Genomic DNA, 56,521 nt, shown 5'->3' on the forward strand with positions numbered 1-56,521 from the left:
ATGTCGCCGGCCAGAAGCGTGGCGTGACCGCAGCAATCAAACGCGCCTTCCGACGCCGATCCGCGGTCGAACCGGTGATAGGCCATCTCAAGAATGAGCACCGGATGAACCGAAATCATCTCGCCGGCACCCGCGGCGACGCCGCCAACGCGGTCCTTGCCGCCGCGGGCTACAACTTCCGGATTCTGATCCTCTGGCTCACGACTTTGTTTGTCCGGATCTGCTGCGCCTTCCTGTTCGCCGGCGCCTGGTCATCCCGTCAACAGACCTCATGATCAACGTTCTTCACGGTCGACCAGCAAACGCCGTCGTCCCTGCGCACGCAGGGACCCATACCGCGTGATCTCCCGGTGGGTCTCGGTGTGAGATGCGCGGGTTGGCAATCTTCGCAAAACTTCTCCCTGGGGTTATGGGTCCCTGCGTGCGCAGGGACGACACTGTGCTTGTTGCGAGAGCATCGCACCCATGACGCCCATGTGGTTGACCAGTGAGTCTGTTCCCGTCAGGCTAACCAGCCTGCCTTCCTAGCCACTTAGCTCCCCCGCTCACCACCCCCATGTTCACCATCGCCAGCCTCTGGATTCCCTTCACCATCATTGCCGCGCTCGGGCAGGTCGTGCGCAATGCGATGCAGCGGTCGTTGACGAAGCCGCTGGGGACCTGGGGCGCGACCAATATCCGCTTCCTGTTCGGCTTTCCGTTCTCGGTGCTGTTTCTGGGCGTGGTGCTGGTTGCGACCGGCGATCATCTCGGCATGCCGCCGACCGCGTTCTGGCCGTGGCTGCTGCTGGGGGCGCTCAGCCAGATCGTCGCCACCGGCCTGATGCTGCTCGCGATGAACGACCGCTCCTTCGTGGTGACGACGGCGTACCTCAAGACCGAGGCGATCCAGACCGCGATCTTCGGCTTCGTCTTCCTCGGCGATCACCTGACCTGGCTGAAGGTGCTGGCGATCGTGATCGCGACCATCGGCGTCGTCATCACTGCGCTCCGGCCAGGCGGTGAGAAGAGCTTTGCGGAGCTGAAGCCGACCATCACCGGGCTCGTTGCGGCGGCGGCCTTCGCGCTTTCCGCGGTCGGCTTCCGCGGCGCCATCATCAATGTGTCTGATGTCTCCTTCGTGACCGCGGCGTCGGTCACGCTGGTGCTCGGCCTGTTCGTGCAGACGCTGATCCTGACGATCTACCTGCTCTGGCGGGCGCCGGACGTGCTGCGGGGAATCCTTGGGTTATGGCGGCCGTCGATGCTGGCAGGCTTCACGGGCGCCTTCGCCTCGCAATTCTGGTTTCTGGCGTTCGCGCTGACGGCCGCCGCCAATGTCCGCACGCTCGCTCTGATCGAGGTGCTGTTCGCGCAAGGCGTGGCGTATTACTCGTTCAAGCAGCCGGTCGCGCCGCGCGAGCTTTTTGGCATCGTGCTGATCGTGATCGGCGTGGCGGTGCTGGTGGGAGTGTAGCTGCTGTCATTCCGGGGCGCGTCGGAGACGCGAACCCGGAATCTCGAGATCCCGGGTCTGGTCCTTCGGACCATCCCGGGATGACGCGCTTTGCGCGTCAATTCCGGTCTTCCGGCAGCGTCGGCAGCGGCGAGACCTCGATGCCCTCGTCGATCAGCGATTTCGCTTCTTCAGGGGAGGCCTCGCCGTAGATCGGGCGGTGCTCCTTGTCGCCGTAATGCATCGCGCGGGCTTCGTTGGCGAAGCGCTCGCCGACATTGTCGGCGTTCTTGACGATGTGATCGCGCAGCTCCTTCAGCTTGGCGCGCAGCTCTTTCTCCTGCGCCATCAACAGCGAGGTCGGACCTGACGGCGCGGCTTCGGGCGTGGGAGCAGTCGCCGCTTCCGGCGGCGGCGTCGCACGCCCGCGGCCCTTCTTGCCGACGATGCGCGGCGCCATGATCGCCTTCTCGACCTTGGCCGAGCCGCAGATCGGGCAGGTCACGAGCTTGCGCTTGACCTGCTGGTCATAGGCCGACGAGCTCTGGAACCAGCTCTCGAAGCCGTGGTCCTTTTCGCAGTGAAGCGCGTAGCGGATCATGCCGATCCCCGCACGAGGTGCAGATGGTCCGGCCCCGCCTTGGGGTCGGACACGCCGAAACGGCGGCCGTGCTGGAGCGAGGGAATCGCGCGGCGCGCGGTCTCGACCTTGGCCGGATCGATCCTGGCCATGACGATGCCGGGCTCGACGTCGCCCTCGGCGAGGATCTCGCCCCAGGGATCGATGATCAGCGAATGGCCGTAGGTCTCGCGCTTGTTCTCGTGCAGCCCGGCCTGGGCTGCGGCGAAGATGAAGCAGCCGGTCTCGATCGCGCGCGCACGCAGCAAGACATACCAATGCGCTTCGCCGGTTTTGCGGGTGAAGGCCGAGGGCACGGTGATGAAATACGCGCCGCTTTCGGCAAGCGCGCGATAAAGCGCGGGGAAGCGCACGTCGTAGCAGATCGTCAAGCCCACCCGGCCCCAGGGCAGGTCGGAGATCACCGCGGTCTCGCCGGGCTGGTAATTGGCGGATTCGCGGTAGCTCTCGCCGTCCGGCAGCTCGATGTCGAACATGTGGATCTTGTCGTAGCTCGCGAGCACATTGCCCTCGGGCCCGATCAGGAAGGAACGGTTGACCGCCTTCTCCGGCGAAAAGCGCAGCGCCAGCGAGCCGACATGGAGATGGATCTTCAGCTCCTGAGCGAGCGCCCGGTAGGCCTTCAGCGAGGTGTCGTCCTCCTCGCTCTGCAGATGCTCGAACAGCGCCTTGCGGTTCAGCTGCATCATGTTGCTGACTTCGGGCGTCTGCACGTAGTCGGCGCCGTTGGCTGCCGCCTGCCGGATCAGCTTGGTGGCCTGTTCGAGGCTCGGCCCCGGCATCAGGCCGGTGCGCATCTGCACCATCGCGGCGGTGAACGTGCGGTTCTCGCTCATGAGCTGGCCTTCACGCCTTCGAGCATGCCGTCGAGCTTGCCTTCGCGGTCGAGTGCGTACAGGTCGTCGCAGCCGCCGACATGCGTTCCGCCGATCCAGATCTGCGGGAAGGTCGAGCCCTCGCCGGCGCGATCGTACATCTCGGCCCGCCAGGAGGGGTTCTTGGCGACGTCGAATTCGGTGAAGGCCGCCTTCTTGCGGGTCAGCAGCGACTTGGCGGCGGAACAATAGCCGCAGCCCGGCCTGGTGTAGATCTCGACAGCAGCGTTCATCTCGTCTGGCGCTCTCATGTCATGAATTCATTGAATTATATGGGACTTTACCTGGCCTCCACAACCCGGGCGAAGACCAGCACGTCAACCTGGGCGGCTTTGGCGCGCAGCAGGGCCCGCGCGCAGGCATCCAGCGTTGCGCCCGAGGTCAGGACATCGTCGATCAGGACAATGCGGCGGCCCTGGACGTCAGCCTGACGGTCGGAAGATACCTGGAATGCGCCCTGCACATTGGTGGCGCGCTGGGCCCGCGACAGGCCGATCTGCTGCTCCGTCGCGCGCACCCGGCGCAGCACGTCGCCCTGTACCTTCACGCCGCTCTGCCGCTCGATGATTCGCGCCAGCGCCCCGGACTGGTTGTAGCGGCGGCGCCAGGCCCGCCGCCAGTGCAGGGGCACCGGCACCAGCATGTCGGCGCCGGCCAGCAGCTCGCCGCCCGCCCGTGCCATCCAGCGCCCCATTGCGGGCGCCAGATCGGTGCGGTCCTGGTATTTCAGCGCATGCACCAGCGTGCGCGCGACGTCGTCATAGCGCACCGCCGCGCGGGCGCGCATGTAGGCCGGCGGGCTCGCGATCGCCTCCATCGACAGCATGTCGGGGCCGGGGTCGTAGACGAAGGGAATGCCGAGCCGCGGGCAATAGGGCCGCTCGATGAACGACAGCCGCGCCCAGCACGAGGCGCAAACGCCCTCGCCGTCGACCGGTTCGCGGCAGGACACGCACAGCGTCGGCAGCGCGATGTCGAGCGCGAGCCGAGCTGCCCGCGACAGGACGTGACGGCTGGCCGTCCACGCGGCACGGAAGGGTGCGGCGATGGAGCGGGTCGGGGCGGCGTCGGCTTCCATGCAGGGAGGCTAGCGTTCCGCTCGGTGGTGCTCAAGCAATTGTACCGGTCTCGTGCCCCGGACGCAGCGCATCGCCCGGGGCTCTGCGCAGCAGCGCAAGAGCGCTGCAGCGCGTCCGGGACACGAGAGCGTTGCCAGAACGGTGGTCATCAGCGTAACCAGCGGCATGGCTCCGACCCCGCAAGTCCCGCCCGCTTTGTTCGATCGCGCCCTGCTGCATGCGCGGCAGCATCGCGCGCAGGCGCAGGGGGCCGTGACCTTCCTGCTCGATCGCGTTGCCGAGGACATGTCGGATCGGCTGGCCGCGGTGATGCGGGAATTTCACGCGCCGGCCGATCTCTGGACGCCCGGCAAGGGGCTTGCGGATTTGCACACGCGCCTGCCCTCGCTCCAGCACATCGCGCTTGACGCGGCTGGCGCGGAGAAGCTGCCTATCTCTTCAGAAAGCCTCGACCTCGTCGTCTCGGCGCTGGCGCTGCAATTCGTCAACGACCTGCCGGGCGTGCTCGCGCAGGTCCGGCGCGCGCTGAAGCCGGACGGGCTGCTGCTCGCCGCCATGATCGGCGGTGACAGCCTGACCGAGCTCCGGCAGGCTTTCGCCGCGGCGGAGGCCGAATGCGAGGGCGGCGTCTCGCCGCGGGTGGCGCCGTTCGCCGATTTGCGCGACGTCGGCGCGCTGTTGCAGCGGGCGGGCTTTGCGCTACCGGTCACCGATGTCGATCGCGTCGTCGTGCGTTACGCCAATGCGTTCGCCTTGATGCAGGATCTCCGTCGCATGGGCGCGGCCAACGTGATGATCGAGCGGCGGCGCTCGCCGTCGCGGCGCGCGACGCTGCTGCGGATGGCCGAAATCTATGCCGAGCGCTTTGCCGATGCCGACGGCCGCATCCGGGCGACGTTCGACATCATCTGGCTCTCCGGCTGGGCCCCGCATGCGAGCCAGCAGCAGCCGCTGAAGCCGGGATCGGCGAAGGCGAGTCTGGCGGAGGCGGTGAAGAAGGCGGGGAAAGAGTAGCGCGTCCCGGACGCGGTGCGGCACGAAGTGACTCTGCGCAGAGCCGGGACCCAGTCTGCGGCTCCTGGGCCCCGGCTCTGCAGCGCTTCGCGCTGCGTCCGGGGCACGGCCTCACATCAATAAATCAATCAGATGCGGGATCAGCGGAATATCCGCGGGCGGCATCGGATAATCGCGCAGTCTGTTGGCGCGGACCCAGGCCAGGGCCTGGCCTTCGCGCGACGCTACCTGTCCCTCCCAGCGCCGGCAGATGTAGAGCGGCATCAGCAGGTGAAAGGTCTCGTAGGCGTAGCTCGCGAAGGTCAGCGGCGCGAGGCACGGCTCGGCGACGATGATGCCGAGCTCCTCGGAGAGCTCGCGGATCAGGCTCTGCTCCGGCCGCTCGCCCGGCTCACACTTGCCGCCGGGGAATTCCCAGAGGCCGGCCAGCGCCTTGCCCGCGGGGCGCTGCGCGATCAGGACGCGCTTGTCGGCATCCACAAGCGCGCAGGCCACCACCAATGTCAGTTTAAGATCGGCCATGCCCGCAATGTCGCTCGCTGAGGTCGTTCGCAAGGATTCGTTAATCCCGTTGAGGGGGCCACGTGTCTGGCCTCCCATAAGTCATATTTAATCAACGGTTCCTAGAGTGGGAACATATTTAAACCATTCCGGGCCCAATTCATGCGCGCTGTGCTTCGCACCACCATCCGCCGATTCGTACGCGACCGGCGCGGCAATATCGCGGTGATCTTCGCACTCGCCTGCGTCCCCCTGATCACGGCGGTTGGCTGCGCGGTCGATTACTCCCGCGCCACGCAGATGCAAGCCAAGCTTCAGGCCGCGGCCGATGCCGCCAGCGTCGGCGCGGTCGCCAAGGCATCGCCGGCCTTCAAGGCGGCGGGCACGATGAACTCGGACGGTGCGATCCCGGAGGGCGTCACCGACGCGAGGAACATCTTCAATGCCAACGTCGCCAATCTGACCGGCTATACGCTCGACAGCGTCACGCCGACCGTGGTCAAGAACGGCTCGACCGTCAGCTCGACCGTCGCGTTCAGCGGCACCATCAAGACCATGTTCCTCGGCGTGATCGGCAAGTCCGCGTTGACCGTGACCGGCACGTCGAAGGCGACGGCGAGCATGCCGCTCTATGTCGACTTCTACCTCCTGCTGGACAATTCGCCGTCGATGGGCGTGGCGGCGACGCCGGCCGACGTGACCAAGCTGGTCAACGCGACCACCGGCAGCAGCTTCAAGCCCAACGACCAGTGCGCCTTCGCTTGCCACGACTACAACGACTCCAACAATTACTACAATCTGGCCAAGAGCATCGGCGTGACAACGCGGATCGACGTGCTGCGTACCGCCACCCAGTCCCTGATGGACACGGCTGCCGCGAGCCAGACCTATTCGAACCAGTTCCGCATGGCGATCTACGATTTCGGCGCGGAGTCAAAGACGATCGGCTTGCGTACGCTTTTCGCGTTGTCCTCGAATTTGTCGAGCGCGAAGACGGCGGCCGGCAACATCGACCTGATGGGCGTCTACGGCAACAACGACAAATATACCAAGGATCAGGACACGCCGTTCAGCACTATCTTTCCGGCGATCAACAACGAGATCCCCAATCCCGGAAGCGGTAAATCCAACGCGCCCCTGAAGTATCTCTTTTTCGTCTCCGACGGTGTCGCCGACGAAAGCAATAAGGACTGCCTGAAGCCGTTGTCGGGTTCCTCGCGGTGCCAATCGCCGATCAACGCTTCGCTCTGCAAGACGATGAAGGACCGGGGCGTCAAGGTCGCCGTGCTGTACACGACCTATCTCGCGCTGCCCACCAACGGCTGGTACATGAAATGGATCGATCCGTTCAATGCCGGGCCCTATGGCCCGTCGCCGAACAGCGAGATCGCGCAGAACATGCAGAGCTGCGCTTCGCCAGGGCTGTATTTCGAGGTGAGCCCGACCGAGGGCATCGCGGACGCGATGAACGCGCTGTTCAAGAAAGCGGTCGCCGACGCCCGGATCTCGGGGTGATGCAATCAATCACCGTCACCCTGAGGTGGCCGCTTCCTAGCGGCCCTCGAAGGGCGAGGGCCCGGCTGTTTCCGCGCTGCTGCAGCGTGGCCGTTCATCCTTCGAGGCTCTCCACGCGGCGCTTGGCGCCGCGTGTCTCGCACCTCAGGATGACGGACTGCGGAGTCGCAACAGAAATTACGACCTGTAGTCCCCGTTGATCGCCACATATTCCTTGGTGAGATCGCAAGTCAGCACGCGGTCGCGGCCCTTGCCGAGGCCGAGCGAGACCAGAATCGCGATCTCCGGCGCTTTCATCGCTTCCGACACCTGGGCCTCGTCATAGGACGGATCGCGCGCGCCGCTCTTGGCGACGCGGATGCCGTTGAACGAGATCGAGAGCTTGTCGCGGTCGGCCGGCTCGCCGGCCTTGCCCACCGCCATCACCACGCGGCCCCAATTGGCGTCCTCGCCCGCGATCGCGGTCTTGACCAGCGGCGAGTTGGCGATCGACATCGCGATCTTGCGCGCCGAGGCCTTGGTCTTGGCGCCCTCGACAATGATCTCGACCAGCTTGCGCGCGCCTTCGCCGTCGCGGGCGACCTGCTCGGCGAGGTTGGCGAGCACCTGGTTGAAGGCCTTGACGAAGGCCTTCAGGCGCGGATCGCTGGCGCGGCTGATCCTTGGTGCGCCGTGCGCGGCGGCAGCACCGGTGGCGAAGGCCAGCAGCGTGTCCGAGGTCGAGGTATCGCCGTCGATCGTCACCGCGTTGAAGGTGTCCTCGACACCGGCCTTGAGCAGCGCCTGCAAGGCCGCGGGCGCGATCGGGGCGTCGGTGAAGATGAAGGACAGCATTGTCGCCATATCGGGAGCGATCATGCCGGCGCCCTTGGCCATGCCGTTGATGGTGACCTTGGCCTTGCCGAGCTTGACGGTCGCGGTCGCGACCTTCGGAAAGGTATCGGTGGTCATGATCGCCTTGGCCGCGGCGAGATAGTCGCCGGGCTCGGCGGTCTCGGCGAGGCGGCCGAGCACGCCGTCGAACTTGGTCGCATCCAGCGGCTCGCCGATCACGCCGGTCGAGGCCAGGAAGATTTCGCCCTCGCGGCAGCCGACCGCCTTGGCCGCGATCTTGGCGGTCAGCGCGGTGGAGGCGCGGCCGGTCTTGCCGGTGAAGGCGTTGGCATTGCCGGAATTGACGACGAGGGCGCGCGCCTTGCCGCCCTTCAGCTTGGCGCGGCACCATTCCACCGGTGCCGAGGGGCATTTCGATTTGGTGAAGACGCCGGCAACCGCGGTTCCCTTGTCCATCACCGCCAGCAGCACGTCGGTGCGGTTCTTGTAGCGGATGCCGGCTTCGGCCGTCGCAAGACGGATGCCCGCGATCACGGGCATGTCGGGAACGGTTTTGGGAGCGAGCGGGGAGACGGTGGAGGACATCGTGGGGCGCCTTGGTGAGGTCTGGACATGCAGATGGCCGGGGGATGCCCGGCCATTGCGATGCTTAGATACTCTCGGCGTCAGCGAAGTGACAGCGAATTCTTACTTCTTCGCCGGCGGCGCCATCTTGCTGTCGGACGGCTTGGCGTCCTTGGACGCATCAGCCGCCGGCTGGTCCAGCCGCTCGACCTTGGCTTCGGTGCGCAGCTTGGCGACATACTCGGCCTGGGCCTTGCGGGTCACATACTGCTCGATCTGCGCCTTGACCTGCTCGAAGTCCGGCGCCTTGCGGTTGCGCTTTTCCTCGACCTTGATGATGTGCCAGCCGAACTGTGACTTCACGGGGTCGGAGACCTTGCCCGGCTCCAGCGCGAAGGCGACGGTGGAGAATTCCGGCACCATCTGCTCCTTGGTGAAGAAGCCGAGGTCGCCGCCATCGGCCGAGCCCGGATCCTTGGACTTCTTCTTGGCCAGCTCGGCGAAATCGGCGCCCTTGTCGAGTTCGGCCTTGACCGCCTTGGCCTCGTCCTCGGTCTCGACCAGGATGTGGCGGGCGCGCACCTCCTGCTCGCCGGTGATCTGCTTGGAGGCCTCCTCGTAGACCTTCTTCATGGCGTCGGGGGTGGTGGCGGCCTTGCCCTCATTGGCGAGCAGGCTGTCCATCAAGAGCCGGTTGCGGGCGAATGCCAGGCGCTTCTTGAACTCCTCGCTGTCGGCGACCTTCTTGTCCTCGGCAGCCTTGCTGACGATCTTCATGTCGATCAGGAACGACAGGACGTTCTCGTCCTTGGTCGCGGGGTCCATCTGGGCGAGGCTCGGCCCGAGCTCCTCCTCGGCCATGGCGACGTCGCTCTTCTTGATTTCCGCCCCATTGACCTTCGCCAGCACCGGATCGTCGGCCGCCCGGAGCGGGCCCGCGAACGCCAGCGACAGCGCCAGAGCAAGGCTGCCAGCCAGGGCGGTCGCAAGGCGGAAACGCTGGCCGGTGGTTACCGGGAACGAGCTGGTCATGGAAAATCCTTATGTTGAAGCAGGGGGCTGCTCGAGCGGGGCGGACACTCGCCCAAGTCAGGGGGGCTTGGCAACGCGAAAAGTCTGTCAAAATGATGAATTAGCCGCAATGCGCCCGCCGTTGACAAGGCCCCGACCGGGCCATATCTCTGGCCGGTCGCGACCATGGCGATGGCGTTTATTTTGCTGCGTTTTTGGCCGTTGAACCCAGGCTTGCCCAATTCCCACCCATATGGCGGACGACCCCGCAGTCCGGGCCGAAGACGCCATCAGGCGTCACGGTGAGTTGATAGGCAGGCGGGTGACAACTTTCTCGGGCCCAACGCGGTTAAATCGCGAACACAGGAACTAGGCATGATCGGCGCGCTCGCCCGCAAGTTTTTCGGCTCCGCCAACGACCGGCGGGTGAAGGGATATCAGTCCCGCGTCAACGCGATCAACGCGCTGGAACCCGAGGTTTCCAAGCTTTCGGACGAGGCGCTCAAGGCCCGCACCGCCGAGTTCAAGAAGCAGCTTGCCGAGGGCAAGACGCTGGACGATCTCCTGGTGCCCGCCTTCGCCACCGTGCGTGAGGCCGCCAAGCGCACCCTCGGCCAGCGCCATTTCGACGTCCAGCTGATCGGCGGCATGGTGCTGCACGAGGGCGATATCGCCGAGATGAAGACCGGCGAAGGCAAGACGCTGGTCGCAACGCTCGCGGTCTACCTCAACGCGCTCGCCGGCAAGGGCGTCCACGTCGTCACCGTCAACGACTACCTCGCCCGCCGCGACTCCGGCTGGATGGGCCAGATCTACGGCTTCCTGGGCATGACCACCGGCGTGATCGTGCACGGCCTCGACGATTCCGAGCGCAAGGCGGCCTATGCCTGCGACATCACCTACGGCACCAACAACGAATACGGCTTCGACTATTTGCGCGACAACATGAAGTACCGGCTCGAGGACATGGTCCAGCGCCCGCACTTCTTCGCCATCGTCGACGAGGTCGACTCCATCCTGATCGACGAGGCGCGCACGCCGCTGATCATCTCCGGCCCGCTCGACGACCGCTCCGACTTCTACAACACCATCGATTCGTTCCTGCCCAAGCTCGACAAGACCGATTACGACGTCGACGAGAAGCAGCGCACGGTGACGCTGACCGAAGCCGGTATGGAGAAGATCGAGACGCTGCTGCGCGATGCCGGCCAGCTCAAGGGCGAGTCGCTCTACGACGTCGAGAACGTCTCCGTCGTGCACCACATCAACCAGGCGCTGCGCGCCCACACGCTGTTCACCCGCGACAAGGACTACATCGTCCGCGACGACGAGGTCGTCATCATCGACGAGTTCACCGGACGCATGATGCCGGGCCGCCGTTATTCGGAAGGCCTGCACCAGGCGCTGGAGGCCAAGGAGCACGTCCAGGTCCAGCCCGAGAACCAGACGCTGGCCTCGATCACCTTCCAGAACTACTTCCGCATGTACGAGAAGCTCGCCGGCATGACCGGCACGGCCGCGACCGAAGCGGACGAGCTGTTCGACATCTACAAGCTCGAGGTCGTGGAGATCCCGACCAATCTGCCGGTCGCCCGTCTCGACGAGGACGACGAGGTCTACCGCACCCAGCAGGAAAAATACCAGGCGATCCTCGCCGAGATCGAGCGCGCCAATTCGCGGCTGCAGCCGGTGCTGGTCGGCACGGCCTCGATCGAGAAGTCGGAAGTGCTCGCCGAATTCCTCAAGAAGAACGGCTACAAGCAGATCGACTTCGGCAAGGAGCACGCCCTCGACAAGCTCTATGCGGCGGCCCGCGCCGGGAAGCCGGCGAAGCTGTTCGCCGTGCTGAACGCGCGCTTCCACGAGCAGGAAGCCTATATCGTCGCGGAAGCCGGCGTGCCCGGCGCGATCACGATCGCCACCAACATGGCCGGCCGCGGCACCGACATCAAGCTCGGCGGCTCGCTGGAGATGCGCATCCAGCAGGAGACCGCCGGGATCACCGACGAAGCGGAGAAGGCCAGGAAGATCGAGCAGATCAAGGCCGACATCGAGACCTTCCGCAATATCGTGCTGAAGGCCGAGGAGACCGTCGAGATCGAGCCGGCGAAGGGGTCCAAGCCCGCCAAGACCGTGAAGAAGCCGGGCGGTCTCTACATCATCGGCTCAGAGCGTCACGAATCCCGCCGCATCGACAATCAGCTGCGCGGCCGCTCCGGCCGTCAGGGCGACCCCGGCCGCTCGAAGTTCTTCCTGTCGCTGGAAGACGATCTGATGCGCATCTTCGGCTCGGACCGTCTCGACAGCATGCTGCAGCGTCTCGGCCTGCAAGAGGGCGAGGCCATCATCCATCCCTGGATCAACAAGGCGCTCGAGAAGGCGCAGCAGAAGGTCGAGGCGCGCAACTTCGACATCCGCAAGAACCTGCTCAAGTTCGACAACGTCCAGAACGACCAGCGCAAGGTGATCTTCGACCAGCGCGTCGAGCTGATGAAGGACGACAGCGTCGCCGAAACCGTCACCGACATGCGCCACGCCTTTATCGACGACCTCGTCGCCAAGCACGTGCCCGAGCATGCCTATGCCGAGCAGTGGGACGTCGCAGGCCTGAAGGACGAGCTGAAGCGCGTGCTCGATCTCGACCTGCCGGTCGACGAATGGGCCAAGGAAGAGGGCATCGCCGACGAGGAATTGCTCAACCGGATCGAGACCAGGGCCGACGAGCACATGGCGGCCAAGGTGGCGCAATGGGGTCCCGACGTGATGCGTTACGTCGAGAAGACCATTTTGCTCCAGACCCTCGACCATCTCTGGCGCGAGCACCTGATCATGCTCGACCATCTGCGCCAGGTCATTGGCCTGCGCGGTTACGGCCAGCGCGATCCCTTGCAGGAGTACAAGACCGAAGCCTTCAATCTCTTCCAGGAGATGAGCGCCCATTTGCGCGAGGCCGTCACGGCGCAGCTGATGCGGGTCGAGATCGTCCCGCCGGAGCAGGAAGCTCCGGTCCTGCCGCCGATGGAGGCGCACAAGTTCGACCCCAACACCGGCGAGGACGAGATGGCGCTTGCCAGCGTCACGCTCGGCGCGCAGGCCACCGATGCCACGCTTCGCGACCCCAAGAACCCCGCCAGCTGGGGCAAGGTCGGCCGCAACGAGGATTGCCCGTGCGGAAGCGGCAAGAAGTACAAGCACTGTCACGGACGGTATGCTTGAGGGCTGAGGCCCCCGAGCTGCAGCGTCGCTGAAGGTCCTCAGGGGATCATTCCGCAGTCGAACATCTTGTTGGCGACCGGCGCGGCCACCTTGTTGATGAATTTCACCTTGAGGGAGGGATTGCCCTTCAGGAAGGCAACCGCTGCTCCGATGATTTCTGGCGGGGGCTCTCCCTTCTTTGCTTTCAGATCCTCGCAGCTGGACGTCTTGTATTTTTGGATGACGATTCCCGCGATCATGTCCAGCGGGCCCTCCGGAGGCAATTCGGGAGGCGGCGGCGGCATCTGAGCTGTCGCGGGGGTCGTTGCGATCACCGCGATTGCGACCAGAACCTTCAGCCGTCGCGACTTTCGTGTGGGCCGGATCAAGCGGGTCTTCGAGCGGAGCTCGTCCCACCAGCGCGAGGGACAAGGGGAAGAAAGCGGCACCATGATCTCCATTTAATGAACTATACGGTATAGTATATTTTATTGTTCGATGCCGTCAAGCTGGTCGCCCATGTGCGCTCTGCGCGCAAGGTCGCAATCCCGCGGCGCATCGGCGCCCAGGTCTTTGCTTTATTCTTGCCCCTCGGGAATCGGAAGGGCGCAGGGAAGGCCGGGTACCGGCTGGCACCCGCGAGCCCCTGTGCAATGATGCGTAGGTAGACGCTCACAGGGGAGACACAGGTGCAGCCCGATAACCGGCCTTCCCTGCGCGATGGTTTGACGGCTTATGTCGCGCTCTCCCCGGGGAGCGTTGCACTATTGCCCCCGTCGCCTCGCAGATCGCTGATATGCGCAACCCGGTCGGGCACGCACACCACCGCGGAGACTTGACGCCAGCCTGCGGGCGCCAGGACCACACGATTTTGCCGTACGCAAGCCGCGCTGTCGTACCCGCGCCCGCTGATCGCTCACGGGGACTACCCGCCCTGCGACTGCACCTGGCGCCACTGCCGCCCGCGTCCACCGCAACCCACCCCACGAACCGTGACGATCGCGACCCGCCCCTTCCGGAGGGATGAGATGGCGAGGGAGTATAGGGTGTGTCGTGCTTCGGATAAAGAGAAATTAGGTATATCCGAATGTTTTGTGGAAAAGGGCTGCATTGCCCCGCGACTTTGGCGCGCAGGGTGCTCGAACCAGATCAAAAGGTCATCTTGGGACCGCAGAATACGTCGTTGGCGTCATGAAGAGCGCATCTTCAAGAGGTGGAGCGATTTCAAACATCTGCGCATGATTGCGAAAGTGAAAGACGCGCCGAACTCGATATTTGTCGCTTCTCGCTTCAGCAACGTCGACCTCCCGTTTGGTGAGCCAAAACGGCGTGCGTTCGTGTCCGCACGTCGTCTTGATTTCCAGTAACCGCTCTTGTCCATCGGGTTCAAAGGAACGGACATCGTACCCGTATCCGTCGCCATCCAGGTCGGAGACCCAACGAACGTTATCGAATCTTCTCGCCCAGCTCGTCGGAGGCGGATGCGTTCGAACTCTACGACGAACTTTTCTCCGGTCTTCCCCAAGTCGCGGTTTCTGGCATCCCGCTCTGCGGGATCAAACTTCCCGACAAGCTGGCGGATCGCAGGCGGAAGCACCTTCGGCGTTGAAACGCCTCCGGTCCATATCGGGCTCCTGATCTTCAGGTGCATCACGGACCGGCGGCGCACGCTGTATGAGCGCGGCTCAAATCTCATCGCGCTTTAATCACCGGGCAAACGGCTTCGACGCAAATCCCCGGCGGCCCGCCGCGGCTGCTCCAGCGATCACTTCCTAGTGTTGCTGCTTGCGCAGATTTCGGAGGCTCAGTGCTTTCGTCCGGCTGCGCAGGTTGAAGGACTGTCTCACGTCCCGGAATGCCAACGGCAGGATGCGGGATCGTGTCGCGAACGGGAACGCCGCCGGCTAGCCCATCCAATTTTCCGCCACGGCTCTTGTGATCTGCTTCACCTGAAGAGAGCTCAATCTGTGCTTTGATTGAATCACAACACGCGGCAAAAATGGGAGATCGGACAATGTCTGGAATGGGACGTGCGCTGCCGACTGCCTTTTGTGTTCTTGCATTCAGCTTTTACGGCGGCGGTCCTGCCCCTGCGAGCCAAGTGGCCGGATGGTGGGGCGGAACATGGTCTTGCAAGATCGACGGCCGGCCGGCCCGGATGAAGTGGGCCGCCGTGGACGACAGTCAGACAACCTGCGACGGGAACGTTTGCACCAGCACCTCGGGAGCACGCTGGGCAGGCAGATTTTCAGACAATGGCTCGCGATGGGTGAACCTGACAAATCCACGCAGCGGTACCCAGGGCGGCCTGTACTTCCAGCACGCTGACGGCAACAAATGGTACCTGGCTAAACCGGTCAGCAACCGGGCCGTGGGCTGGACGACATGGAACCGCCAGCGCTATCCGCTCTCGTGCTGGCGATGATGCATTTGTGCGTCGCCCGTTCGGCCTGCGCATGGACTTAAGGGCGAGCCTCGCGCGCTCAATGAGGCTCGCATGCTCCGATCATGTTCAATTCGAGCTGTCGATCAGGCTCTCGAGCAGCCGCTTCAACTCGCTGGTCGACTTGTCGCCGTAGCTCTCCAGGATGTGTTCCTCCTGGTCCACCGCGAGCGAGTTGAGCTTCTTGCACAGCACCTTGCCGCGGTCGGAGATGAACATCAGCACTTTGCGGCGGTCGTTCGGGTCCTGGAGGCGATAGACCAGCGTGTCCGAGACCATGCGGTCGATCATCTTGGTCAGCGTCGGATGGTTGAGCAGCACGGCCTCTGCGAGTTCGCCCATCGAATGGCCATTGCCATCCGACAGCACTTTCAGGATACGCCATTGCTCGACGGGAACCCCCTCCTTGCTCAGCCGCAATTCGAGCTGCCGGTTGATCTCCCGGTTGGCTTGCGCGAGCAGATAGGCGAGGTGTTCGGTGATCGGAGTGTTTGCTTTGGTCGGTTTTGCCACGGCTAAGACTTCGTCTTGACCCAAATGAGTGAATGTCTTGCAATCAATGCTGCATCTATATGCACTTCAATTGTTGAACTTTCAATATTTTCAAAATAGGATAATTGCCCAACAAAGGGGCGGATGCCGCGGCCGCCCGCAGAATGTGCTTTCAGGTCTGGAGCCAGACAGGAGTTGGCGTGCGCGCGACGGTAAACTTCCCGGCTCACGGCGGTCCGGCGTTGCCGCCGTCTTTGCTGTTCAGGAATCTGTCGTCACCGGCAGCTGACGGTGCGTTGTCTCCGCGCGATCATGCCTTGTTCAAACGGCGCGGCGCCAACAGGCTCCGCATCGGCGGTTTCATCTGCTGCACCGGCTCGCCCGGCGTCTGGGGCCCCTGCGCCACCAACAGCGCGCAGCTCGCCGTCGCGGAGATCAACAAGCGCGGCGGCATCCTCGGGCGGGAGATCGAACTCTCCATCTACGACGCCGGCGGGCCGCTGGATGACGTCCTGGACCGCGCCGAGCAGGCGATCGCGTTCGACGAGGTCGATCTCATCGTCGGCCTGCACACCAGCGCGGTCCGCGTCGGCCTGCGCGACGTCACCACGCGTCATCGTATCCCCTATATCTACACGCCGGTCTACGAGGGCGGCGAGCGCACGCCCGGCGTGATGGCGATCGGCGAGACGCCGCGCTGGCAGAGCCGCCCCGCCATCCACTGGCTTGCCGACGTCAAGAAGGCCCGGCGCTGGTACCTGATCGGCAGCGACTATGTCTGGCCCTGGCAATCGCATCGCGCGGTAAAGACCTACATCAGGGAAACAGGCGGCCACGTCGTCGGCGAAGAGTTCGTTCCCCTCGGCGAGGACAATCACGAGCCGCATCTGGCGCGCATCCGCGCGACCAAGCCGGATGTCGTGCTGATCTCGCTGATCGGCACCGACAGCATCACCTTCAACCGCGCCTTCGGCGAATGCGGCCTCGGCGCCACCACGCTGCGGCTCGCCGGCGCGATGGACGAGACGGTGCTGCTCGGCATCGGCGCCGACAACAGCGAGAACATGTTCTGCGCCTCGGGCTATTTCACCGGCACGGGCGCGCGCGCCAATGACGACTTCCAGAGCCGTTATCACGCCATGTTCGGGCCGAATGCGCCACCGATCGGCTCGGTCGGACAGTCCAGCTACGAAGGCCTGCGCTTTCTCGAAACCGTCGCAAACAAGGCCGGTTCGTTGTCGATGGGCCCGATGCTCGCGGCCGGCCGCAACATCGTCTACAGCGGCGCCCGCGGCCCGGTCACGGTCCGCGACGGGCGCGCGCGGATGCCGATGCATCTTGCCGCGGCCGACGGCCTCGATTTCAGGCTGATCAAGCCGCTCTGAGCTCGCCCCGGCAATTCCCGAGCAGGCCGGCGCGCAAAATAATACTTGAAAAGGAAAATATTTCCGTTTTGAATGTTTCGGCGAGGCCGCTGCTGCGTGCGTCGCGCCGGGGCGGCCACGCCCAACGTTCCGAAAAACTTCAGGAGAGCGCCGTGACAGTTGTCCTTCCCACGCCAGCCCAGCTTCGCAGTGTCGCCGAGCAATGCGGCCTTTCGCTCACCGATGAGGACGTCGCCTCCTTCCGCGGCCTGATGCAGGGCTCGATCGAGGCCTACAATCTCGTTGCCGCGATGCCGGACGAGTTGCCGGAGGTGAAGTATCCGCGCACGCCGGGCTATCGCCCCTCGGCCGAAGAGAACCCGCGCAATGCCTGGTACCGCAAGTCGACCGTGAAAGGCGCCGCCAGCGGCAAGCTCAAGGGCAAGACCGTCGCGCTGAAGGACAACATCATGCTGGCCGGCGTTCCCATGACCAATGGCTCGTCGACGCTGGAAGGCTATATGCCCGATTTCGACGCCACCATCGTCACGCGCATGCTGGATGCCGGCGCCGAGATCAAGGGCAAGGTGCATTGCGAGCATTTCTGCCTGTCCGGCGGCAGCCACACCGGCTCCTACGGGCCGGTGCACAATCCGCACAAGATGGGCTACTCCGCCGGCGGCTCGTCCTCGGGCTCGGGCGTCGTGGTCTCGCTCGGCGAAGTCGACATGGCGATCGGCGGCGATCAGGGCGGCTCGATCCGGATGCCGTCCTCGTTCTGTGGCGTCTACGGCATGAAGCCGACCTGGGGCCTCGTGCCCTATACCGGGATCATGCCGATCGAGATCTATGTCGACCATACCGGCCCGATGACGGCGACGGTCGCCGACAACGCGCTGCTGCTCGAAGTGCTCGCCGGCGACGACGGCTACGATCCCCGCATCAAGGCGCCCAAGGTCGAGGAATACACCAAGGCGCTCGGCCAGGGCGTCAAGGGCATGAAGATCGGCATCGTCAAGGAAGGTTTTGAGCAGCCGACCGCTGAAGCCGCCGTCAACGAGAGCGTTCGTGAGGCTGCCAAGCGCTTCAAGGATCTCGGTGCCAGTGTCGAGACCGTCTCGATCCCGATGCACCTGTTGGGCGGCGCGATCTGGACTCCGATCGGCACCGAAGGCCTGACCCAGACCATGATGTTCGGCGACGGCTACGGCCTCAGCCGCGGCGATCTCTATTCGACCTCGCTGATGGATTTCCATCGCGGCTGGCGCCGGCAGGCGGATTCGCTGTCCGAGACCACGAAGCTGTTCATGATGCTCGGCACCTACATCAACAACAATTTCGGCCCGCGCTTCTACGGCAAGGCGCTCAACATCTCGCGCCGGCTGACCGCCGCCTACGACAAGGCGTTCGCGGATTACGATCTGCTGCTGATGCCGACCACGCCGATGAAGGCGACCAAGCTGCCGGAGCCCAACGCCAGCCGCGAGGAATACGTTGCCCGCGCGCTGGAGATGATCTCCAACACCGCGCCGTTCGACATCACCCATCATCCCGCGATGTCGCTGCCCTGCGGCATGGTCGACGGCCTGCCGGTCGGCCTGATGCTGGTCGGCCGCATGTTCGAGGAATCCACCATCTACCGTGCCGCCCACGCCTTCGAGCAGATCGGCGACTGGAAGAAGATGTGAGCGGGGCATTGATGCAGACCGCTGGAAACGCCACGCATGGCTAACGCGTTCGTCGCAGCGTTCGAGATCCTGAGCTTTGGCGCGATCATTGTCTTGATCGTGCTGGGGCTCGGGATCATCGCCAGCATGATGGGCATCTTCAATTTCGCGCAGGGCGAGTTCGTCCTGCTCGGCGCCTACATCACCTATCTCGCCTACGCCAAGGGCATGCCGATCTGGGCCGGCATGGTCGCGGCGCCCTTCGTGGTCGGCGCGCTCGGCTTCGCGCTGGAGGCGCTGATCATCCGCCGCTTCTACGCCGCGCCGATCGTCGCCATGCTCGGCACCTATGCGCTCGGCCTGATCATCCGCGAATCCGTGCGCGGATTGATCGGCGGCTTCTATCTCACCGTGCCCGAGCCGATCGGCGGCTCGATCGACATCGGCGCCATGCACATCTCGGCCTGGCGCTTCACCATTATCGTCATCACGCTCCTGGTGATGGCGGGCTGCTACCTCCTGCTGTCGCGCACCAGCTTCGGCCTGCGCATGCGCGCGACGCTGGAAAATCCCTCGCTGGCGCGGGCCTCGGGCATCTCCACGCCCCTGATGTACGGCGCCACCTTCGCATTCGGCTCCGCACTTGCCGGTCTCGCCGGCGCGCTGATCGTCCCGGTGTTCAGCCTCTATGCCGATCTCGGCCTGCGCTTCCTGATCCAGGGCTTTGTCGCGGTCATGGTCGGCGGGGTCGGCTCCTTCATCGGGCCGGTCGCGGGTGCCGGCGTCATCGGCACGCTCAGCGCCGCGCTGCCATGGGTGATGGCGCCCGTCGTCGCCGACGTGCTCGTCTTCGTGCTCGCCATTGTCTTCATCAAATTCCGCCCGCAGGGCCTCATCGCTGGAAAAGGGGTTTAGTCACATGTTCGATCGCACTCAGCTCTCACGCCGCCGCTTCCTCTCCAATTTCGCCTTTGCATCCGGCGCGGTCGCAACCGGCATCGGCAGCTGGGTGATCCCGGCGCCCTGGGCCAACGCGGCCGAAGCCCCGATCAAGGTCGGCATCGCCACCGACCTCACCGGTCCGATCGCTTATGCCGGCAATGCCGACGCCAATGTCGCCAAGATGGTGATCAAGGAGATCAACGCCGCCGGCGGCCTGCTCGGCCGTCCGCTCGAGCTCTATATCGAGGACACCGCCTCCAACGAATCCGTCGCCGTCGGCAACGTCCGCAAGCTGATCCAGCGCGACAAGGTCGACATGGTGCTGGGCGGTATCACCTCGTCGATGCGCAACGCGATCAAGGATCCGATCGTGGCGCGCGGCAAGACGCTCTACATCTATCCCCAGCTCTACGAGGGCAAGGAGTGCACGCCCTATCTGTTCTGCACCGGGCCGACGCCGGCGCAGCAATGCGACGAGTTCATCCCCTGGCTGATCAAGAACGGCGGCAAGAAGTTCGCGCTCCCGAGCGCCAACTACGTCTGGCCGCACACGCTCAACGTCTATGCCCGCAAGGTGATCGAGGCGAACGGCGGCGAGGTCGTGTTCGAGGAATACTACCCGCTCGACCAGGTCGATTTCTCCGCGACCGTCAACCGCATCGTCTCCAACAAGGTCGATGTCGTCTTCAACACCGTCATTCCGCCCGGCGTCGGGCCGTTCTTCAAGCAGCTCTATGAAGCCGGCTTCCTCAAGAACGGCGGGCGTCTCGCCTGCGTCTATTATGACGAGAACACGCTCAACATCAATCAGGCCGCCGAGATCGAAGGCCTCGCCAGCTGCCTCGACTATTTCAAGGTCCTGACCAAGGAGAACCCGTTCGACGCAAAAATTCAGGCGGCCTATGAGAAGGACTTCCCCGGCAACTTCCTGTTCGCGGCCGGCAGTGCCGCCACCGGCACCTATCGCGGCCTCAAGCTGTGGGAAGCCGCAGTGAAGGAAGCCGGCAAGATCGACCGCGAGTCCGTTGCCGCCGCGCTCGACCATGCCAAGATCGCTGAAGGTCCGGGCGGACCTGCCGAGATGGTCCCCGGCAAACGGCACTGCAAGATGAAGATGTACACCGCGGTCGCCAAAGGCGGGAATTACGAGATCGTCGCGCGCAGCAGCGGCCTCGTCGATCCCAAGGAATGCTGACGGGGCTGTTCTTCACCTCTCCCCGTCGGGGAGAGGTGCGGTGTCGGGCCACAAGGTGCTTTGATTCGAAATGCTGAAGTCCATGGGTGCAGCTAAGCAAGCGGTTCACACCGGTGTCGGGGACGGCACGGACGTTTCGGTGGCCGGAGCCGTATCGAGCGGGCGGTCGTCAGGCCTAAAGATCCTGCCGATCGTGGAGGCCGTCGTGCTGGTCGCGGCGCTGCTCGCGCCATTGGTGCTGCAGGATTATCTCACGGTTTTCGCGACGCGCGTGATCATCCTGGCGCTGTTCGCGCTGTCGTTCGACCTGGTCTGGGGCTATGCCGGCATCATGAGCTTCGGTCAGGCCCTGTTCTTCGGCTCCGCCGGCTACGGCGTGGCGCTGCTCGCGCGCGATCTCGACATCACCAATATCTTCCTGGTGCTGCCGGCGGGCACGTTGATCGGCCTCGCCTTCGCGCTGCTGCTCGGCGGCTTCCTGCTGCTGGGCCGGCATCCCTCCAGCGTGATCTTCGTCTCGCTCGGCACGTTGACCGGCTCCTACGCCGCCGATCGGCTGGCGCGCGGCTGGTATTATCTCGGCGGCCAGAACGGCATCCCCTCGATCGCGCCGATGTCGCTCGGCACTTACGAGTTCACGGAAGGACCGGCGTTCTACTATCTCGTGCTCGGCATTCTCGTCTTGGTCTACCTGCTCTGCCGCTTCCTGGTGCGTTCGCAGTTCGGCCTCGCGCTCGCGGGCCTGCGCGAAAACGAGCAGCGCATCGCCTTCTTCGGCTACAAGGCGCAGCACCTGAAGGCGATCATCTTCACCATCGGCGGCGCCGTGGCGGGCCTCGCCGGCAGCCTCTATGCCTTCCACGAGGGTTTCGTCTGGCCCAACATGGTCGGCGTCGTGGTCTCGACGCAAGTGGTGCTCTATGTGCTGTTCGGCGGCTCAGGCACGCTGATCGGCGCCGTCATCGGTGCCGTGATCGTCGAGGGCGTCAGCTTCTGGCTGTCGGACAATTACCGCGACATCTGGCCGATCATCCTCGGTGTGTTGCTGCTGGTGGTGATCCTGTTCCGCCCGCTCGGCCTGATCAGCTTCATGCTCGGCGAGCGCGAGCGCGTCGGCAGCTTCGGCGCCAAGGCGAAGGAGAATCCGTGATGCTCCTTGAAGCCGCCGGCATCAAGAAGGTCTTCGGCAAGCTCACCGCGCTGGACGGCGCGGCGCTCAGTGTCGGCGAGAACGAGTTTCACGGCCTGATCGGACCCAACGGCTCCGGCAAGAGCACCTTGATGAAGTGCATCGCCGGCGCCGAGGTGCCGACGCAGGGAAAAGTCTCCTTCGTCAACACCGACATCACCGCGTACACGCCGACCGAGCGCGCGCGGGCCGGCATGAGCCTCAAATTCCAGATCACATCCGTGCTGCCGTCGCTGACGCTCTACGACAACATCCTGCTGGCGTTGCAGGCGCAGTCCTCGCTGTTCGACCTCGTGTTCTCGCGCACGCGGGGCGCGCTGCACGACCAGGTCATGACCATGCTGAGGCAATTTCGTCTCGCCGATCGCGCCTTCGAGGCCGCCGCTGCGCTGTCGCACGGCCAGCAGCAATGGCTGGAGATCGCGATGGCGCTCGCGGGCAAGCCCAAGCTGCTGCTGCTCGACGAGCCGACCGGCGGCATGAGCCTGGAGGAGCGCCGCGTCACCGGCGAGCTGCTGCAGCCGATCAAGCAGCATTGCTCCCTCGTCATCGTCGAGCACGACCTCGATTTCATCCGCGACATCTGCGATCGCCTCACCGTGCTCGACCAGGGCAGGGTGCTGGCGTCAGGAACGGTGTCGGAGATCCAGGCCAACCCATCTGTCCAGGAGATCTATCTGCGCCGTGCCTGAATTTTTGGACATCAAGCATCTCGACGCCGGCTATGGCCGCAGCCAGGTCCTGTTCGACGTCACCCTCGGCATTCCCTGGCGCGGCGGCGTCGCCGTGCTCGGGCGCAACGGCGCCGGCAAGACCACGCTGATGAAGACCATCGTCGGCGAGCTGCCGGCGTGGAAGGGCGAGCTCGCCTTCGACGGCCGCGACATCAGCCGCCGCGCCACCCAGGAGCGCGTCCGCGCCGGCATCGGCTATGTGCCGCAGGAGCATTCGGTGTTCGCGCGCCTGTCGGTGCGCGACAATCTCGCCGTCGGCTCGCTCGCGAGCAGGGATGCTTCAGCGGTCGATCGCGTGCTGGCGATCTTTCCGAAGCTCGGCCAGCGCCTCGACCAGCCCGCCGGCACGCTGTCCGGCGGCGAGCGCAAGATGCTCGCGATCGGCCGCGCCATGCTCGGCGAGCCCAAGCTGCTACTGCTGGACGAGCCGACCGAAGGCGTCTGGATCGGCGTGATCGAGGAAATCACCGAGCGCCTGATCGAGCTCGCCAGGACCATCGCCGTGATCATCGTCGAGCAGCACCTCGACCTCGCGCTCCGCGTCGCCGATTACGCCTATGTGCTGGACCGCGGCCGCGTCGCGCTGCAAGGCGAGGCGGGGCAGGTGCGGGGCAATCCGGAGCTGATGCGGTATCTCGCGCCGTAGGGGGCCGCGCGCTGCCCTCAAATCTGCCGCGGCATCCTCTCAGTCCCGTCATCCTGAGGCGCGAGCGGCGCGATGCGCCGCATCGTGCCGCGAGCCTCGAAGGATGAGCGGCCGAGCAGCCAGCCGGGCCGTCGCCCTTCGAGGGCCGCTGAAGAAGCGGCCACCTCAGGATGACGGGGAGATATTGTCGATTGTGAAAGAGAGGAGCGCGCGGCCGCCCGCCTACTTCATCGCCGAGAACCGGCTGTCGAACGAGTTCGACGACACCACCGGCGCGGCGCCCATGATCTGCGTGGCTTCACCCGCACCATCGCTCACCGACGGCTTCAGCGCCGGCCGGGTCTGGGCGAGGCGCGTGTCGGGCTTTGCCGGCTCGGCGGGCTTGGCGGCGGCAACAGTCGGCTTCGGCGCGTCCTTTGCGGCATCCTTCTTGTCGCTGCCCGGCACGAACCGGCTCACGGCGGCTTTCAGCCGCGACGCCGCGGTCGTGGGTGTCGTGGGCGTGGGTGTCGTGGGCGTGGCGGCCGGGGCAACGGATGCGGTCGCCTGCGGCGGCGGTGTGGTCGCGGTGGTGTCGGATGAGCCAATGCCCATCCTGCGCCCGAGATTCGAGAAGAAGCCGCCGGATTTCTCTTGCGATTTCTCCTGGGACTTTTCCGCCGGCTGAGCCGAGGCGACGCGGGTGCTGGTCGCGGGCGCGCTGACGGCGACCACCGGCTCTTGCTGCGGCGCCGGCGCCGATGCCACCGCGTCGAGATTCGGCTTCGGCGGATTGACGTGGCTGGGGATCGTGCCCGGCGCCTTGGCCATCGCCAGCATCTGCAGCGTGGTGCCTTCGGCGCCCTCGGACAGGCCAGTCGAGCCTTCCGGAATCTTGGCGGCGAACACCTTGTTCATGCCGCCGTCGATGCCGGTGTTCATGCGCGCCACCGGGGTGCCCTTGGCGATTAGCTTGGCGTATTCGGCCTCGTCTTTGGCTTGCTTCCCCCGCACGGCGGCGACGATGTCCTCGGGGATCACATAGGCAGGGCATTTTGCCGAGGCGTCGAACACCGGATCGCGCTTGGCGTCCGCCGGTTTGGCCGCGTCGAAGACGTACTTCTTCTCGCAGAAATCGACCTTCGGCTCCTGCCGCGTCACCTCGAAATGATCATAGCCTTCCTTGATCATCTTCCAGAACGGCATGTTCGGATTGTTCCGGTGCTTGGCCATGTTCACCGGCGTCATCTTGAACGGATAGGCCTGCAGCTGGAACGCCTTCTGGCCGCCGAAGAAGGATTCGCGGCCGAGCGAATAGATCTCCGCGATCTGCTCGTCGGTCATGGCGTAACAGCCGCGCGAAGAACAGTCGCCATGCACCATCAGCTGCGAGCCGGTGCGGCCCAGAGCCTTGTCGAACGCGTTCGGATAGCCGGTGTTGAAGGAGAGGTAATAGGCCGATTGCGGATTCATCTGGCCCGGATTGATCGAGTAGAATCCCTCCGGCGCCTGACGGTCGCCTTCGCGCACCTTGGGGCCGAGGTCGCCCGACCAGCGGCAGATCGGATAGGTCTTGAGCAGTGCGAACTGGCCCGAGCGGGTCTGCTTCCAGACCTCGAGCTCGGCCTCCTGCTTGAACAGGCGGACCAGGATCGGCGATTGCAGATCCATGTCCTTCTCGGCCATCGCGGCGAGCAGCTTCGGCGGCACCGGCTGATTGGCCTTGGCATTGGTCGCGAGCGAGACCTGGTCGGTGTCGCAGCCGGCCAGCAGGCCGCCGGCCGTCATCAGCGCAACCGAAGCCAAGAGCGCGCGAGCAAGCGAACGAGAAATCAAGATGGACCCCACACCGTGCCGGGCAGAGAGCGCGAACCCCAATTCGTTTGGCGCATGATCCGACCGGCGAACCGGACCCGTCACGACGGGCTTTTCAGCTCATGCCCCAGCGCTTGTGCCCTGAAGCCATTGATTAAAATTCTAACCTCTGGGTCATGTGGTCGCAACCCGAGCGGGGATCACGAGGGCGTTGGCCCAAAGGTGTGGTCAACAGAGACTTAAAGTGGGCCGGAACTTGGACCATGCGGCCAGACCAGCACAGAGATCGCCGATTTGGGCAAAAAAAGGGTTAATGCGGGGTTACCGGGGCCACCCCCCCGGGAGGTCTCGTAGGGTGGGCAAAGCGGAAGCGTGCCCACCATCTTTCTCAATCAGGAAGAGATCGTGGGCACGGCGCTTTGCGCCTTTGCCCACTACGGCACCGGAATCGAGCCGAATCAGCCCAGTTTCCGGCCGATATCGAGGAATTTCTGCCGCCGCTGCTTGCGGATGGCGTCGCCGTCCAGGCCCCGCAGCTCGTCGAAGGCTTTTGCGATGGCCTCACCCGTGGTGGCGATCATGGCGGCGGGGTCGCGGTGGGCGCCGCCGACCGGCTCCTTCAGGATCTGGTCGATCACCCCGAAGCGGAGCATGTCCTGTGCGGTGATCTTCATGTTGTTGGCGGCTTCCTGCGCCTTGGTGCCGTCGCGCCAGAGGATCGAGGACGCCGCCTCCGGCGAGATCACGCTGTAGATCGCGTGCTCCAGCATCAGGACCCTGTTGGCGGTGGTGATGGCGATGGCGCCGCCCGACATGCCCTCGCCGGTGATGATCGCAACATTCGGCACGGTCAGCGCCAGGCAGGCGTCGGTCGAGCGGGCGATGGCCTCGGCCTGGCCGCGCTCCTCGGCGCCGATGCCGGGATAGGCGCCGGCGGAATCGGCCAGCGACAGCACCGGCAGGCCGAACCGCTCGGCCATCTCCATCAGCCGCACGCATTTGCGATAGCCCTCGGGCCGCGCCATGCCGAAATTGTGCCGGATACGGCTCTCGGTGGAATCGCCCTTTTCCTGGCCCATCACGCAGATCGGCTCGCCGCGAAAGCGGCCGAAGCCGGCGACCAGCGCCTCGTCCTCGCCGAACTTGCGGTCGCCGGCGAGCGGGGTGAATTCGGTGATCAGGCCCTTGATGAAGTCGTTGAAATGGGGCCGCTGCGGATGCCGCGCCACCAGCGTCTTCTGCCACGGGGTCAGGTTCTGATAGAGGTCGGCCAGCGCCTGCGCCGCCTTGTCCTCGATCCGCCCGATCTCATCAGCGATATCCGTGCCGGAGGCCGCGAGCGTCCTAAGCTCGTCGAGCTTGGAATCGAGCTCGGCGACGGGCTTTTCGAAGTCGAGATAGCTGCGCATCTGGTCTTGCATCAACTCAGTATAGGGGGACGGGGCTAAGAGGCGAAGCGAGGTCGGGGTCGCGGGAAGAAGTGCAGCGTCTTCAATGAGTTGGCTTGTGCACTCCGGGCCGGGAGCCAAATCACGCGTGAGGCCACGGCTCTTTCTGCGGAGATGTGGCCGAAGTCAAGGCGGTTTCCTTCACCTCTCCCGCTTGCGGGAGAGGTCGCGCCGGAGGCGCGGGTGAGGGTTTTCTCGTCTTGGGGAGTGTCCCATCGTGGAGATACCCTCTCCCCAGCCCTCTCCCGCAAGCGGGAGAGGGAGCACACCTCCCACGCCTCACTTCTCCGCCAGCGGGTGCAGGTCGCGCACCAGGCTTTTCAGCCGCTCCTCGACCACATGGGTGTAGATCTGGGTGGTGGAAATATCGGTGTGGCCGAGCAGGGTCTGCACGATGCGCAGATCGGCACCATTGTGCAGGAGGTGGCTGGCAAAGGCATGGCGCAGCACGTGCGGGGAAACCAGCCGGGCCTGCAGGCCCGAGGCGATTGCGAGCTCCTTGAGGTCGCGGCCGAAATGCTGCCGCGTCAGATGTCCGCTCTCGCCGAACGAGGGGAACAGCCATTTCGAGGCGGCGAGGCCATTCTTCTTGTCGGCTTTGGCGGCGTCGGTCGCGGCGAGATAATCCGCCATCGCCCGCCGCGAGGCCTCGTTGAGCGGCACCAGGCGTTCCTTGTTGCCCTTGCCGCGCACCACGATCATGCGCGCATCGCGCTTGGCCGCCGAGCGCGGCAGCGCCACCAGCTCGGAGACGCGCAGGCCCGTGGCGTAGAGCACCTCGAGCAGGCAATAGAGCCTTAAGGCGCGCAGCCGCTTCGCCGGCGAGGCATCCTCCGCCTCGCTCAATTCCTTGGCGCGGCGGAGCATGCGGTCGACATCGGAGATCGACAGCACTTTCGGCAGGCCGCGGCCGCGCTTGGGACCGGACAGGATCGCGGCGGGATCCTCAGCTCGGATCCGCTCGTTCAGCAGGAAGCGATAGAGATGCCGCATCGCCGACAGCCGCCGCGCCACGCTGGTGGATTTGAAGCCGCGGCTGTCGAGATCGGCGAGGTAGTCGCGCAGCGTCTGCGTCTCGGCGTCCGCAAAGCTGCGGCCGACGCGGCCCAGAAATTCCGAGAAATCGGTGAGGTCGCGGCGATAGGCGTCGAGCGTATTGGGCCCGGCGCCCTGTTCCGCCGCGAGCATGTCGAGGAACAGGCCGGTGAGCTTGGCGTCTGAGGGCGGGTTGCGCATGCCCGTCAGGCTAGCCCCTATTTCTTGAGAAATTTGTCAGGCGGAATCGTCACGGTCATTTCCCGCGACTTGGGCGTGACGAAGTTGGCCAGTGCGAAGACCACGCCATAGACGATGCCGGCGATCACGGCGACGACCGTCAGGAAGCGGAACAGGCTGGGCATCGGGCAAGGTCTCGGGAGAAGGTCCAGACGGGCAAATTAACCAATGAAATCATCCAACATGTTCGCCGTTTCGTGGCAAGAGTCCTCTGGCGAGGCCCCTTCCGGGGTCGTATAGGTGGCCGAAGCGTGCCGCCTTTGGCGGCAGATCGAGCGGGATCCAATCGAGCGAGACATGTCCGACGCCGCGTTGCCGATACCAGCTTCGCCCGAAGCCGACATCCTGTCGGCGCTGGGATCGCGCTCGGTCGTGCTCGTCGGTATGATGGGAGTGGGCAAATCCACCATCGGCCGTCGCATGGCTCTCAGGCTCAAGCTGCCCTTCATCGACGCCGACACCGAGATCGAGACCTCGGCCCAGATGACCATCCCGGAGATCTTCGAGCGCCATGGCGAGGCGTATTTCCGTGACGGCGAGGCGCGGGTGATCGCGCGGCTGCTCGACGGCGGGCCGGTGGTGCTGGCGACCGGCGGCGGCGCCTTCATGCGCGAGGAGACGCGCAAGCGCATCGCGGCAAAGGCGGTGTCGATCTGGCTCAAGGCGGACCACGACGTCATCATGCGCCGCGTGCGCCGCCGCGCCGACCGCCCGCTGCTGCAGACCGCCGATCCCGAAGGAACCGTGACGCGCCTGCTCACCGAGCGCGAGCCGGTCTATGGCCATGCCGACCTCACCATCGCCTCGCGCGACGTGCCGCACGACAGAATCGTCGAGGAATGCATCGAGGCGCTGCGCGCCTTTCTTTGCGGCGAACAGGCCGCTCCACCATCTGCCGACGTAGCGAGTGCGTTGAGATGACTGCGCCGTTGAAACATTCCGATCCCGTCAAGGTTGAGGTTGCGCTGGAGAATCGCGCCTACGACATCGTCATCGGCCGCGGCGTGCTGGCCTCGCTCGGCGAGCGCGTAGCGCGTTTGCGTCCCGGCGTGCGCACCGCGATCGTGACGGATCGCAACGTGGCAAAGCACTGGCTCGAACCCGCCGAGGCCTCGCTCGCGGCGAGCGGCATTCCGACCTCGCGCATCGTGGTCGAGGAAGGCGAGATCTCCAAGACCTATGCCGGCCTGGAGAAGGTCAGCGAAGCCCTGATCGCCGCGAAGATCGAGCGCAACGATCTCGTCATCGCGCTCGGCGGCGGCGTGGTCGGCGATCTCGCCGGCTTTGCCGCGGCGATCCTGCGCCGCGGCGTCGATTTCGTGCAGGTGCCGACCTCGCTGCTGGCCCAGGTCGATTCCTCCGTCGGCGGCAAGACCGGCATCAACTCGCCGCAGGGCAAGAACCTGCTCGGCGCGTTCCACCAGCCGGTGCTGGTCATCGCCGACACCGCCGTGCTCGACACGCTGTCGCCGCGCCAGTTCCGCGCCGGTTATGCCGAGGTCGCCAAATACGGCGTGCTCGGCGACGAGGCCTTCTTCACCTGGCTGGAAAAGAACCATTCCGACATCGTCAAGGGCGGCTCCGCGCGCGAGCACGCGATCGCGACCTCCTGCCGCGCCAAGGCGGGCGTGGTCTCCCGCGACGAGCGCGAGACCGGCGAGCGCGCGCTGCTCAATCTCGGCCACACCTTCGGTCACGCGCTGGAAGCGGCGACCGGCTTCTCCGACCGCCTGTTCCACGGCGAGGGCGTCGCGATCGGCATGACGCTGGCGGCGCAGTTCTCGGCCAAGCTCGGCATGATCGGCGAGCAGGACGCCGCACGCGTCGAGCGGCATTTGATCGAGGCCGGCCTGCCGACCCGCCTGCAGGACATCGCCGGCTTCGCGCAGGAAGGGCTTGCCGATGCCGACGCGCTGATGGCGCTGATGGCGCAGGACAAGAAGGTCAAGCGCGGCAAGCTCACCTTCATCCTGCTGGAGGCCGTCGGGCGCGCGGTGATCGCCAAGGACGTCGAGCCGGCCCCGGTGCGCGATTTCCTGCAGTCGAAACTTTCGCAGTGATGGCGGGACCGTTCAGATCGGCCGCCCGCGAAACGGCGGGGAATGCCGAGGCGGTCGCGAGGCAAACATGAGTTCGATCACGATCAATCTGCTGCTGGCGGTCCTCCTGCTCGCCGCCAATGCGTTTTACGTGGCTGCGGAATTCGCCCTGGTGAAGAGCCGCGGCTTTCGCGTCAAGGCCATGGTCGAGCAGAATCGCTTCGGCGCCCGCCTGCTGCAGACGATGATGGGAAATATCGAAGCCTATCTCGCCTGCTGCCAGCTTGGCATCACCATGGCTTCCCTCGGTCTTGGTTGGATCGGTGAGCCGACCGTGTCGGCGCTGCTGAGTCCGATCCTCGCGCCGCTCGGCTTGGCGGAGGCCACGCTGCACTTCGTCTCGTTCGTGGCAGGTTTCCTGGTCTTCTCGTCGCTGCATATCATCATCGGCGAGCAGGTGCCGAAAACGCTGGCGATCAGGGAGCCGATGCCGGTGTCGCAGTGGATTGCCTATCCGCTGCATGTCTCCTACCTGGTGTTCTATCCGCTCAGCTGGTGTCTCAACGCGGCATCGAGCGCGATCCTGCGTCTGATCGGGGTCCAGGAGTTTTCGCAGCACGAGATCCTGACGGATTCCGAGATCGAGGGCCTGGTCGAGGAATCGGCCGTGCACGGCAAGATCGAGAGCGGCGAGGCCGAATACATTCACAATGTCTTCCGCCTTGGCGAGCTGACCGTGTCCGACGTGATGGTTCATCGCACCGCCATGGTGATGATCAACGCCGACCTGCCGCCGGAGGAGCTGGTGCGTGAGGTGCTGGCCACCGAGTACACCCGCATTCCGCTGTGGCGCGACAAGTCGGAGAACATCATCGGCATCCTGCACGCCAAGGATCTGTTGCGGGCCATCCGAGCGTCGGAGGGCGATACCTCGCGCATCGACGTCACCACCATCATGCTGCCGCCCTGGTTCGTGCCGGAAATGCGGCCGATATCCCAGCAGCTCAAGGCATTCCGCCGTCGCAAGACCCATTTCGCGCTCGTCGTCGACGAGTATGGCGAGGTTGAAGGCCTCGTGACGCTGGAAGACATTCTGGAGGAGATCGTCGGCGACATCTCCGACGAGCACGACGTGGTGGTCGCCGGCGTACGCCGTCAGCCCGACGGCTCCGTCGTGGTCGACGGCTCCGTGCCGATCCGCGATCTCAACCGCGTGCTGGACTGGCACTTGCCCGATGAAGAGGCAACGACGGTCGCCGGCCTCGTCATTCATGAGGCGCGCTCGATCCCCGACCGCGGCCAGAGCTTCACCTTCCACGGCTTCCGCTTCCGCGTGCTCCGCCGTGAGCGCAACCGCATCACCGCGCTCCGTATTTCACCGGTGGCACGCGAGGCGGAGCTGGAAGAGGCGAAGCCGAGAAGGGCCGGGACGTCGTTTTAGCCTCACGCTCGGTGTCATCGCCCGCGCAGGCGGGCGATCCAGTACGCCGCAGCGGCTCGGCCTGGCCGCGCTGTCACGGAGTACTGGATGCCCCGCTTTCGCGGGGCATGACAGCGGAGTTTTACGTCCCGCCTTCCCCCGGCGCCTTGGCCTGGATCGCCAGGGCGTGAACGCGGCCGGAGAGTTCCGCGGCCAGCGCCGAATTTATCATGCGATGGCGCTCCACCCGGCTCTTCCCTTTGAAGGCCGCAGACACGATATAGACGCGGAAATGTGTCTCACCGCCCGGCCGATGGCCGGCGTGGCCCTCATGCAAATGTGACTCGTCGACGACTTGCAGGCTTTCCGGCGTGAAAGCTTCCTGCAACTTGTTGCTGATAGTGTCTCGCATAGCCATGTTGTGCCATTCGGGTGCAGAGGTCTCGCCCCGTTGATTGCCGGGTTTGCGGCGAATTGCAATGTCAAGACTTGAACGTTTTTGCATTGCGTAGTCAAAGTCAGCCATGCCGATCGATTCATCAAAATTCTTCGACTCCATCCGCGTCAAGCCGCGGGGCAAGCAGCCGGACGTGAAGCCGCGCGACACCGCCGTCGGCTGCGAGTGGGCCGGGTGTCAGAACAAGGGCGCGCATCGTGCGCCCAAGGGCCGCGAGAACCAGCGCGAGTATTGGCACTTCTGCCTGGCTCACGTGCGCGAGTACAACCAGAACTACAATTTCTTCTCCGGCATGAATGCCGACGCCGTCGCGCGCTACCAGAAGGATGCGCTGACCGGTCACCGCCCGACCTGGAAGATGGGCGCCAATGGCGGCAAGAAGGGCGCGGAAGCCGAGATCGACATGGCGTCCGATCCGTTCAGCATGTTCTCCGAGATCAACGGCCGCGCCAGCTGGCGCAAGGGCCCCGAAGCCGCGCCCAAGGCCGAGACGCGCAAGGTGATGAACGCCGAGCGCAAGGCGCTGCTGGTCATGGGCCTCGGCCCCAGCGCCACGCTCGCCGACGTCAAGACCAAGTACAAGGCGCTGGTGAAGCAGCACCACCCCGACGCCAATGGCGGCGACCGCTCCACCGAGGACCGCCTGATCGAGATCATCAAGGCGTATAATTATCTGAAGACGGTGGTGCGCGAGGCCTAAGGCCTCGCGGCACCTTGTGGTGTCGTCCCGGCTTACGACAGTCTCGTAGGGTGGGCAAAGGCGCGCTTGCGCCGTGCCCACCCTACGATTTGACATCCGCCCTCACGCTTCCGGCATCGCCCCCACATAGGACGAGCTCGGCCGGATCAGCCGTCCGGTGCGCTGCTGCTCGCGCGCATGCGCGGTCCAGCCGGCGCTGCGCGCCACCGCGAAGATCGGTGTGAAGGCCTGGCGGGGGATCGCGAGCGCGTCGAGCAGGATCGCGGTGAAGAACTCCACATTGGTCTCCAGCGGCCGCTCCGGATTCTTCTTGCGCAGCGCTGCGCGGATATAGGCCTCGACCTCGCCGGCGAAGGGCAGGTCGGCGCCGTCCACCGCGAGCCGCTCGATCGCCGCCTTCAGCACGTCGGCGCGCGGATCGCGCACGCGATAGACGCGATGGCCGAAGCCCATCAGCCGCTCGCCGCGCGCCAGCGCCGCGTCGACCCACGGCTTGATCCGCTCGCTCGTGCCGATCGCGTCGAGCATTTCCAGCACCGGCTCCGGCGCACCGCCGTGGAGGGGCCCGGTGAGTGCGCAATAGCCGGCCGTGACGGCGGCGAACAGATCGGCTTGCGTCGAGGCCACCACGCGCGTGGCGAAGGTCGAGGCATTCATGCCGTGATCGCAGACCGTGACGAAATAGGCGTCGAGCGCGGCGACCTCGCGCGGCTCCGGCGCGGCGCCGCGCAGCATGCGCAGCGTATCGGCGGCATGGCTCGCATTCGGATCGGGCGCGACCGGATCGAGCCCCTTGGCGCGGCGCACCAGCGCGCCCGCGATCACCGGAAACGCGCCGACGATGGTGGCTTCATGCTCGAGGCCGTGCTCGGCGCGAAGTCCCGCGACCGCCGCCCGAAACCCGTCGATGATGCCCATGCCGCGCGTCGCCGGCAGCAGGTCCGGCAGGCGTGCGAAGGCGCGCTCACGCGCCGCGCCCAGGCTCGCCCGCACGTTGGCTTCGCTCAGGGTCGTCCTGCTGGCGCCGTTCCAGAGCCGGGCGGTGACGCCCTCGAAGCTCGACTGGCTCGCCAGCCGGCCGACATGCTCCCCGGCAATGATCAGCTCGCCGCGCTCGCCATCGACATGGCTCAGCACGGTTTCGGCCGCGGCAACGCCGTCCAACCCGATCTGGCTCTTGGTGAGGTGGATATTCATGGCCCAAATCTCCTGTTCAGGGAGCACACAAGGTCAGGCCTCTCGACACATTGATCAATCTTGATTACATAAATCAATATGAAAAATTCGGCGCTCTATTTGTCCGCCCGGGAGGCCGCGGCCGAGCTCGCGATCTCGCCGGCCACGCTGTACGCCTATGTCAGCCGCGGCCTGATCCGCTCCGAGCCGACGCCCGACTCGCGGAAGAACCGCTACCGTGCCGAGGACGTCCGGGCCCTGAAGGAGCGCCGGGTGCCGTCGACGGAGCCGCGCGGCCTGCGCAGCTTCGACGCCGATCTGCCTGTGATGGACACCGAGATCTCGACCATCACCGAGGAGGGCGCGATCTACCGCGGCGTCAATTGCGTCGATCTTTCCGAGAACGGCACGCTCGAGCACGCCGCCACCTTGTTGTGGGACGTCTCCGGGGTCGATCCGTTCGAGCAGGACAATCAACCCGAAATATCCGAGGAGATGCGCGCGATCGGGCAAGCCGCGCGCCGGGCGGCGCCGATCGACCGCGCCATCGCCGTGCTGGCGCTGGCCGCCAGCGCCGATCCCCGCGCCTTCACCCGGGCGCCCGATGGCCGCGCCATGGTCGGCGCGCGCATCGTTCGTCTGCTGGTGGCGACCATGCTCAATGCCGAGCCTTCGGCCGAGCCGTTGCATCAGCAGGTCGCAACAGCCTGGGCGCCGGACAACAAGCACGCGCCCGATCTGATCCGCCGCGCCCTCGTCCTGCTCGCCGATCACGAGCTGAACGCCTCCACCTTCACCGCGCGCTGCGCGGCCTCGACCGGCCTCAACCTGTACGACGCCGTCATCGCCGGCCTCGCCGCGTTGAAAGGGCCGCAGCATGGCGGCGCCGGCGTGCTGGCCTCACAGCTCGTCAAGGCGCTGGTCGACCGCGATGTCGAGCCGATGGTGCGCGAGCGCGTCGCGCTCGGCGAACGTTTTGCCGGCTTCGGCCACGGCGTCTACAAGCGCGGCGATCCGCGCGCGCAATCGCTGCTCAATGCGCTGTCACGCGCCGGCGCGCCGCGCAAATTCACCCGCGAGGTGCCGGAACGCATCGCGGAAGCCACCGGCGAATTCGTCAACATCGACTATGCGCTCGCAGTCCTCGTGCACGCGCTGCGCCTGCCCGGGGGCAGCGAGCTCGCCCTGTTCGCGATGGCCCGCAGCGTCGGCTGGATCGCCCACGCCAGCGAGCAGTTGCAGTTCGGCAAGTTGATACGGCCAAGGGCCAGGTATGTCGGGCCGGCGCCGGGACGGAGGGCGGGGGGCGCGGATTCCAGAATTCGAGGCACATAGTCCGCCGACCTTGTCAGCTCAGGCTTCCGGCGAAACGTTCGGCGAGCCGGTTCTTACTGAATGCCTCCGTCACCCAGTCCACGAAGGCTCTCGTCTTCGCGGGCACGAGCTTGCGCGACGCATGATAGATCGAGATCGCACCGGCGTCGCAGTACCAGCGCGGTACCAGGCGCAGTAGGGAGCCGTCTTCGAGCGCTGGAAGGATGTCGGCTGTTGCGAGCATGGCCACTCCCAGGCCCAGCAGCGCTGCTTCGCGCATTGCGGCGGGATCGTTGACCACGATGGACTCCGACAGCGACGCCTGAACTTCCCGCCCCGAAACATCGCGCATCGACCAGTGCCGGATGCGCCCGGTTTGCAGCGAGCGCATCACGATGCCATTGAGCCCGGCCAACTCATCAGGCTTGGTCGGAGGCACGCGCCCGGACATGTAGGCTGGTGACGCCACGGCGACGATATGGGCGGGCGCAAGTGTTCGGCTCACAAGTCCCGGCGACAACTCGAACCCGCCACCAATAGCCGCGTCGTAGCCTTCGCCGATCAGATCGACCTGACGGTTCTCGAAGTGCCACTCAGGGCGGACCCGCGGATACCGGGCAAGGAAGCCGGGAAGTAGCGGCAGGATATGAGCCGTACCGAATGTCGGTGGCAGGCTGACCTTGAGAAGGCCTGCCGGCTCGGTGCTGCCGGTCGATATCCCTGCAATGGCTGCCTGAAGGCCTTCGAGATTGTCGGAGATCGCCACGCGAAACGTCTCGCCCGCCTCCGTCAGCGTCAATTTCCGCGTCGAACGATGAAACAGCCGGACGCCGAGATTGCGCTCCAGCATGGCGACGTTTCGGCTGACGGCGGCCGGAGTCAACGAGAGACGCCGGCTGGCCTCCGAAAAGCTGCCGCATTCGGCGCTGCGGAGGAAGGATTCCAGGTTCGCCAGCGTTTCCATCTATCCATTCTCAAGCAATCGTTGAAAATATTACGAGCAATATACTCCTAATCAAAGGGCAGTGTTTGGACCATCTCTGCACCACCGATCAGCTTGCCTGATCCCAAAACATCTCGGAGATTTTCCATGTCCACTATCGGCATCATCGGCGCGGGCAATATTGGCCGCGCAATCGCCCAGGCCCTGGCGCGCAACGGCATCGCCGTGACCCTGTCCAACAGCCGCGGCCCGGAAAGCCTGGCCGCGACCGTTGCCGAACTCGGTCCGCTCGTGACCGCCGGCACCCGCGAAGAGGCCGCTGCCAAGGAGATCGTGTTCGTCGCAGTCAACTGGTCGAAGCTGCCGGATGCGCTCGCCGGGCTGCCGCAATTCGCCGGCCGCATCGTCGTCGACGCCAACAATCCGATCGAGGCCCCGCTGTTCAAGCCGGCTGAACTCGGTGGCCGCGCCTCGTCCGAGGTTTTCGCCGATCTCGTGCCCGGTGCGCGGGTGGTGAAGGCATTCAATCATCTCTTGGCGCAGCTCCTCGCAACTGACCCTGCGAGCGACGGCGGCAAGCGCGTGCTGTTCTACTCGGGAGATGAGGCTGATGCGAAAGCCGTTGTCGGCGCGCTGATCGATCGGCTCGGATTCTTCGGCATCGATCTGGGCTCGCTCGCAATCGGAGGCAGGCTGACCCAGTTTCCCGGTGGTCCGCTTCCGGCGCTGAACCTGGTCAAGTTCGGCTGACCCTTCGAGAGGGTTCACCAACGAAATGAGATGATGAAAGGCTACCCAGATGACAACCGATAGTACCGATTTCGACCACCTGCTTCGCTCAAATCTGGAGCGCGTGTTCAACGAGCGGATCGAGGACAAACGGCGCGCCGCCATCGCCGAGTTGTTCGTCGAAGAGCCCGTGATGTACGAGCCGACGAAGATCGTCCGGGGCCGGTCAGAGATATCGCGCGTCGCCGGAGAACTTCTGCAGCAGTTTGGGCCGACATTCAGGTTCGTACCCGATGGCGTCGCCGTCGGGCATCATGGTTTGGCACGTCTGGCCTGGCATGCCGGGCCTGAGCATGGTCCAGTCGCCGTGACCGGGGCCGACGTCGCGGAAATCGAAGGCGGTAAGATCTCGCGCTTGTGGGTGTTCCTCAACGCGCCGTGAGAGAGGGTCGTCCTGCCGAAACTAGGTCTGCGGCTTCGACGCGGCGACTTCGCTGCGGCTCCGGCGGCGTATGAACCACAATGCGGCGCCGAATGCGATCGCAACGCCCATGACGGTCAGCATCCAGATGTGCTTGCCGACATGCCCGTGATGATGCAGCCCGGCATATTCGTGCAGGGCTGAGACCGCCAGCACGCCCGGCAGCACATGCGCCGGCGCCCAGGCCAGAATGGCCGGGATGTTCACCGCGTAGAATTTTGCGGGCGCCATTCCCAGCGCGCCCGCCGTCACCGGCACGAAGGCCCGGACCGGCGGCACGAAGCGGGCGAAGAACACGGCCCAGGTGCCGAAGCGGTGGAAGAAGCTCTCGCTCTCGGCGACCACGCGCGGGTAATTGGTCAGTGGCCAGGTGTTCAGGATTTCGCGCTGGCGCCGGTGTCCGATCCAGTAGGCCGAGCCGTCGCCGAGCACGGCGCCGAGCGCGGCCGCCAGCAACACCCATTGCAGCTTGAGTTCGCCGCCCGGGACCAGGGCGCTCAGCGCCAGGATGATGGTCGAGCCGGGAATCACCGATCCCACCACCGGCACGGCTTCGAGCAGCGCCGCCAGGAACAGGGTCAGATAGCCCAGCCAAGGATGGGCCGAGACGAAGGAGATGAGCGGATCGAGAAAGGACGTCACGTCGTCTCTGGTGGGCTGGAGCACGGGGCTTGCCACCCTACATAAGTAAAGGCATGCGGCCAAAGTGCCATTCGCGGGGGCGGCTCCCGCGAACCCGCCCGAATTTGGGCGTGATTCGCAAGGCAGCCCTCCAAAAACTGCGTTCCTTGCCTATCTAAATGAAAAGACAACGGAACTTTGATTGGCGGGCGGGCTTCTGCCGGCCACTTGACTCTGATAGGTTGAGGTTCAGCACCCAGCCGCAGCCAACGTGCGAATAACCGGTTTCGGGACCGCCCGGGACCTCGGAGGATTGATGACGACCGCCGCCATGTCCAAAGTTGAGGAAGTTTCCGGTCTGCCCGACATGAAGGTGTCGGTGCGCCAGGTGTTCGGGATCGACAGCGATCTCGAAGTGCCGGCCTATTCCGAAGTCGATCCTCATGTGCCCGAAGTCGATTCCGACTATCGCTTCGACCGCGCCACCACGCTCGCCATTCTCGCCGGCTTCGCCCGCAACCGCCGCGTGATGGTGACCGGCTATCACGGCACCGGCAAATCCACCCATATCGAGCAGGTCGCGGCCCGCCTGAACTGGCCCTGCGTGCGCGTCAACCTCGACAGCCACATCAGCCGTATCGACCTCGTCGGCAAGGATTCCATCGTGGTCCGTGACGGCAAGCAGGTCACCGAATTCCGCGACGGCATCCTGCCCTGGGCGCTGCAGCACAACGTCGCGCTGGTGTTCGACGAATACGACGCCGGCCGCCCGGACGTGATGTTCGTGATCCAGCGCGTGCTCGAAGTCTCCGGTCGCCTGACGCTGCTCGACCAGAACAAGGTGATCAAGCCGCATCCGGCGTTCCGCCTGTTCGCCACGGCGAACACGGTCGGTCTCGGCGACACTTCGGGCCTCTATCACGGCACCCAGCAGATCAACCAAGGCCAGATGGACCGCTGGTCGATCGTCACCACGCTGAACTATCTCAGCCATGACGAGGAAGTGGAGATCGTGCTGGCCAAGGCCAAGCACTATCGCACCGGCGAAGGCCGCGACATCGTCAACAAGATGGTGCGCCTCGCCGACCTGACCCGCAACGCCTTCGCCAACGGCGATCTGTCGACGGTGATGAGCCCGCGCACGGTGATCACCTGGGCGGAGAACGCCGACATCTTCGGCGATATCGGCTTTTCGTTCCGGGTCACCTTCCTCAACAAGTGCGACGAGCTCGAGCGTCCGCTGGTCGCCGAGTTCTACCAGCGCTGCTTCAACGCGGAGCTGCCGGAATCGGCAGTCAACGTGGCGCTGAGCTGATTCAACAATGATGTCATCCCGGACAAGCTCACTCCTGGCGGCGCGAAGCGCCGTCTGGAGTGAGTGCAGATCCGGGATCCATAGCCACGGGCCCGCGTTGTGGCGCGAGCGATCAATTGCCACCCTTCGCCAAATGACGTCCTGTGGCTATGGGTCCCCGCTTTCGCGGGGACGACGGTGAGATCGAGATGAGCACCACCTCCAACTCCAAATTCCGCAGCAGCAAGGAAGCGCCGACCGAGCCGTTCAAGCGCTCGGTCGCCTCCTGCCTGAAGGCGATCGCCAAGACGCCGGAGCTCGACGTCTCCTTCGCCGCCGAGCGGCCGGGCCTCGCGCCCGGCAAGGCGCGGCTGCCCGAGCCCGCGCGCAAGATGACCAAGCGCGATGCGGCGGTCGTGCGCGGCCATGCCGATTCCATCGCGCTGAAGCTTGCCTGTCATGATGCCAAGCTGCATCGCAAGCTGATGCCGGGCAATCCGCAGGCGCGCGGCGTGTTCGAGGCGGTGGAGCAGGCGCGAGTCGAAGCGATCGGCGCGCGCCGCATGGCGGGCGTGGCCAAGAACCTCACCGCGATGCTCGACGACCATTTCCATCGCGGCAAGTTCGACGAGATCACCGACCGCGCCGACGCCCCGCTGGCCGATGCGCTGGCGATGCTGGTGCGCGAGCGCCTCACCGGCATGGCGCCGCCGACCGCCGCGAAGAAGATGGTCGATCTCTGGCGTCCGATTCTCGAGGACAAGATCGGCAAGCGGCTCGACCGGCTCGATAGCGTCGTCGAGGATCAGACCCGGTTCGGCGATGCCGTGCATGACCTGCTGTCCGCGCTCGAGCTCGGCGACGAGCGCAATGCCGACAGCGAGGACGATGACGACAACGACGAGAACCAGGACGGCGACAACGACCAGTCCGGCGCCGAGGGATCGCCCGATTCCGATGCCGCGCAGGAGATGAGCGCCGACCAGGCGCAGGCGACCAGCGAGGAGATGAGCGAGAGCGCGATGGAAAGCGCGCAGGCCTCGACCTCCGACAGCTTCGACGACGGCGAGCTCGGCGACGACGAGACGCCGGGCGAGGCGACGCGTCCGAACCAGCACGGCAAGAACGAGCCGCGCGGGCCGGAATATCACGCCTTCGCGCCCAAGTTCGACGAGGTCATCGCCGCCGAGGACCTCTGCGACCATGACGAGCTGGAGCGGCTGCGTGCCTATCTCGACAAGCAGCTCGCGCATCTGCAGGGCATCGTCGCCCGCCTCGCCAACCGGCTGCAGCGCAAGCTGATGGCGCAGCAGAACCGCGCCTGGGAGTTCGACCTCGAAGAGGGCATCCTGGACCCCGCGCGCCTGTCGCGCGTCGTCACCGATCCCTATCACCCGCTGTCCTTCATGCACGAGAAGGAGGCGACGTTCCGCGATACCGTGGTGACGCTGCTGCTCGACAATTCCGGCTCGATGCGCGGACGGCCGATTACGGTCGCCGCCACCTGCGCCGACATTCTCGCCCGCACGCTGGAGCGTTGCGGCGTCAAGGTCGAGATCCTCGGCTTCACCACGCGCGCCTGGAAGGGCGGGCAATCGCGCGAGGCCTGGCTTGCCGCCGGCAAGCCGGCCAATCCCGGCCGCCTCAACGATCTCCGCCACATCATCTACAAGTCGGCGGATGCGCCGTGGCGTCGTGCGCGAAAAAATCTCGGCCTGATGATGCGCGAGGGTCTGCTCAAGGAGAACATCGACGGCGAGGCGCTGGACTGGGCGCACAAGCGCCTGCTCGGCCGGCCCGAGCAGCGCAAGATCCTGATGATGATCTCGGACGGCGCGCCGGTCGACGATTCCACGCTGTCGGTCAATCCCGGCAATTACCTCGAGCGGCACCTGCGCCACATCATCGAGGAGATCGAGACCCGCTCGCCGGTCGAGCTGATCGCGATCGGCATCGGCCATGACGTGACGCGCTATTACCGCCGCGCGGTGACGATCGTGGACGCCGAGGAGCTTGGCGGCGCCATCACCGAGAAGCTCGCCGAGCTGTTCAGCGAGACCGCCACGGCGCCCACGCAGGCACCCGCCCGCCCGCGGCGCAAATTGCATTCGTGAGCACGCATTCATCCCGCCGCAGCTTTCTTCAGTACGCAGCGGCGGGATTCTCCACCTTCGCAGCCTCCCGCATCGCGCTGGCGCAAGCCACGACGGAGCCGCCGCCAAGAACAGCTCAAGGTGCGCTTCAGGTCGAGAACGGCGTCACCGACCCCGTCAGCGTCGAGGTCAATGCGCGCGCCATTCCCAATTTCGAGCCGGGCGACCGCACGCGCACGCGCTTCGGCTCGCTGGACTATCGCAGCGGCCTGGTGCTGACCTCGCGCTATCGCGGCTTCGGCGGCTTGTCCGGCATCCGGCTCGATGCCAGGGGCGAGCGCTTCCTCGCGGTCTCCGACCAGGGCGGCTGGTTCACCGGCCGCATCCGCTACTCGGAGGGCAAGATGGTTGGCCTCGACGAGGTCGAGGCCGCGCCGCTGCTCGGCGCCGAGGGCAGGCCGATCACGGAAAAGCGGCTGTGGTGGGATTCGGAATCGATCGCGCGCGACGGCAATGTCGTTTATGTCGGGCTCGAGCGCGTCAACCAGATCCTGCGCTACGATTTTGCCAGGGGCGGCACGCGCGCGCGCGGCGAGGTGATCCCGGTGCCGGCGGGCGTGCGCAAGCTGCCGTCCAACAAGGGGCTGGAGGCGCTGGTCGTCGTGCCCAAAGGCAAAGACCAGAACCTGCCGCTGGCGGGCACCCTGATCGCCTTCTCCGAGCGCGGGCTCGACGCCGACGGCAATCTCACGGCCTTCCTGATCGGCGGCCCCACGCCCGGCCAGTTCAGCGTGCGCCGCACCGAGAAATACGACATCAGCGATGCCGTGCTGCTGCCCTCCGGCGAGCTTCTGATCCTCGAGCGCAAATTCTCCTGGTTCACCGGCGTCAACATCCGCATCCGCTCGATCCCGCTGAAGTCGATCGTACCCGGCGCGCTGGTCGACGGCCCCGCGCTGTTCGTCGCCGATCTCGGCCACGAGATCGACAACATGGAAGGCATCGATGCCCACGTCACGCCCGAGGGCGAGACCGTGCTGACGCTGATCTCCGACGACAATTTCTCGATGCTGCAACGGACCTTGCTGCTGCAATTCACGCTGGCGGAGTAGGGCACGCTGTCGTCCCCGGGGCGCGCCCCAATCTCCACTGTCGTCCCGGACAAGCGCGCCCCCGGCAACGCGTAGCGTTGTCCGGTAGCGCGCGCAGATCCGGGACCCATAACCCCAGGGAGTAGTTGTGGCGCGAGCTCCCACTCCGAGCCTTCGCCAAACTTCTCCCTGTGGGTATGGGTCCCGGATCTGCGCTGACGCTTGTCCGGGACGACAGCGGAGAACTTGGCGCAGCCCTCCGTCAAACGATTGCCGAAATGCACGCTGCCGCTGGCCACCATGCAGCCGCGCGGCTGGCAATCCGCACCTCGCTCACTAAACTCCTCCCATTGCCCTCCCACCTTTCGGAACTCCCCCGCATGAGCGTCCTGTTTTCCCCGATCGAGCTGCGCGGCCTGACCTTGAAGAACCGCATCGTGGTGTCGCCGATGTGCCAATATTCGGCCGAGGACGGCGTCGCCACTGACTGGCACTTCACCCACATCAACAATCTCAGCCTGTCGGGTGCTTCGATGTTCTGCATCGAGGCGACCCATGTCGAGGCGATCGGCCGCATCACGCCGGGCTGCCTCGGGCTCTACAGCGATGCCTGCGAGGCCGCCTTGACGCCGATCCTCGCCTCGGTGCGCAAGCATTCTTCCACGGCCATTGCGATGCAGCTCGCCCATGCGGGCCGGAAAGCGAGCAGCGCGCGGCCCTGGGACGGCGGCCAGCTGATTCCGGAAGGCCAGGGCGGCTGGCAGACGGTGGCGCCGTCGGCGGTGCCGCACAAGGAGGGCGAGGCCGCCCCGCTCGCGCTCGATGCCGCGGGCCTGAAGCGCATCCGCGAGGCCTTCGTCGACAGCGCCAAGCGCGCCGCGCGCCTCGGCATCGACGCCATCGAGCTCCATGGCGCGCACGGCTATCTCCTTCATCAATTCCTGTCGCCGATCTCCAACAAGCGCACCGACGAATATGGCGGCAGCCTGGAGAACCGCATGCGCTTTCCGCTCGAAGTGTTCGACGCGGTGCGCGCCGCCTTCCCGCACGACAAGCCGGTCGGCATGCGGGTGTCCTCGACCGACTGGGTCGAGGGCGGCTGGGATCTTTCGCAGACCATCGCATTCGCCAAAGCCTTGAAGGCGCGCGGCGTCGACTGGATCGATGCCTCCTCCGGCGGCGTCTCGCCGCTGCAGAAGATCCCGCTCGGCCCCGGCTATCAGGTGCAGTTTGCAGAGGCCATCCGCCGCGAGACCGGCCTGCCCACCATCGCCGTCGGCCTGATCACGGAGGCCAGGCAGGCCGAGGAGATCGTCGCATCCGGCAAGGCCGACATGGTCGCGCTCGCCCGCGGCATGCTCTACGACCCGCGCTGGCCCTGGCACGCCGCCGCCGAGCTCGGCGGCGAGGTCGAAGCCCCGCCGCAATATTGGCGCTCGCAGCCACAGGCGCAAAAGGCGCTGTTCGGCAAGACCACGTTCGGGGCGCGGTGAGGGACGCCGCTGCAGGTGAGGCGCAGCGACCGCGCCAAGCAAATGGTTGTCGTCCCGGACAAGCGTCAGCGCAGATCCGGGACCCATACCGCGTGATCTCTCGATGGCGCGGGGTGTACGTCGGCAAATAACTGGGAGTCTTCGTCAAACCTCTCCCTGTGGTTATGGATCCCGGATCTGCGCGCGCTTTTAGGCGCGCTTGTCCGGGACGACAGCGGAGCGTGAAGCGACCTATGCGCCTTCGCCATCGCCCCAAAACACTAAGTAAGTCTCCCCAGCTTCCACGCCCCGCAAAACTGGCCTAACCTCTCCGCAGTCAATTCCTCGCGGAGGCCCGCCATGCGTTATTCCGTCCGCAAAACGGCTCACATCTTCGAGCGTGTCGGCCTTGCGATGGCGGGAGCCGCGTGCGGGCTGTTCGTCGGCGCCTATGTCGGCTCGGCGATCCCGGCGCTGACCACGCAGGGCTTCCTGCTGCTGATGATGCTGCTCGGCGTGATCGGCTTCTATCTCGGCATCGACACGCCGCAGATGCCGTTCGACGACGCGCACCGCCGGATCGACGCCGCCGAATTCATGAGCGCCGCCGGCACGCTCTGCGCCACGCTCACCGCCTTCGTCTCCGTCGCCGTCATCGTGCTCCGCCTCGATCCGCACATGGGCTGGACCTGGCTCGTCTTCGCCGGCTGGATCGCCGGCGTCGCCATGCAGATCGTGGCGGGAGCAAAGGCGAGAATGCGGAAGTAGGCCTTTTCCTTCTCCCCTTGTGGGAGAAGGTGGCGCGAAGCGCCGGATGAGGGGTCTGTCTCCGCTCATAAGACCACTCGTGAGGGGAGAACCCCTCACCCGTCTCGCCGCTACGCGGCGCGTCGGCCTCTCCCGCAAGCGGGAGAGGCGGAGAAGATCGCCGCCTAAAACACCACGCCCACGCGCGTGCCGCGCTTCCAGGCGATGCGGCAGCGCTTCTTGGTGTTGACGTGCAGCAGCTCGAAGCGGTCGGGGATGTTGACCTGGCCGCCGAGATCGACGCAGGCGCCGCCGGGCGAATAGTCGATCAGCGTGCAGGGGATCACCGGCGCGCGCGCATCGGTGATGATCTTGGCCTGGCGCGACACCAGCCCGGCCGGCTTCACGCGGGCATATTTGCGTGGGAATTGCGGCACCGTCTCCTCCAGCTCCGCAAGGTTTCGCGGCGTGTTCGAGAGGCCATCATGGAACGCAGATGATGCGATCCAGCTAAGGCGCGCGCGAGAATTTTAATGAAAAGTGTCGGCGAAGGACGAAAGCGACGGTAGCGGGGTGAGGGAAGCCGCCACAATCGCGCTGTCGTCCCTGCGAACGCAGGGACCCATACCGCGTGATCGATCGGGTTGTCCGCTGTGGGAGTACCGAACAACGAGTCTTCGCCAAACCACATCCTGTGGTTATGGGTCCCTGCGCCCGTGCGCAATTGCGCACTAGGCAGGGACGACAGCTGAGTGTGTTGCGCGAGCCTGCCTCCACACCCGAGCCTCCCATTACCCCGTCACGCTCTCCCCCGCCGCCAGCTCCACCCCCGGCGGCACCGGCATCGGCACCGTCACATAATCCTTCGGCAAATTCACCGGCCGATACCCAGGCTCCACCGCCATCCGCTTCAACACGCTCTCATGCACATGCGCGCCTTCGGGAATGAGGCGCGGCTCGCAATCGGGGATGTAGAAGCCGAAAAACACCTTTCGCTCCGGCCACTCCCGGTACTTCGCGCGCTTCGGAAAGAACTCCAGCAGCCGCCAGCCCGCCGTCATGGAATCGTGCAGCATGCCGGTCTTGCCGGTATAGGCCGGCGCGACGTATTTGAACGGCGAGTTCTTGCGCTGGATGCCCCAGGCGAGCTGCTTGATGGTCGCCGGGTTGAAGTTCAGCCCCGCCTGCTCCGCCTCCGCGATCATCCACAGCAGCGGATATTTGGACTCGCCGCTCTCGGCCTCGGCATAGCCGCCGCCGACGTCGCAGTGCACGCCGGCGAACCACACCTGCAGGATGTCCTGCGGCACCTTCTTCTCGTCAGGCACGTAGCGGTTGCTCCAGAACTCCTGCGGCTCTTCATATCTGTTCAGGCGGAACATGCGGCGCCGCTCGTCGATCGCGATCGCCTGCCGGAAGATCCTGACGCTCGGGTTGCGCCGCGTGAAGGCGAGCTCCTCCAGGCTGAACAGGAAGAAAAAGTTGTCGCGCCGCGGCACGATCACGCTCGCCACGGTGTCCCACACGCCGATGAAGTGGATGGTCGGCCAGCGCGTCGAGGTGATGCGCGCGAACTGCGCGGCGAGGTCGAATTCGTCCTTCGGCAGCGGCCCGCTCTCGTCGAACGCGACGTCGCTGAGATCCTCGACGGCGTTGCCGCGCCCGGTGCCGGAATATTGCTTGTAGGCGACGAGGCCCGAGCCTGCGAGATTCGCCTGCTCCGGCCTGATCAGGCCGATCTTGTGAATCAGCCCCGCCAGCACGCGCACCGTGTAGGCGCCGCGCGAAAAACCGAACAGATAGATGCGGTCGCCCGGCGCGTAATGCTCGACCAGGAAGCAATAGGCCGAGAGCACGTTGTCATCGAGCCCGTAGCCGGTGGCGAGCCCCAGCACCAGATTGACGTTGGCCTTGAGCCGATGCCACGTCGTCGGCTCCGTCACCGTGCCGACCCCGGGATCGTAAAACACCATCTGCCGCGGCTGCGTCCTGTCAGTCTTGCGCAGGCAGCGATACAGCTTCAGGACGTTGGAGATGTTCTCCGAGATCTCGTTGCCGGTGCCGTCACAGCAGATGACGAGGTTTTTCGGGGCTGGGTGGGGGTCGGGATCGCGCGCGTGGTCCATGGGATGCGCCTCGGGAGGATGCTACCGGGGCGAGTATAGCGGAAGATGGCGGTGAATAGGAGGCGCCGCTGATCTTCCAGCAGTTAAAACAAGGGAGCATCTAGAGCCACGTCGGGTTGAAGCCAGGCTCAGTTAGCGAAGCGCGCCGCCGGGCGGGGCAGGAAATGCAAGACTCTGAATGAGTTCACGTTGGACGAACAGGAGCCCTTAAGACTCCTGTTGTCCTAGGTCTGTCGTACCGGTGAACGTCAAGGCAGGCACGCGAAGAGCCGAAGCTAGCACTCTGTAGCGCTCCTTGATGCTAGATGCGTCGTTCGTTCCTTGTTGGTTTAGTCTATCAAACTCAAGAAGGTCGAAAGACGCCGAAGCATATTGTTTGACTGCCAATTCCCGGTTCTCTGCAAGTTTTTGCCGGAAGTTGAGCAGCTTCTTCCTCGTGATCTTATTGGCCTGGCCCGCCTCGATAGCTCCCTTGAAGAGAAGATAATATACGACCATGATTCCTTGAGCTTGGAGCAATTCATCCTTCTTAACAAACTCCGCGCTCATAGCATCAAGCACGCTCGTTACGGCCTCTTTTAGCGAATCTGCTTTTCTCTTATTTTTGCTATAGCGATGCGCCAAGGCGTCCAGATATACCTTCTTCGTATCGACCAGGTTGGAATGCTCGCTCAAGCTATCTTCTATGAGAAGTAAGCGCGCAGCTACCTCCCTGTGTTGATATCGCCCGTTTCCGAACCGAACTTTTTCAACGAAGAAATCGTGTTGGGACACCTCCGTGATAGCTGCAACCAAACGTCCGCCGAACGCGTTGCGCTTCTCTGCAGCATTGAGAGGTACTGCTTCGTTCAGTCGAGAAAACATGTCCTCGATAAGATCGAGATCGTCATCGTGTATGGTTACGGTAACCACGGGAAGTGGGAAAGCATCAAGTTTAACCCGTATCTTCGGGTGAAGTTTGGCGATATCACTGTAACTAAGTTTGCTTAGATCGATCGACGGATCACGTTGATACTCAAAGTCTTCGGCAAGGGTGAACTTGCCATCAATGAAATCCCAAATTGCCTCAAGTCTCTGTCGGCCATCAATGACGGCGAACCGCTTTCCCGTTCTTGCTTTCGACTTCGCATCTAAGGCATGGAAATAGATCTTGGGTAGATCATAGTCGTTGAGGATCGAGTCGATTAGCAGTCTTTTCTTTTCAAGAGTCCAAACGCCTCCCTGGCGTTGATAAGGAGGGCTTAGATCGATTTCCTCACGCTCAGCGTATAAAAACATGACAGTGCTGTTTTTCATCGCCGATGTTTCGACGTAGCTCATAGCATCATCTCCCGCAGAAGTAGTCCTACGCTTGTTAATTCTGGGAAGAGGCTGAATTGGTTTATGCCCAGGAGCTTAAGCTCCTTCTTTAAGGTTTCTCTGCTGGTGCTCGGGATGATGTACTTAGCTACGTGAGATTTATCTCCCACAGCTTCGATCGGAACTTTCTTCGTGTGATGAATTGTGAACGTTCCCATTTGGGCTTGGATGCGCGGATTGTTTCTCGTGGCAATTGTCGCTAGCGGAAGCAATTCCACATTCGTCGCCCTCAATTTTTCTGTAGCGTAAGGTTGAAGCTCTTCGTCTTCGAAAGAAGGGATGTAGTTAGCTTCGAGTGTGTTTGAGATATTCGCATTCTTGTTCAACGCGGTTGGCTTCAAGCACCAGACGGCAGCATCCGAGTTGCGATGCTTGTGAAAGTCGTCCACTGCGAAGAACAAGGCGACAAGAGGGCTCTCACTCCAATCGAGCAGTCGAGTAGGTACTCCATAATGTTGCATTAAGAAGGTCCAATCAAACGCTGAGCTTGGAGATCGTTCGGTTAGCATAGCGGCGCTTTGCTTAAATCGAGCAAGCGATGAGGCTTCAGAAAGCCCTGATACCGATCGCATGATCCCCGGCAATAAAGTCCAACTGGCCTTCGCGTGCCCGCGAAACCAAGTTGCCGCCCCGTCTTGGTCTTTTTGTAGGGCTCCTAAAAAATCTGCGATGCCACGAATATTTCGCTCGATCACGAGCCGTCCCTCCCCCTTTCAGCAAACTCAACCCGTGGCAGAGAAAATATTAAGTTTCTCGTTTTGAGAACCGGCTGAGGCTGTTATCAACTGATGAATGTGACAGCTGCAATCTCGCTAGCCTCCGTCCCCAAAAACAAAAACGGCCGGATCTTCCGATCCGGCCGCTACTCAAACTCTACTCGGCTAAGCCTACGCCACGCGACGCAACTTAGCCCCCGCCCTGACGGTAAATCTCTTAGCTGGCCTTCTTCGCCGGCGCGGCGGTCGGGCCGACCTTCTTCTGGATGGCGCGCTTCAGCTCGAGGGCGCGCGGGGAGAGCGCGTCGGCGTTGGCCTTGAGCAGGAAGGCGTCGAGGCCGCCATTGTGGTCGACGCTCTTCACCGCGTTGGTGGAGACGCGCAGGCGCACGTTGCGCTCCAGGGCTTCCGAGATGAACGTCACGTTGACGAGGTTCGGCAGGAAGCGGCGCTTGGTCTTGATGTTGGAGTGGCTGACCTTGTGGCCGACGAGGGGGCCCTTGGCCGTCAGTTCGCAGCGGCGAGACATGGTAGAAATCCTTATAGTTCGAACCCCCAACGAATGCGGCCGCCAATTCAGGGCGCCACGGGGGCAAATTCTTTCGTCCTTGCAGGGAGCGGGCGGACGTATAGGGGGGAAGGGGCGGGCAGTCAAGGTTTTGGGCGGTCTTTTGGAGCCGCACCGGCGGTGCGCTCCCTCCCCCGCGCGCGGGGGAGGGTTGGGGAGAGGGCTCTCTCCTCTGGGGGACGGACGCCCTCACGGATGGTGCCCCCCAGAGGAGACAGCCCTCACCCGCGCTTCGCGCGACCTCTCCCGCAAGCGGGAGAGGTTTGGGAGACCGCGGCTGCCCCCGATCACCAAAACGGCAATGTTTGTCGCGCCTTACCATCATATAAAGGGCGTATTCGCGCTTGAAGAGTCCGGTGGAGTTCCCGGTTTGATAGGCCCGGACACATTGTTTGCCGCGGTTTTTGGCTTAAGTAACAGCGCATCGCGGCCCGATTGGATTGTTTCGTGCTCATAATGCCCTTTTCTGCGCCTGCGCCCATATCGCGCTCCCTGCGGCCGCGCCTGGCCGGCTGGCTGGCGGCGGTTTGCGGCTTGGGAATGGTGTGGGGCGCGGTGCCCGCGGCGGCGCAGGGCAAGCTCGAGGCGCAATATGAGGCCTCGCTGTCGGGCATTCCGGTCGGCAAGGGCGGCTGGAACATCGATATCCAGGACGACGTGTTTTCGGCGGCCGCTGCCGGCGGCACCACGGGCCTGCTGAAGTCGTTCACGGGCGGCTCCGGCACCGGCGCCTCGCAGGGGCGCGTCGTCAATGGCGCGCTGGTTGCGACCGGCTACCAGGCCTCCACCACCACCCAGAAGAAGACCGAAGAGATCCGCATCACGCTCGACAAGGGCAATGTGAAGGATTTTGCGATTTCACCGGAGCCGCCGGTCGATCCCGATCGCATCGTCGTCACCGACGCCCATCGCCGCGGCGTCTGGGACCCGATGACGGCCTCGCTGCTGCGCGTGCCCGGCAATGGCGATCCTGTTACGCCGGAGGCCTGCCACAACTCGGCTCCGGTGTTCGACGGCCGCATGCGCTACGACCTCAAGCTCGATTTCAAGCGCATGGAGACCGTGAAGGCGGAAAAGGGCTATCGCGGCCCTGTCGTGGTCTGCTCGCTCTATTTCGTGCCCGTCGCGGGCTACATCCCCGACCGCCCCGTGATCAAATACCTCGCCGCCCAGCGCAACATCGAGATCGCCTTCGCGCCGGTGGCCGGCACGCGCATCCTGGTCCCGTTCTGGCTGAAAGTGCCGACGCCGCTCGGGCCGGCCATGCTGGAAGCGACGAGCTTCATCACCACCGCCCAGCCGCCCAGGGTGGCGAAGACGCAGTAGGGCCTTTGGCCTCGCACTCGCCCTTATAGACCGTCACCCTGAGGCGGCCGCTTCTTCAGCGGCCCTCGAAGGGCGACAGCCCGGCTGTTCCCGCGAGGACATCAGCGCCAGTTGCCGCATCGGGGCCGTGCATCCTTCGAGGCTCCCGGCGCGGTGCCCTGCACCGCGCCGCTCGCACCTCAGGATGACGGAAAATAAGCGTAATTATTTCAACCACATCCCTACTGTGCATGGGGTTGTTTTCGCGAAAATGAGGGGGGAGGCATGCCCCGCCGGGAATCCATTTGACTCCTCCCCGATTCTGATTCGACTCCGCGCCGTCCCCAACTTAAGGCTTTCCGCCCTCGAAACGTCACTTGTCCAGCGGACGAAAACTCCATCTAGTCGTCGCCGACAAGACTCCCGCGACATGTTGCGTGAACGGAACGGGACTCAATCTGGAGTCAGCGATTCGGCCGCGATTCGTTCTAGAGTCGTTCCGAAGCTTAAGGCGGACAGGAAAAGCGTCGCAAAGTGAGACAGTTGCGGGAGGTTTGGGGAGGGGCGTGTCCACGCCTTCGGTGTGCCCCTCACCCTGAGGAGGCCGCCCCAGCGGCCGTCTCGAAGGGCGAGGGGCTTGGCTTGCCTGGCGGCAGCAGCGGGGCCTTCATCCTTCGAGACGCGCTGACGCGCTCCTCAGGATGAGGAGCAAGGACCAATCCCGCCCCCGCCCCAATCCGGCACTGACATTCGCCCAAATCGCCACTACCTAATCCCTCAGACATGGCTTTTTCCTCCTCCCCCTTCGCTTCCGAGCGCGCAGCGTCCGATCGCGTGCCTGGCGCTGGCGTCACTGCGGTGCTCGGGCCGACCAACACCGGCAAGACCCATCTCGCCATCGAGCGGATGCTCGCGCATCCCTCGGGCATGATCGGCCTGCCGCTGCGCCTGCTCGCGCGCGAGGTCTACAACAAGATCGCCGCACGGGTCGGCAGCGAGGCGGTCGCGCTCGTCACCGGCGAGGAGAAGATCAAGCCGAAGAACCCGCGCTATTGGGTCTCGACCGTCGAGGCGATGCCGCGCGACCTCGACCTCTCCTTCCTTGCGGTCGACGAGGTGCAGATCGCCTCCGATCTCGAGCGCGGCCACGTCTTCACCGACCGCATCCTCAACCGCCGCGGCCGCGACGAGACGCTGCTGCTGGGCGCTGCCACCATGCGCCCGATCATCGAGCGGTTGTTGCCCGGCGTCTCCATGATCACGCGTCCCAGGCTGTCGCAGCTCGAATTCGCCGGCGACCGCAAGATCACGCGCCAGCCGCGCCGCACCGCCATCGTCGCGTTCTCGGCCGATGAAGTCTACGCCATCGCCGAGCTGATCCGCCGCCAGCATGGCGGCGCTGCTGTTGTTCTAGGCTCGCTGTCGCCGCGCACACGCAATGCGCAGGTCGAGATGTTCCAGAACGGCGACATCGATTACCTCGTCGCCACCGACGCGGTCGGCATGGGCCTCAATCTCGACGTCGACCACGTCGCGTTTGCCTCCGACCGCAAGTTCGACGGCTATCAGTTCCGCCGGCTGACGCCGTCCGAATTCGCGCAGATCGCCGGCCGCGCCGGCCGCGCCACCCGCAACGGCACGTTCGGCACCACGGGCCGCTGCGCGCCGTTCGAGCCCGAGCTCGTCAACGCGCTGCAGAACCACACCTTCGATGCCGTGAAGATGCTGCAATGGCGCAATTCGAGGCTGGATTTCTCCTCGCTCGGCGCGTTGCAGGTGTCGCTCAACCTCGCCCCCGGCCACGAGGCGCTGACGCGCGCACCGATCGCCGAGGACATGCGCGTGCTCGACCATGCCGCCCGCGACGTCGAGGTGCGCGATATCGCGCACGGCAAGATGGCGGTGGAACGGCTGTGGGAGGCCTGCCAGGTCCCCGACTACCGAAAACTGTCGCCGGCCGCCCATGCCGAACTGGTGACGACGCTGTACGGCTTCCTGATGCGGAAGGGTTGCATCCCCGATGCCTGGTATGAAGCCCAGGTCACCCAGGCCGACCGCATCGACGGCGATATCGACACGCTGTCGGCCCGGATCGCGCAGATTCGCACCTGGACCTTCGTCGCCAACCGCCCGGATTGGCTGAAAGACCCCGATCGCTGGCAGGGAATCACGCGGGAGGTCGAAAATAAATTATCGGATGCGCTCCATGAACGCTTGACTGAGCGTTTCGTTGATCGCCGGACCAGTGTATTGATGCGCCGCCTGCGGGAGAACACGAGCTTGAATACTGAAATCGGCAAGACCGGCGAAGTCATCGTCGAAGGCCACGTCATCGGCCGCCTCGACGGCTTCACCTTTGCACCGGATGCGGCGGAAGCAGGCTCCGATGCGAAAGCCTTGCAGGCTGCAGCGCAAGCGGTGCTCGCCGGCGAGATCAACACGCGCGCCGAGCGGCTCGGCAACGCGCCGGACGACCAGTTCGTGCTGACCTCGGAAGGCATCATCCGCTGGACCGGCGACGCCGTGGCGCGGCTGTCTGCCGCAGAGGACGCGCTGCATCCGCGCATCCGCATCATCTCCGACGAGCGCCTGACCGGCGCCCCCCGCGACAAGGTGCAGGCGCGGCTCGAGCTCTGGCTCAAGACCCATATCGAGAAGCTGCTCGGGCCGATGTTCGACCTCTCCAAGGCCGAGGACGTCACCGGCATCGCCCGCGGCATCGCGTTTCAGCTCGTCGAGGCCCTCGGCGTGCTCGAGCGTCCGAAGATCGCGAGCGAGCTGAAGGATCTCGACCAGTCCTCGCGCGCGGTGCTGCGCAAATACGGCGTCCGCTTCGGCGCCTATCACATCTATTTCCCCGGCCTGCTCAAGCCCGCCGCGCGCGCCCTCGCGGCGCTGCTCTGGGCGCTGAAGCAGGACAATGTCGATCTGTCCTCGCTGTCGGGCGCGCAGCATCTGGCCTCCTCGGGGCGTACCTCGTTCCCGGTCGACAAGGCGCTGCCGCGCGATGCCTATCGTGTGCTCGGCTACAAGCAGGCCGGCGAGCGCGCCGTGCGCGTCGACATTTTGGAGCGTCTGGCCGATCTGATCCGCCCGGCGCTGGCCTGGCGCGAGAACGCGTCCGGCGAGAAGCCGGCCGGCGCCTTCGACGGCCGCAGCTTCGTTGTGACGCAGGCGATGACCTCGCTCACCGGATCCGCCGGCGAGGACTTTGCGTCCGTGCTGCGCGCGCTCGGCTATCGCATGGAGAAGCGTCCGCCACTGCCGCCAAAGCCCGTCGTGGCCGAGCAGGTCGTGACCGAAACGGTCGCGGCGGAGACGCCGCCGGTCGAAGGCAGCGCCGAGACCTCGACCGAGACCGCATCTGAGGCCGTTGCCGGCCTGCCGGAGGCGCCGGCCGCATCCACCGAAGCCGCCGCTGAAGCCGTTACCGTCGAAGATGCTCCCGGCATCGAGCCGCAGGACGAGCAGGCGCACGACGCCGAGCCGGCGCCGGAAGCCTCCGCCGAGGCGCCCGTCACGCCCGAAGACGCCCCCGGCATCGCGCCGCCGGCGGAAGAGCCTGCCGCGTCCCCGGAGGCTGCCGGCCTCGAAGCTGCTGCGGCCGAGGCCGCCGCAACGGAAGCCGCTGCATCGCCCGACGCTGCCGCGCCTGAGGCCGCGGCCACGCCCGCCGAGCCCGAACTGGTCGAGGTCTGGCGTCCCGGCGGCCGTCACGAGGACCGCAAGCCGCGCCACGAGCGCCACCGCCACCAGCGTCACCATCAGCCGCGTCCGCAGGCCGGTGCCGAGGCCGGCGCAGCGAGCGCCGCGCCCGGCGAAGCCGCCGAAGGCGCGAAGCCGGGCCAGCGTCACGGCGGCCATCGCAGGGACGGCGGCAGAGACTTCCGCAAGCCGCGCGAAGGCGGCGGCGAAGGCGCGCCGCGTCCCGAGGGGCGCGACGACAAGAGCCGCCGCTTCGAGGGCAAGGATCGCGACAACAAGGATCGCGATCGAAACAAGGGCAAGTTCGGCGGCGATCGCGACAAGGGCCGCGACAACCGTGGCCGCGACCGCGACAAGGGCCGCGACCGCCAGGGCGGTCCGTCGCTGCGCCCCTACGCCTCGAGCGCAAATCCGCGCGAGCGCGATCGGCCCGTCGATCCGAACTCGCCCTTCGCCAAGCTCGCCGCGCTGAAAGAACAGCTGTCCGGCCGCAAGGAGTAGCACCGCCTTTTCAAGTGCGGAGCGGCTCGCGTGAAGACAACGCGTCCAATGGAGTAAAGCCACGACGACCGAGCGGCAGCGCCTCGACAAATGGCTGTGGCACGCGCGGGTGGTGAAGGCGCGCAGCTCCGCGGCCGAGCTCGTCGTCAGCGGCCATGTCCGCATCAACGGCGCCCGCGAGACCTCGCCGGGGCACGCGGTCAAGGTCGGCGACGTGCTCACCATCGCGCTCGACCGCACGGTGCGCGTGTTGAGAGTGACAAGCTTTAGCGAGCGCCGCGGCGATGCGGCCTCGGCACGGGTGCTCTACGAGGAGCTCGGGATGCGCAATTAATTGCGCTTCTTATTCATTTCTTGGTCGATCAAACACCCAAAGCCGTCATGATCGGGCTTTCCCGACCTTGCGGCGCCGGGCCATCCGCGCTAGGCAAGCCGCGACTTCTAAAAGAGCTTTTCGGAGCGTTGGATGACTTACGTCGTCACTGAAAACTGCATCAAGTGCAAGTACACCGACTGCGTCGAGGTCTGCCCGGTCGACTGCTTCTACGAGGGTGACAACATGCTGGTCATCCACCCGGACGAATGCATCGATTGTGGCGTGTGCGAGCCGGAATGCCCCGCCGACGCCATCAAGCCGGACACGGAACCGGGCCTGGAAAAGTGGCTCCAGGTCAACGCCGACTACGCCAAGAGCTGGCCGAACATCACCCAGAAGAAGGAATCACCTGGCGACGCCAAGGAATTCGACGGCATGGAAGGCAAGTTCGAGAAATATTTTTCCCCGAACCCCGGCTCCGGCGACTAAATCAGGCTCAAACTTAACCCTAATAGCGGCGCCGCGAAGACCCCTAAATCATTGATTTTTGCGGGAAATGTGCTATATTGGGCACATTAAGCCGAACCCCGTCAGCCCCCTTGGCCCCTCTGGGTTCCCGTGAAACCAATGTCGAACAGGGGCGTGGCAGTTTCCGCGCGCAGGCTGTGTCACAGAAAACGCGTAAAAAGAGTACTTCAGCGAGGGCTTCCCATAAGGAGGCCAAAAAAGTCGCCGCGGCCAGCCGTAGCGCATCCAAGGGTCGGACCACGACGAAGGCGCCGGCTGCAAAGTCCTCGAAGAACAAAAGAAGCGCAATGCCTAACAAGACTGCCAAACCGGCCGCGAAAGCGACCGCTGCCAAGCCTGCTGCCAAGTCTGTGACTGCAAAGCCTGGGACTGCCAAGCATGCTGCCGCCAAGGCTCCCGCTGCCAAGCCCGCCGCGCCGAAGGCTCCCGTTGCTGTTGCTCCTGCCAAGGCTCCCGTCGCTGCCAAGCCGGCCGCCAAGCCCGCTGCTGCGCCGAAGGTCGAGGAAAAGAAGGTCGTGACCCAGCGCCAGGGCTTCAAGGCCAACGAATTCGTGGTCTATCCCGCTCACGGCGTCGGCCAGATCCTGGCCATCGAGGAGCAGGAGATCGCCGGTGCGAAGCTCGAGCTGTTCGTCATCAACTTCATCAAGGACAAGATGACGCTGCGCGTGCCGACCGCCAAGGTCGCCAATGTCGGCATGCGCAAGCTGTCCGAGCCGGCGCTGGTGAAGAAGGCGCTGGAGACGCTCAAGGGCCGCGCCCGCGTCAAGCGCACCATGTGGTCGCGCCGCGCCCAGGAATACGAAGCGAAGATCAATTCGGGCGACATCGTCGCAATCGCGGAAGTCGTGCGCGACCTCTACCGCTCGGAATCGCAGCCGGAGCAGTCCTACTCCGAACGCCAGCTCTATGAAGCGGCGCTCGACCGTCTGTCCCGCGAGATCGCGGTGGTGCAGCACTCGACCGAG

52 protein-coding genes and 1 pseudogene (1 of these 53 cut by a window edge) are annotated in these 56,521 nt (G+C 64.8%); 30 read left to right on the plus strand and 23 right to left on the minus strand.

Translation table 11 applies throughout. The annotated features are described in order from the left end of the window. A partial coding sequence (locus tag E4K64_RS30910; protein WP_209311901.1) for a transposase occupies window positions 1-275 on the plus strand: 275 nt, incomplete at its 5' end. Window positions 276-556: 281 nt separating this feature from the next. Beyond that, on the plus strand, window positions 557-1,456 hold the full coding sequence (locus E4K64_RS30915) for an EamA family transporter (protein WP_135166777.1): 900 nt from the start codon (window positions 557-559) through the stop codon (window positions 1,454-1,456). 97 nt (window positions 1,457-1,553) lie between these two features. Here E4K64_RS30915 and E4K64_RS30925 read toward each other — a convergent pair whose 3' ends face one another. Genes E4K64_RS30925 through E4K64_RS30940 form a run of 4 tightly spaced genes read right to left on the minus strand, consistent with a single transcriptional unit; the run spans window position 1,554 to window position 4,028 of the window. After that, complete coding sequence (locus E4K64_RS30925; RefSeq protein WP_135166779.1) at window positions 1,554-2,036, minus strand: DUF1178 family protein; 483 nt, start codon at window positions 2,034-2,036, stop codon at window positions 1,554-1,556. Then, window positions 2,033-2,911 (minus strand): carbon-nitrogen hydrolase family protein, encoded by an 879-nt coding sequence (locus tag E4K64_RS30930; protein WP_135166780.1) that lies wholly within the window; start codon window positions 2,909-2,911, stop codon window positions 2,033-2,035. Before E4K64_RS30930 ends, E4K64_RS30925 begins: the two co-directional genes overlap by 4 nt. After that, on the minus strand, window positions 2,908-3,183 hold the full coding sequence (grxC, locus tag E4K64_RS30935; protein ID WP_126260706.1) for a glutaredoxin 3: 276 nt from the start codon (window positions 3,181-3,183) through the stop codon (window positions 2,908-2,910). Before grxC ends, E4K64_RS30930 begins: the two co-directional genes overlap by 4 nt. Before the next feature lie 47 nt (window positions 3,184-3,230). Continuing rightward, window positions 3,231-4,028 (minus strand): ComF family protein, encoded by a 798-nt coding sequence (locus E4K64_RS30940; protein ID WP_135166781.1) that lies wholly within the window; start codon window positions 4,026-4,028, stop codon window positions 3,231-3,233. A gap of 166 nt (window positions 4,029-4,194) precedes the next feature. Here E4K64_RS30940 and E4K64_RS30945 point away from each other — a divergent pair, with 166 nt between their 5' ends. Next, window positions 4,195-5,043 (plus strand): methyltransferase domain-containing protein, encoded by an 849-nt coding sequence (locus tag E4K64_RS30945; RefSeq protein ID WP_135166868.1) that lies wholly within the window; start codon window positions 4,195-4,197, stop codon window positions 5,041-5,043. 111 nt (window positions 5,044-5,154) lie between these two features. Here E4K64_RS30945 and E4K64_RS30950 read toward each other — a convergent pair whose 3' ends face one another. After that, on the minus strand, window positions 5,155-5,565 hold the full coding sequence (locus E4K64_RS30950; protein ID WP_135166782.1) for a (deoxy)nucleoside triphosphate pyrophosphohydrolase: 411 nt from the start codon (window positions 5,563-5,565) through the stop codon (window positions 5,155-5,157). Window positions 5,566-5,706: 141 nt separating this feature from the next. On the opposite strand from E4K64_RS30950, the gene E4K64_RS30955 reads away from it, so the two are divergent. Beyond that, the gene (locus E4K64_RS30955; protein ID WP_135166783.1) at window positions 5,707-7,059 is read left to right on the plus strand and encodes a TadE/TadG family type IV pilus assembly protein; all 1,353 of its coding nucleotides are present in this window, start codon (window positions 5,707-5,709) and stop codon (window positions 7,057-7,059) included. A 177-nt stretch (window positions 7,060-7,236) separates the two neighbouring features. Here the strand turns inward: E4K64_RS30955 and argJ are convergent, their stop codons facing one another. Both argJ and E4K64_RS30965 read right to left on the minus strand, forming a co-directional pair. Further along, complete coding sequence (argJ, locus tag E4K64_RS30960; RefSeq protein WP_135166784.1) at window positions 7,237-8,478, minus strand: bifunctional glutamate N-acetyltransferase/amino-acid acetyltransferase ArgJ; 1,242 nt, start codon at window positions 8,476-8,478, stop codon at window positions 7,237-7,239. A 102-nt stretch (window positions 8,479-8,580) separates the two neighbouring features. Next, window positions 8,581-9,489 carry a peptidylprolyl isomerase gene (locus E4K64_RS30965; protein ID WP_126260711.1) on the minus strand — a complete coding sequence of 303 codons (909 nt, stop codon included), beginning with the start codon at window positions 9,487-9,489 and terminating at the stop codon, window positions 8,581-8,583. Window positions 9,490-9,843: 354 nt separating this feature from the next. On the opposite strand from E4K64_RS30965, the gene secA reads away from it, so the two are divergent. Continuing rightward, entirely contained in the window at window positions 9,844-12,684 is a 2,841-nt protein-coding gene (gene secA / locus E4K64_RS30970; protein WP_135166785.1) for a preprotein translocase subunit SecA, read from the plus strand. A gap of 38 nt (window positions 12,685-12,722) precedes the next feature. Here the strand turns inward: secA and E4K64_RS30975 are convergent, their stop codons facing one another. Both E4K64_RS30975 and E4K64_RS40900 read right to left on the minus strand, forming a co-directional pair. Beyond that, window positions 12,723-12,923, minus strand: a complete 201-nt coding sequence (locus E4K64_RS30975) for a hypothetical protein (RefSeq protein ID WP_205680534.1) — start codon at window positions 12,921-12,923, stop codon at window positions 12,723-12,725. 897 nt (window positions 12,924-13,820) lie between these two features. Next, the gene (locus tag E4K64_RS40900; protein WP_209312001.1) at window positions 13,821-14,090 is read right to left on the minus strand and encodes a protein NO VEIN domain-containing protein; all 270 of its coding nucleotides are present in this window, start codon (window positions 14,088-14,090) and stop codon (window positions 13,821-13,823) included. A gap of 596 nt (window positions 14,091-14,686) precedes the next feature. Between E4K64_RS40900 and E4K64_RS41950 the strand changes: the two genes are divergently transcribed. After that, window positions 14,687-15,088 carry a DUF6006 family protein gene (locus E4K64_RS41950; RefSeq protein WP_430642543.1) on the plus strand — a complete coding sequence of 134 codons (402 nt, stop codon included), beginning with the start codon at window positions 14,687-14,689 and terminating at the stop codon, window positions 15,086-15,088. A gap of 87 nt (window positions 15,089-15,175) precedes the next feature. On the opposite strand, the gene E4K64_RS30985 is transcribed toward E4K64_RS41950, so the two are convergent. Beyond that, the gene (locus E4K64_RS30985; protein WP_135166786.1) at window positions 15,176-15,619 is read right to left on the minus strand and encodes a MarR family winged helix-turn-helix transcriptional regulator; all 444 of its coding nucleotides are present in this window, start codon (window positions 15,617-15,619) and stop codon (window positions 15,176-15,178) included. Between the two features lie 179 nt (window positions 15,620-15,798). Here E4K64_RS30985 and E4K64_RS30990 point away from each other — a divergent pair, with 179 nt between their 5' ends. The 7 genes from E4K64_RS30990 to E4K64_RS31020 all read left to right on the plus strand — a co-directional run bounded on the left by E4K64_RS30990 (window position 15,799) and on the right by E4K64_RS31020 (window position 23,335). Further along, complete coding sequence (locus tag E4K64_RS30990) at window positions 15,799-16,983, plus strand: substrate-binding domain-containing protein (RefSeq protein ID WP_167772347.1); 1,185 nt, start codon at window positions 15,799-15,801, stop codon at window positions 16,981-16,983. A 152-nt stretch (window positions 16,984-17,135) separates the two neighbouring features. Beyond that, on the plus strand, window positions 17,136-18,650 hold the full coding sequence (locus E4K64_RS30995) for an amidase (protein WP_135166788.1): 1,515 nt from the start codon (window positions 17,136-17,138) through the stop codon (window positions 18,648-18,650). Between the two features lie 36 nt (window positions 18,651-18,686). Then, entirely contained in the window at window positions 18,687-19,544 is an 858-nt protein-coding gene (locus E4K64_RS31000; RefSeq protein ID WP_135166789.1) for a branched-chain amino acid ABC transporter permease, read from the plus strand. 4 nt (window positions 19,545-19,548) lie between these two features. After that, the gene (locus tag E4K64_RS31005; protein WP_135166790.1) at window positions 19,549-20,766 is read left to right on the plus strand and encodes a substrate-binding protein; all 1,218 of its coding nucleotides are present in this window, start codon (window positions 19,549-19,551) and stop codon (window positions 20,764-20,766) included. A gap of 70 nt (window positions 20,767-20,836) precedes the next feature. Continuing rightward, the gene (locus tag E4K64_RS31010; RefSeq protein ID WP_135166791.1) at window positions 20,837-21,916 is read left to right on the plus strand and encodes a branched-chain amino acid ABC transporter permease; all 1,080 of its coding nucleotides are present in this window, start codon (window positions 20,837-20,839) and stop codon (window positions 21,914-21,916) included. Next, entirely contained in the window at window positions 21,913-22,647 is a 735-nt protein-coding gene (locus E4K64_RS31015) for an ABC transporter ATP-binding protein (protein ID WP_167772348.1), read from the plus strand. Before E4K64_RS31010 ends, E4K64_RS31015 begins: the two co-directional genes overlap by 4 nt. After that, complete coding sequence (locus E4K64_RS31020) at window positions 22,640-23,335, plus strand: ABC transporter ATP-binding protein (protein WP_135166793.1); 696 nt, start codon at window positions 22,640-22,642, stop codon at window positions 23,333-23,335. Before E4K64_RS31015 ends, E4K64_RS31020 begins: the two co-directional genes overlap by 8 nt. Before the next feature lie 222 nt (window positions 23,336-23,557). On the opposite strand, the gene E4K64_RS31025 is transcribed toward E4K64_RS31020, so the two are convergent. From E4K64_RS31025 to E4K64_RS31040, 4 genes are all read right to left on the minus strand, one after another. Next, window positions 23,558-25,150 (minus strand): L,D-transpeptidase family protein, encoded by a 1,593-nt coding sequence (locus E4K64_RS31025; protein ID WP_167772349.1) that lies wholly within the window; start codon window positions 25,148-25,150, stop codon window positions 23,558-23,560. 437 nt (window positions 25,151-25,587) lie between these two features. After that, window positions 25,588-26,550 carry an acetyl-CoA carboxylase carboxyltransferase subunit alpha gene (locus E4K64_RS31030; protein WP_135166795.1) on the minus strand — a complete coding sequence of 321 codons (963 nt, stop codon included), beginning with the start codon at window positions 26,548-26,550 and terminating at the stop codon, window positions 25,588-25,590. Between the two features lie 306 nt (window positions 26,551-26,856). Further along, window positions 26,857-27,813 carry a site-specific tyrosine recombinase XerD gene (gene xerD, locus E4K64_RS31035; protein ID WP_135166796.1) on the minus strand — a complete coding sequence of 319 codons (957 nt, stop codon included), beginning with the start codon at window positions 27,811-27,813 and terminating at the stop codon, window positions 26,857-26,859. A gap of 17 nt (window positions 27,814-27,830) precedes the next feature. Further along, window positions 27,831-27,977 (minus strand): hypothetical protein, encoded by a 147-nt coding sequence (locus E4K64_RS31040; RefSeq protein WP_035685402.1) that lies wholly within the window; start codon window positions 27,975-27,977, stop codon window positions 27,831-27,833. Between the two features lie 172 nt (window positions 27,978-28,149). Between E4K64_RS31040 and E4K64_RS31045 the strand changes: the two genes are divergently transcribed. From E4K64_RS31045 to E4K64_RS31055, 3 genes are all read left to right on the plus strand, one after another. Further along, window positions 28,150-28,773 carry a shikimate kinase gene (locus E4K64_RS31045; RefSeq protein ID WP_135166797.1) on the plus strand — a complete coding sequence of 208 codons (624 nt, stop codon included), beginning with the start codon at window positions 28,150-28,152 and terminating at the stop codon, window positions 28,771-28,773. After that, window positions 28,770-29,912 carry a 3-dehydroquinate synthase gene (gene aroB, locus E4K64_RS31050; protein WP_135166798.1) on the plus strand — a complete coding sequence of 381 codons (1,143 nt, stop codon included), beginning with the start codon at window positions 28,770-28,772 and terminating at the stop codon, window positions 29,910-29,912. Before E4K64_RS31045 ends, aroB begins: the two co-directional genes overlap by 4 nt. Before the next feature lie 67 nt (window positions 29,913-29,979). Further along, window positions 29,980-31,332, plus strand: a complete 1,353-nt coding sequence (locus E4K64_RS31055; RefSeq protein WP_135166799.1) for a hemolysin family protein — start codon at window positions 29,980-29,982, stop codon at window positions 31,330-31,332. 121 nt (window positions 31,333-31,453) lie between these two features. On the opposite strand, the gene E4K64_RS31060 is transcribed toward E4K64_RS31055, so the two are convergent. Beyond that, window positions 31,454-31,729 carry a BolA family protein gene (locus E4K64_RS31060; protein WP_135166869.1) on the minus strand — a complete coding sequence of 92 codons (276 nt, stop codon included), beginning with the start codon at window positions 31,727-31,729 and terminating at the stop codon, window positions 31,454-31,456. Window positions 31,730-31,835: 106 nt separating this feature from the next. Between E4K64_RS31060 and E4K64_RS31065 the strand changes: the two genes are divergently transcribed. Beyond that, entirely contained in the window at window positions 31,836-32,468 is a 633-nt protein-coding gene (locus E4K64_RS31065; RefSeq protein WP_126260727.1) for a J domain-containing protein, read from the plus strand. 102 nt (window positions 32,469-32,570) lie between these two features. Here E4K64_RS31065 and E4K64_RS31070 read toward each other — a convergent pair whose 3' ends face one another. Beyond that, window positions 32,571-33,665 (minus strand): citrate synthase/methylcitrate synthase, encoded by a 1,095-nt coding sequence (locus E4K64_RS31070; RefSeq protein ID WP_135166800.1) that lies wholly within the window; start codon window positions 33,663-33,665, stop codon window positions 32,571-32,573. A gap of 78 nt (window positions 33,666-33,743) precedes the next feature. On the opposite strand from E4K64_RS31070, the gene E4K64_RS31075 reads away from it, so the two are divergent. Continuing rightward, window positions 33,744-34,979, plus strand: coding sequence for a citrate/2-methylcitrate synthase (locus E4K64_RS31075; RefSeq protein WP_135166801.1), 1,236 nt, complete (start codon window positions 33,744-33,746; stop codon window positions 34,977-34,979). Window positions 34,980-34,992: 13 nt separating this feature from the next. On the opposite strand, the gene E4K64_RS31080 is transcribed toward E4K64_RS31075, so the two are convergent. Then, window positions 34,993-35,922 (minus strand): LysR family transcriptional regulator, encoded by a 930-nt coding sequence (locus E4K64_RS31080; protein ID WP_135166802.1) that lies wholly within the window; start codon window positions 35,920-35,922, stop codon window positions 34,993-34,995. A gap of 93 nt (window positions 35,923-36,015) precedes the next feature. Here E4K64_RS31080 and E4K64_RS31085 point away from each other — a divergent pair, with 93 nt between their 5' ends. Both E4K64_RS31085 and E4K64_RS31090 read left to right on the plus strand, forming a co-directional pair. Further along, on the plus strand, window positions 36,016-36,651 hold the full coding sequence (locus E4K64_RS31085) for an NADPH-dependent F420 reductase (protein ID WP_283812342.1): 636 nt from the start codon (window positions 36,016-36,018) through the stop codon (window positions 36,649-36,651). 49 nt (window positions 36,652-36,700) lie between these two features. Next, window positions 36,701-37,072, plus strand: a complete 372-nt coding sequence (locus tag E4K64_RS31090) for a nuclear transport factor 2 family protein (RefSeq protein WP_135166804.1) — start codon at window positions 36,701-36,703, stop codon at window positions 37,070-37,072. A gap of 21 nt (window positions 37,073-37,093) precedes the next feature. Here E4K64_RS31090 and E4K64_RS31095 read toward each other — a convergent pair whose 3' ends face one another. Beyond that, window positions 37,094-37,753, minus strand: a complete 660-nt coding sequence (locus E4K64_RS31095; RefSeq protein ID WP_135166805.1) for a DedA family protein — start codon at window positions 37,751-37,753, stop codon at window positions 37,094-37,096. 310 nt (window positions 37,754-38,063) lie between these two features. Here E4K64_RS31095 and cobS point away from each other — a divergent pair, with 310 nt between their 5' ends. The 5 genes from cobS (at window position 38,064) to E4K64_RS31120 (ending at window position 44,450) form a co-directional block, all read left to right on the plus strand. Then, window positions 38,064-39,047, plus strand: a complete 984-nt coding sequence (gene cobS, locus E4K64_RS31100; protein WP_430642544.1) for a cobaltochelatase subunit CobS — start codon at window positions 38,064-38,066, stop codon at window positions 39,045-39,047. A 188-nt stretch (window positions 39,048-39,235) separates the two neighbouring features. Next, on the plus strand, window positions 39,236-41,140 hold the full coding sequence (gene cobT, locus E4K64_RS31105; RefSeq protein ID WP_135166806.1) for a cobaltochelatase subunit CobT: 1,905 nt from the start codon (window positions 39,236-39,238) through the stop codon (window positions 41,138-41,140). After that, window positions 41,137-42,231, plus strand: a complete 1,095-nt coding sequence (locus tag E4K64_RS31110) for an esterase-like activity of phytase family protein (RefSeq protein WP_135166807.1) — start codon at window positions 41,137-41,139, stop codon at window positions 42,229-42,231. The genes cobT and E4K64_RS31110 overlap by 4 nt, the downstream gene beginning before the upstream one ends. Window positions 42,232-42,590: 359 nt before the next feature. After that, window positions 42,591-43,703, plus strand: coding sequence for an NADH:flavin oxidoreductase/NADH oxidase (locus E4K64_RS31115; protein ID WP_135166808.1), 1,113 nt, complete (start codon window positions 42,591-42,593; stop codon window positions 43,701-43,703). Between the two features lie 339 nt (window positions 43,704-44,042). Beyond that, window positions 44,043-44,450 carry a hypothetical protein gene (locus E4K64_RS31120; RefSeq protein ID WP_135166809.1) on the plus strand — a complete coding sequence of 136 codons (408 nt, stop codon included), beginning with the start codon at window positions 44,043-44,045 and terminating at the stop codon, window positions 44,448-44,450. 164 nt (window positions 44,451-44,614) lie between these two features. On the opposite strand, the gene E4K64_RS31125 is transcribed toward E4K64_RS31120, so the two are convergent. The 5 genes from E4K64_RS31125 to rpmB form a co-directional block, all read right to left on the minus strand. Beyond that, on the minus strand, window positions 44,615-44,866 hold the full coding sequence (locus E4K64_RS31125) for a PilZ domain-containing protein (protein WP_126260737.1): 252 nt from the start codon (window positions 44,864-44,866) through the stop codon (window positions 44,615-44,617). Window positions 44,867-45,220: 354 nt separating this feature from the next. Then, a complete protein-coding gene (locus tag E4K64_RS31130) occupies window positions 45,221-46,555 on the minus strand; it encodes a T6SS phospholipase effector Tle1-like catalytic domain-containing protein (RefSeq protein WP_135166810.1) in 1,335 nt (444 codons plus the stop codon). A gap of 207 nt (window positions 46,556-46,762) precedes the next feature. Further along, the gene (locus E4K64_RS31135) at window positions 46,763-47,875 is read right to left on the minus strand and encodes a DUF262 domain-containing protein (RefSeq protein WP_135166811.1); all 1,113 of its coding nucleotides are present in this window, start codon (window positions 47,873-47,875) and stop codon (window positions 46,763-46,765) included. Further along, a complete protein-coding gene (locus E4K64_RS31140; protein ID WP_135166812.1) occupies window positions 47,872-48,609 on the minus strand; it encodes an FRG domain-containing protein in 738 nt (245 codons plus the stop codon). Before E4K64_RS31140 ends, E4K64_RS31135 begins: the two co-directional genes overlap by 4 nt. A 238-nt stretch (window positions 48,610-48,847) precedes the next feature. Further along, window positions 48,848-49,159, minus strand: a complete 312-nt coding sequence (rpmB, locus tag E4K64_RS31145; RefSeq protein WP_126260955.1) for a 50S ribosomal protein L28 — start codon at window positions 49,157-49,159, stop codon at window positions 48,848-48,850. Window positions 49,160-49,738: 579 nt separating this feature from the next. On the opposite strand from rpmB, the gene E4K64_RS31150 reads away from it, so the two are divergent. The 5 genes and pseudogenes from E4K64_RS31150 to E4K64_RS31170 all read left to right on the plus strand — a co-directional run. Then, window positions 49,739-50,524, plus strand: a complete 786-nt coding sequence (locus E4K64_RS31150) for a DUF3108 domain-containing protein (RefSeq protein WP_430642546.1) — start codon at window positions 49,739-49,741, stop codon at window positions 50,522-50,524. Between the two features lie 762 nt (window positions 50,525-51,286). After that, entirely contained in the window at window positions 51,287-54,709 is a 3,423-nt protein-coding gene (locus tag E4K64_RS31155; protein WP_135166813.1) for a helicase-related protein, read from the plus strand. 70 nt (window positions 54,710-54,779) lie between these two features. Continuing rightward, window positions 54,780-55,043 (plus strand): annotated as a pseudogene (locus E4K64_RS31160) (RNA-binding S4 domain-containing protein); the annotation flags it as partial. 132 nt (window positions 55,044-55,175) lie between these two features. Next, the gene (gene fdxA, locus E4K64_RS31165) at window positions 55,176-55,514 is read left to right on the plus strand and encodes a ferredoxin FdxA (protein WP_126260958.1); all 339 of its coding nucleotides are present in this window, start codon (window positions 55,176-55,178) and stop codon (window positions 55,512-55,514) included. Window positions 55,515-55,840: 326 nt separating this feature from the next. Continuing rightward, window positions 55,841-56,521, plus strand: the 5' portion of a protein-coding gene (locus E4K64_RS31170; RefSeq protein ID WP_167772350.1) for a CarD family transcriptional regulator. 150 nt of this gene lie beyond the right edge of the window; only the first 681 of its 831 coding nucleotides appear in the window; it begins with the start codon at window positions 55,841-55,843; its stop codon lies off the right edge, out of view.

Origin of the sequence: Bradyrhizobium frederickii (genome assembly GCF_004570865.1) — a bacterium.
GTDB lineage: Bacteria > Pseudomonadota > Alphaproteobacteria > Rhizobiales > Xanthobacteraceae > Bradyrhizobium > Bradyrhizobium frederickii.

Coding starts and splice junctions, on each gene's coding strand:
- E4K64_RS31150 (WP_430642546.1), top strand. CDS start 49,739: ATGGTGTGGGGCGCGGTGCCCGCGGCGGCGCAGGGCAAGCTCGAGGCG.
- E4K64_RS31005 (WP_135166790.1), top strand. CDS start 19,549: ATGTTCGATCGCACTCAGCTCTCACGCCGCCGCTTCCTCTCCAATTTC.
- E4K64_RS31000 (WP_135166789.1), top strand. CDS start 18,687: ATGGCTAACGCGTTCGTCGCAGCGTTCGAGATCCTGAGCTTTGGCGCG.
- E4K64_RS30965 (WP_126260711.1), bottom strand. CDS start 9,489: ATGACCAGCTCGTTCCCGGTAACCACCGGCCAGCGTTTCCGCCTTGCG.
- fdxA (WP_126260958.1), top strand. CDS start 55,176: ATGACTTACGTCGTCACTGAAAACTGCATCAAGTGCAAGTACACCGAC.
- E4K64_RS31045 (WP_135166797.1), top strand. CDS start 28,150: ATGTCCGACGCCGCGTTGCCGATACCAGCTTCGCCCGAAGCCGACATC.
- cobT (WP_135166806.1), top strand. CDS start 39,236: ATGAGCACCACCTCCAACTCCAAATTCCGCAGCAGCAAGGAAGCGCCG.
- E4K64_RS31055 (WP_135166799.1), top strand. CDS start 29,980: ATGAGTTCGATCACGATCAATCTGCTGCTGGCGGTCCTCCTGCTCGCC.
- aroB (WP_135166798.1), top strand. CDS start 28,770: ATGACTGCGCCGTTGAAACATTCCGATCCCGTCAAGGTTGAGGTTGCG.
- E4K64_RS31090 (WP_135166804.1), top strand. CDS start 36,701: ATGACAACCGATAGTACCGATTTCGACCACCTGCTTCGCTCAAATCTG.
- E4K64_RS31060 (WP_135166869.1), bottom strand. CDS start 31,729: ATGGCTATGCGAGACACTATCAGCAACAAGTTGCAGGAAGCTTTCACG.
- E4K64_RS31075 (WP_135166801.1), top strand. CDS start 33,744: ATGAAAAATTCGGCGCTCTATTTGTCCGCCCGGGAGGCCGCGGCCGAG.
- E4K64_RS31130 (WP_135166810.1), bottom strand. CDS start 46,555: ATGGACCACGCGCGCGATCCCGACCCCCACCCAGCCCCGAAAAACCTC.
- E4K64_RS31080 (WP_135166802.1), bottom strand. CDS start 35,922: ATGGAAACGCTGGCGAACCTGGAATCCTTCCTCCGCAGCGCCGAATGC.
- E4K64_RS31010 (WP_135166791.1), top strand. CDS start 20,837: ATGCTGAAGTCCATGGGTGCAGCTAAGCAAGCGGTTCACACCGGTGTC.
- E4K64_RS31135 (WP_135166811.1), bottom strand. CDS start 47,875: ATGAGCTACGTCGAAACATCGGCGATGAAAAACAGCACTGTCATGTTT.
- E4K64_RS30925 (WP_135166779.1), bottom strand. CDS start 2,036: ATGATCCGCTACGCGCTTCACTGCGAAAAGGACCACGGCTTCGAGAGC.
- E4K64_RS31040 (WP_035685402.1), bottom strand. CDS start 27,977: ATGCCCAGCCTGTTCCGCTTCCTGACGGTCGTCGCCGTGATCGCCGGC.
- E4K64_RS30915 (WP_135166777.1), top strand. CDS start 557: ATGTTCACCATCGCCAGCCTCTGGATTCCCTTCACCATCATTGCCGCG.
- E4K64_RS31070 (WP_135166800.1), bottom strand. CDS start 33,665: ATGAATATCCACCTCACCAAGAGCCAGATCGGGTTGGACGGCGTTGCC.
- E4K64_RS30930 (WP_135166780.1), bottom strand. CDS start 2,911: ATGAGCGAGAACCGCACGTTCACCGCCGCGATGGTGCAGATGCGCACC.
- E4K64_RS30975 (WP_205680534.1), bottom strand. CDS start 12,923: ATGATCGCGGGAATCGTCATCCAAAAATACAAGACGTCCAGCTGCGAG.
- E4K64_RS31030 (WP_135166795.1), bottom strand. CDS start 26,550: ATGCAAGACCAGATGCGCAGCTATCTCGACTTCGAAAAGCCCGTCGCC.
- cobS (WP_430642544.1), top strand. CDS start 38,064: ATGTCCAAAGTTGAGGAAGTTTCCGGTCTGCCCGACATGAAGGTGTCG.
- xerD (WP_135166796.1), bottom strand. CDS start 27,813: ATGCGCAACCCGCCCTCAGACGCCAAGCTCACCGGCCTGTTCCTCGAC.
- argJ (WP_135166784.1), bottom strand. CDS start 8,478: ATGTCCTCCACCGTCTCCCCGCTCGCTCCCAAAACCGTTCCCGACATG.
- E4K64_RS31155 (WP_135166813.1), top strand. CDS start 51,287: ATGGCTTTTTCCTCCTCCCCCTTCGCTTCCGAGCGCGCAGCGTCCGAT.
- E4K64_RS31065 (WP_126260727.1), top strand. CDS start 31,836: ATGCCGATCGATTCATCAAAATTCTTCGACTCCATCCGCGTCAAGCCG.
- grxC (WP_126260706.1), bottom strand. CDS start 3,183: ATGAACGCTGCTGTCGAGATCTACACCAGGCCGGGCTGCGGCTATTGT.
- E4K64_RS30950 (WP_135166782.1), bottom strand. CDS start 5,565: ATGGCCGATCTTAAACTGACATTGGTGGTGGCCTGCGCGCTTGTGGAT.
- rpmB (WP_126260955.1), bottom strand. CDS start 49,159: ATGTCTCGCCGCTGCGAACTGACGGCCAAGGGCCCCCTCGTCGGCCAC.
- E4K64_RS30945 (WP_135166868.1), top strand. CDS start 4,195: ATGGCTCCGACCCCGCAAGTCCCGCCCGCTTTGTTCGATCGCGCCCTG.
- E4K64_RS41950 (WP_430642543.1), top strand. CDS start 14,687: ATGGGACGTGCGCTGCCGACTGCCTTTTGTGTTCTTGCATTCAGCTTT.
- E4K64_RS31120 (WP_135166809.1), top strand. CDS start 44,043: ATGCGTTATTCCGTCCGCAAAACGGCTCACATCTTCGAGCGTGTCGGC.
- E4K64_RS30955 (WP_135166783.1), top strand. CDS start 5,707: ATGCGCGCTGTGCTTCGCACCACCATCCGCCGATTCGTACGCGACCGG.
- E4K64_RS31115 (WP_135166808.1), top strand. CDS start 42,591: ATGAGCGTCCTGTTTTCCCCGATCGAGCTGCGCGGCCTGACCTTGAAG.
- secA (WP_135166785.1), top strand. CDS start 9,844: ATGATCGGCGCGCTCGCCCGCAAGTTTTTCGGCTCCGCCAACGACCGG.
- E4K64_RS30940 (WP_135166781.1), bottom strand. CDS start 4,028: ATGGAAGCCGACGCCGCCCCGACCCGCTCCATCGCCGCACCCTTCCGT.